The sequence below is a fragment of the Pseudomonas sp. P129 genome (assembly GCF_020312195.1).
Lineage (GTDB): Bacteria > Pseudomonadota > Gammaproteobacteria > Pseudomonadales > Pseudomonadaceae > Aquipseudomonas > Aquipseudomonas fragariae.
Window position 1 is genome coordinate 1 of record NZ_JAGPYS010000020.1, and the last position, 50,369, is coordinate 50,369.

The window sequence follows — 50,369 nt, forward strand, 5'->3', positions numbered from 1 at the left end:
TCCGCGTCCTGTCCTGAGAACTGCGGCGCGGCGCAGATCTGTGACGCGGAGCGTCACCCACGGCATTCCCACGCTGGAGCGTGAGGAACGATAGTTCTCCAACTACCGTTCATTACCAGAGCAGCAAGCCTGACTATCGTGCGACGCTCCGCGTCGCATGCCGTTCTGGACGCTCCGCGTCCTGTCCTGAGAACTGCGGCGCGGCGCAGATCTGTGACGCGGAGCGTCACCCACGGCATTCCCACGCTGGAGCGTGAGGAACGATAGCTCTCCAACTACCGTTCATTACCAGAGCAGCAAGCCTGACTATCGTGCGACGCTCCGCGTCCTGTCCTGACTCTGCGGCGCGGCGCAGATCTGTGACGCGGAGCGTCACCCGCGGCATTCCCACGCTGGAGCGTGAGGAACGATAGCTCTCCAACTACCGTTCATTACCAGAGCAGCAAGCCTGACTATCGTGCGACGCTCCGCGTCGCATGCCGTTCTGGACGCTCCGCGTCCTGTCCTGAGAACTGCGGCGCGGCGCAGATCTGTGACGCGGAGCGTCACCCACGGCATTCCCACGCTGGAGCGTGAGGAACGATAGCTCTCCAACTACCGTTCATTACCAGAGCAGCAAGCCTGACTATCGTGCGACGCTCCGCGTCGCATGCCGTTCTGGACGCTCCGCGTCCTGTCCTGACTCTGCGGCGCGGCGCAGATCTGTGACGCGGAGCGTCACCCACGGCATTCCCACGCTGGAGCGTGAGGAACGATAATCTCAAGTATCGCGGGATGCTCTGCGTCCGCTTTGAGACGCAGAGCATCCAGCCTGCTCAACCCTCGGCAGGCTGCGAGGCCAGGGCTACGGCGCGGAACATGGCGCGGCGTTTGTTCAGGGTTTCTTCCCATTCCAGCACTGGCACGGAGTCGGCGACAATGCCGCCACCGGCCTGTACATGCAGCTCACCATCCTTGATCACTGCGGTCCGAATCGCAATCGCCGTGTCCATGTTGCCGTTCCAGGCCAGGTAACCGACTGCGCCGCCGTAGACGCCGCGTTTGACCGGCTCCAACTCGTCGATGATTTCCATGGCGCGGATCTTCGGCGCCCCGGACAGGGTGCCCGCCGGCAGAATCGCGCGCAGCGCGTCCATCGCGCTCAACCCGCTTTTCAACTGGCCTGTGACGTTGGATACGATGTGCATGACGTTGGAATAACGCTCGATGACCATTTTCTCGGTCAGTTTGACCGTGCCAATCTCGGACACCCGACCGGTATCGTTGCGGCCGAGATCGATGAGCATCAAGTGCTCGGCGATTTCCTTGTGATCGGAGAGCAGGTCTTCTTCCAGCGCGCGATCCGCCTCTTCGGTGGCGCCGCGAGGACGAGTACCGGCGATCGGACGCACAGTGATCAGATTGTCCTCGACCCGCACCAGCACTTCCGGCGAACTGCCGACGACATGGAAGTCGCCGAAGTTGAAGAAATACATATAAGGCGTCGGGTTGAAGCAGCGCAGCGCCCGATACAGATCGATCGGCGCGGCGCTGAAATCGATGGACATGCGCTGCGACGGTACAACCTGCATCACGTCGCCGGCGAGGATGTACTGCTTGATCGTATCGACCGCCGCCTCGTAATCGTCTTGGGTAAAGCTGGAACGAAACACCGGGTCGGCCGCCGGCGGCCGGTCCAGATCAAGGCCGCGGCGCGGCGTGATCGGCTGACGCAGCTTGTGCATCAGTTCATCGAGCTGCGCCATACCACTTGCGTAGGCGTCCTGCTGCGTTGGATCGATCAGCACGATGGCGTGCATCTTGCCCGCCAGGTTGTCGAACACCACGACCGCGTCAGACACTATCAACAGGATATCCGGCACGCCCAGCGGGTCGGGATTCGGGCAGTTGGCCAGACGCTTCTCGACATAGCGCACACAGTCATAGCCAAAGTAGCCCACCAGCCCGCCGTTGAAACGTGGCAGCCCGGCGATGGTCGGCACGTTGTAACGCGCCTTGAAGGTTTCGACGAAGTCCAGCGGGTCTTCGACATCCAGGCTTTCGATCTCGACGCCATCATGGGTCACGCTGACGTGATGACCATGCACGCGCATCACGGTGCGGCACGGCAGGCCGATGATCGAATAACGCCCCCACTTCTCGCCGCCCTGCACCGACTCCAGCAGATAGGAGTTGGGCTGATCGGCAAGCTTGAGGTAGATCGACAGCGGCGTGTCGAAGTCGGCCAGGGTTTCGCGGGCAAGCGGGATGCGGTTGTAGCCTTCGGCGGCCAAACGCAGGAATTCTTCACGGTTCATGAGCAACCTCGTGGTTTGAGGACAAAACGGTCAGTAAGGCAAACGTGCCGGCAGGCCGGCCAGAATCAGGTCAGGCGCGCCAACGCCAGCGGGCCAGGGCCTTGATGACTTTCATCCAGAGTTTGCGAGTGACCACCACGATGGATTCTCTTGAGGAGGGACGTTTGATGTCGGGCAACAGTATCTCAGCGTCCATGTCCAGGCAACCGGGAATCAGTCTGCGCAGATCATCGATGACCATCGCCGGGTTTTCCTCGGCAATCGGTCGCCCGTGGTTGTAGCCATAGCTCAACGCGACGCAGGCCACACCGGCAGCCTTGGCAGCCTGCACGTCACTGCGCGAGTCGCCGACGAACAGCGATTGCGAGGCAGGTGCACCGGCCATTTTCATCACGAGGAACAGTGCAGCAGGATCAGGCTTTTTCTGCGGCATGGTGTCACCGCCGACAATCCAGCGAAAGAAACGCCCCAGCTTCATCTCGTCCAGCAGCGGCGCGACGAAGCGCTCCGGCTTGTTGGTGATGAGCGCCATTTCGACACCCATTTTCTGCAGCCACTTGAGGGTTTCGCGCACGCCGGGGTAGACCACGGTGAACTCATGCTTTTGTGCATAAGCGCGCATGAAGATTTCCAGGCCCTGCTCGGCCAGGGCGTCATCGACTCCACTGTGGTCGAGGTTGTTGGCCAGCGCGCGGCGTACCAGCACCGGCGCACCGTTGCCCACCCAGGCCCGCACCGATTCCAGCCCGGCGATCGGACGCCCCAGCTCAGCGAGCATGGTGTCCACCGCCACGGCCAGATCGGGCACCGAGTCCACCAGGGTGCCGTCCAGGTCGAACATGATCAGCTTGGGAAGCTTGCCTGCAAACAGCTGCTCGAAGCCGCTCATGCGCGGGATGACGCCAGTTCTGTGCGCATCTTTTCGATCACTTCGCGGTAGTCCGGCGCATTGAAAATGGCTGAACCGGCGACGAAGGTATCAGCACCTGCCGCTGCGATTTCGCGGATATTGTTGACGTTCACGCCGCCGTCGATTTCCAGGCGGATGTCGCGTCCGGAAGCATCGATCAGGGCGCGCGCTTCACGCAGCTTGTTGAGCGTGCCGGGAATGAACTTCTGCCCGCCAAAACCGGGGTTGACGCTCATGAGCAGGATCATGTCGACCTTGTCCATGACGTATTCGAGCAGGTTCAACGGCGTGGCCGGGTTGAACACCAGGCCCGCCTTGCAGCCACCCTCGCGGATCAACTGCAGCGAACGGTCGATGTGCTGGGTCGCTTCCGGGTGAAAGGTGATGTAGGTGGCACCGGCCTCGATGAAGTCGCCGATGATGCGATCCACCGGGCTGACCATCAGGTGCACGTCAATCGGTGCAGTGACGCCATATTTGCGCAGCGCGCTGCACACCATCGGACCAATGGTCAGGTTCGGGACGTAGTGATTGTCCATGACATCGAAGTGGACAAAGTCGGCGCCGCTGGACAGCACGTTGTCGACTTCCTCACCCAGACGGGCGAAGTCAGCGGAAAGAATCGATGGGGCAATAACGAAGGGCTGCATGACGCACCTGTTTGAGCAGAATCACGGTGCGCGGATTGTACGCCAAGCTTCGCCCGGAGCGGTAAGCTTCGAGCCTCGAGCTGCAAGCTGCAAGCTGCAAGCTGCAAGCTGCAAGCAGAAGCAGAAGCAGAAGCAAATCAAGATGCTTGAAGCTTGAAGCTTGCAGCTTTCAGTCACTGCGCCGTTCGCAGTTTTTCGCTGCGCCCCCTCAGCCACTCCAGCACCAGCAGCAAGACCACCGAGAAGCCGATCAGCAGGGTCGCAGCGGCGGCGATGGTCGGGCTGAGGTTTTCGCGAATGCCGCTGAACATCTGCCGAGGCAGGGTCGCCTGTTCCGGCCCGGCGAGGAACAGCGTGACCACCACTTCGTCGAACGAGGTCGCGAAGGCGAACAGCGCGCCGGAAATCACCCCCGGCGCAATCAGCGGCAGCGTCACGCGCCAGAACGCGGTCAGCGGCGATGCACCGAGGCTGGCAGCAGCGCGCACCAGGTTGTGATTGAAGCCCTGCAAAGTAGCCGACACGGTGATGATCACGAACGGCACGCCCAGCACCGCATGGACCAGAATCAGCGAGGTGTAGCTATTGCCCAGGCCCAGTGGCGCGAAGAACAGGTAGCTGGCGACGCCGACGATCACCACCGGCACCACCATCGGCGAAATCACCAGGGCCATGACCAGCGCCTTGCCGGGGAAGTTGCCGCGGGTCAGGCCGATCGCCGCCAGCGTGCCGAAGCCCATCGCCAGCAGGGTCGCAGCCGGGGCGACGATCATGCTGTTCTTCAGCGCGCGCATCCACTCGGCAGAGTTGAAGAAGTCCTGATACCACTGCAACGAGAAGCCTTGCAGCGGATAGACCAGAAAGCTGCCGGAGTTGAATGACAGCGGCACGATGACCAGTACCGGCAGCACAAGAAACAGCAGCACCAGCGTGCAGATGATGCGCAAGGTGTAATACCAGAGGCGCTCGATCGGCGATGTGTATGGGTTCAGCATGGTCACGCTCCTTAGCTCAGACGCAGGCGGCTGGCGCCGACCAGCCAGCTATAAATCAGGTACAGCACGATGGTCGCCAACAGCAGCAGCCCGCCGAGCGCGGTGGCCATGCCCCAGTTGATGCTGGTGTTGGTGTAGAACGCGACGAAATAGCTGACCATCTGATCGTTCGGGCTGCCCAGCAACGCCGGGGTGATGTAGTAGCCGATCGACAGAATGAACACCAGCAGACAGCCGGCCCCGATCCCGGCGTAGGTCTGCGGGAAGTACACGCGCCAGAAGCTCGCAAACGGATGGCAGCCCAGCGAAATCGCCGCGCGCATGTAGGTCGGGGAAATGTTCTTCATCACGCTGTAGATCGGCAAGATCATGAACGGCAGCATGATGTGCACCATCGAGATGTACACCCCTACCCGGTTGAAAACCAGTTCGAGCGGCTTGTCGATGATGCCCATCGCCAGCAAGGCACTGTTGATCAGACCGCTGGACTGCAACAACACGATCCAGGCGGCCACGCGCACCAGAATCGAGGTCCAGAACGGCAGCAGCACCAGAATCATCAGTAGGTTGCTCTGCCGCGCAGGCAGGCTGGCCAGCAGATAGGCCAGCGGATAAGCCAGCACCAGACAGATCGCGGTAATCACCAGGCCCATCCAGAACGTGCGGGCGAAGATGTCCAGATAGATCGCCTGGTCCGGAGTCGCCGGGGCGATTTCGCCGAGGTCATCGATGCGATGGTCGACCGCCGCCAGCAGGTAATACGGGGTGATGCTGCTGGTATTGCGACGCACTGCCTGCCAATAGGCCGGGTCGCCCCAACGCTCGTCCAGCGCTTCGAGTGCTTCTTTATAAGAGGCCGGTTCAGTCTTGAACGGCAGCGCGCGTACGGTTTTGCTCAGCAGGCTGCGGTATCCGGCCAGTTCGATGTTCAGACGCTTGGACAGATCGCCCAGCGTGGAATTCTTGCGCGTTTCGGCCAGGTCCAGGCTCATCGCTTTGTAGACCGACTCGGGCGGCAGCCCTTTACCATCCCATTTTTGCACTTCGACCACGGTGGTCGGCAGCGCCGTCACGACTTCGGGGTTGCCGACGCTCTTGTAAAGCAGCGCAGCGATGGGCACGAGAAACACCAACAACAGGAAAATCACCAACGGCGCGATCAGTGCCTGAGCCTTCCAGCGGTTGACCCGCTCGGCGCGAGCGAGACGTTGCTTCAAGTTAGGGCTGGCGCCTTCAGTCAAGGGCACGGCGATGGCCATAGCGAACTCCGGAATCTTTCAACGAGGGGGCGCTCCCCGTTTCAGGGAGCGCCCGGTTCTGACTCAACGCAAACGGATTACTTGGCAGCCCAGGCAGTGAAACGCTGCTCGAGGGATTCGCCGTTGTCGGTCCAGAACGCCACGTCCATCTGCACCTGATCCTTGATGTTCTCAGGCGTGGTCGGCATGTTCTGCAGGGTTTCCTTGTCCAGCAGCTTGACCGCCTGGGTGTTGGCCGGGCCGTAGGCGATGTTCTGCGAGTAGGTCTTCTGCTGCTCGGGGCTCAGCATGTAGGCGATGAACTTCTTCGCGGCATCGGCGTTTTTCGAACCCTTCGGGATGGCCCAGGCGTCGAAGTCATACACGCCACCGGTCCACACGACCTTGAGATTGCTTTCCTTCTGCACGGCGGCGATCCGGCCGTTGTAGGCCGAGCTCATCACCACGTCACCGGAAGCGAGGTACTGCGGCGGCTGCGCGCCGGCTTCCCACCACTGAATGTTTGGCTTGAGCTCATCCAGCTTTTTGAACGCGCGGTCCTGGCCGTCTTTGCTAGCCAATACCTTGTAGACGTCTTTCGGCGCAACGCCGTCGGCCATCAGGGCGAATTCCAGGGTGTACTTGGCGCCTTTGCGCAGGCCGCGCTTGCCCGGGAATTTCTTGGTGTCCCAGAAATCGGCCCAGCCGCTGGGTGCAGTGCTGACTTTGTCAGCGTTGTAGGCCAGCACGGTGGACCAGACGAAGAAGCCGGCACCGCAGGTGGTGATGGCGCCAGGCACGAAGTCAGCGGCATTGCCCAGCTGTTTCGGGTCCAGCTCTTCGAACATGTCTTCGTCGCAACCACGCGCCAGTTCCGGCGATTCGACTTCTACCAGGTCCCAGGAAACGCTCTTGGTGTCGACCATGGTTTTGACCTTGGCCATTTCCCCGTTGTACTCACCGGCGATGATCTTGCCGTTGCCAGCCTTTTCCCAAGGCGCGTAAAAGGCTTTTTCCTGAGCGGCCTTGTTGGCACCGCCAAAGGAGATGACGGTCAGGTCGGTGGCTGCCATGGCTTGCGCCGCGCACATCATGCCCAACGTGATGGCGGTGAACTTCAAAGATTTCAACATGTGTTCTTTTCTCCACGAGCAGTGTTGGTAAGCGATTGGGATGGGCGATCAGGTCGCCTCTGTTATTGCTTTTGTCGGTAGATCAATGCACTTGCTGCAAGGGGTCGAGCGCTCGGACGTGCTCGACTTGCCAGCCGATGGGCACCACGTCGCCCACGCTCAGGCCGGGGTCCAGTTCGGCAATCGGCTGTTTGACGAAGAAGTCGTGCTTGCCTGCCACTTCCAGACGCACGCGAACGTGGTCGCCCAGATAGATGAACTCGGCCACACGACCGGAAAAACGGTTGGCGCAGCTCTCGCTGCGGCCATTGAGGTTGATGCGCTCGGGACGGATCGACAGGGTGACCGGGCCACCTGGCTGACCGACATTGATTGCCAGCGCGTGGACTTTTTCGCCACGCTCCAGCTCGACCACACAGCGGTCGCCGTCCTGACTGACCAGACGTCCGTTGAGGCGGTTGTTCTCGCCGATGAAGTTGGCGACGAAGGTGTTCTTCGGTTCTTCGTACAAGCTGCGGGGCGGCGCGATCTGCTGGATCTCGCCCTGATGGAAGACCGCGACCCGGTCCGACATGGTCAGCGCTTCGCCCTGGTCGTGAGTCACATAGACCACGGTCACACCCAGGCGCTGGTGCAAGTGCTTGATCTCCATCTGCATGTGTTCGCGCAGCTGCTTGTCGAGGGCGCCGAGCGGCTCATCCATCAGCACCAGTTGCGGTTCGAAGACCAGCGCACGCGCCAGCGCAACGCGCTGCTGCTGGCCACCGGACAGCTGCGCCGGATAGCGATGCGCAAAGGTATCGAGCTGGACCATGCCCAGTGCCTTTTTGACCTTCTCGCCGACGTCTGTCTTGCTCATGCCACGCACCGATAACGGGAACGCCAGGTTCTCGGCCACGGTCATGTGCGGAAACAAGGCGTAGTTCTGGAACACCATGCCGATGTCGCGTTTATGCGGTGGCACGTTGTTGATGGCGCGGCCACCGAGGAGGATTTCACCGGCCGTCGGGGTCTCGAAACCGGCCAGCATCATCAGGCTGGTGGTCTTGCCGGAGCCGGAAGGACCGAGCAGGGTCAGGAACTCGCCCTTGCGAATGTCCAGGTTGAGGTCTTTGACGATCAGTGCTTCGCCGTCGTAGCTCTTCTGCACACCACGAAAGCTGACCAGAACATCATTTGCTCCAGCGCTTGTATCGACGTCGCTCATTACCCACACCCTTGTTTTGTCTGCGTGGGCTCCAGCCTAGAGCAGCCCGAAGCCCCCGCAAATCGGTGGCCGGGAGAGAATCGCCTAGGCCGGCTGGAAGGCCAGGGGTAGGGATTGCCCTACAGAGATGGCGCGATTGGATAAGTCGGCTCAGGCATCCTTCTCGACGCACTGCGTTGCAAGAGGACGCAGAGCGTCCCGAACGGCATGCCCACGCGGAGCATGGGCACGATAGTGCTCTCAAGGACGCCTAACGCTCCGCATGGAGCATGGGCACAATAGTGTTCTCAAGGACGCCTAACGCTCCGCACGGAGCATGGGCACGATAGTGCTCTCAAGGACGCCCAACGCTCCGCACGGAGCATGGGCACGATAGCGTTCTCAAGGACGCTTATCGTTCCTCACGCTCCGCGTGGGAATGCAGGTCTCGACGCTCTGCGTCGCAAAGGGGCGCGGGGTGTCGGGTGTCGCTTTCAGCCTCAGAGCAGCTTGTGCTCCATCGCGTACTTGACCAGATCGGCCAGCGAGTTGAGTTTCATTTTTTGCATCAGCCGGGCCTTGTGGGTGCTGATGGTCTTGCTGCTCAAGGCCAGTTGCTGAGCGATGTCGTTGACGTTGGCGCCCTGGGCAAGGCGCTCGAACACCGAAAACTCGCGCTCCGACAGCAGCGAGTGCAGAGGCCGGCTGTCGGTGAGACCCACTTCAAAGACCATGCGGTCAGCCAGGTCCGGATCGATATAACGCCCACCGGCCGCCACCCGGCGAATGGCCGTCAGCAGCAGCGCCGGGTCGCTGTCCTTGGTGGCATAACCTGCTGCGCCGACCTTCAGGGCACGCGCGGCCATCTGCGCCTCATTGTGCATCGACAACACCAGAATGGCCGGCGGGTTGGTCAGTGCGAGAATCCTCGGTATCGCCTCGAGGCCATTGACGCCGGGCATGGAGATATCCAGCAGCACCACTTCGCAGGCCACATGACGCAGGGTTTCGAGCAACTGTTCGCCGTTGCTGGCCTCGCCCACCACCTGCAGATCCCTGGCCAGACCAATCAATTGCTTGATCCCTTCACGCACGATGGTGTGGTCTTCGGCTACCAAAACACGAATCACTGTCTTCGCTCCTGTGCGAGGGTGTCCAGCGGGATATAGGCGCGCAAGGTTGTGCCCGCACCCACCTCGCTGTCCAGCTCCAGTCTGCCGCCGAGCATCAGCACCCGCTCGCGCATCCCGACCAGACCGAACGAAACCGCCCTGCCCGACTCGATGACAAAGCCCTGCCCGTCATCAGCGATGCTCATGCACATCATGCCGTCCTGCAGCGTCAGGCTGATCTCTACCGTGTGTGCGCGGGCATGGCGCATCACGTTGGTCAGCGCCTCCTGAAGGATGCGGAACATGCCCGTAGCCCTGGCATCGCTGAGCGCCGGGAGATTGTCCGGCACCTGCACCAGGCACGGAATCTGCGTACGCGCCTCGAAACGGCGTGCCTGCCATTCGATGGCCGAAGCGATACCGGCGTCGAGAATCGGTGGGCGCAAGGCCGTGGCAACATCGCGCACCAGTTGAAACAACTGAGCGATCAGGCGCTTCATGCTGTCCAGCCGCTCGCTCAGGCCAGGGTCGAGGTCGGCATAGGCCAGCTCGCACATCGACGTCTCGAGCTTCAATACCGTCAGCATCTGACCCAGCTCGTCGTGAACCTCGCGGGCAATATGCGCCTTCTCTTCTTCACGCACGCTTTCCAGATGCGCTGACAACTCACGTAACAGATCATGCGCGCGGCGCCGCTCGCTGACGTCAGTGAGGAACACCACCAGGTATTCAGCGTCACGAAAGCGCAGGAAGCTCAACGAGACATCGACAGGCAGCAGGCTGCCATCGGCGCGCAGGCAATGGGTCTCGAACACTTGCGGGCTGTCTTCGCTGGAACGCGCGTTCTTCCACAGGTTGAGCCAGCGATCCATGTGCAGACCGGGCTCGAAATCGATCAGCGGGCGCTCGACCACCTGCCCCGGCGCATAGCCCAGCATGGATTCCGCCGCCCGGTTGGCGTAACGCACGCGGCTGTCCCAGTTGACCCACAGAATGCCGACGGTGCTTTGATCAATGGAAAACTGCGCCAGGCGCAGCGCCTCCTCCTCTTCGACACGGCGGGCGAGTTCTTCACGCGCAGCCAGCAGCTCCTGCTCCAGCGCCTGCTGCTGGCGACGCTGCCAGATCACGATGGCGAAACACGCCAGCAACATCACCAGCAGCAGAATGCACAGGTTCTTCCAGAGTTTGGTCGACTCGATGAAGTGGGACGGGGTCAGCGGCATCCAGCGCGCGTGCAACTGCTCCAGCTCCTTGGCAGGGATCGCTCGCAACGCTTCGCTGACGATGGCGGCCAGCTCCGGCATGTCGCGTCGTGAAGCCACACGCAACAATTGCGGCAGCCCGATATCCCCCACCACCGCCAGCCCGGCGAACTCCGGCTCGCGCAGCAGACGACTGAGTTGCGCTTCGTCCACCACGGCATAACGAGCTTGCTGGCTGAGCAACAGCTGCAAGGCCTGGCGCTCCAGCGGCACGCCTTGCAGGTTGAGGTGAGCAAAGTTGCTGCGCAGGTAGTCGGCCGTGGTACTGGGCATGCGTACCGCGACGCGCGAAAGGCTGTCGAGTTTCTCCAGGTCCACGGCAGTGCTGCCATCACGTTCGCCGATCAACAGCTGCGAAACACGCAGATACGGGTCGGAAAACAACCACAGACGCAGGCCTGCGGGGGTTTGCATCAAGCCGGGCGCAACGTCGATTTCCCCCTTGGCCAGCGCGTTCTCCAACGCGCTCTGGTCAGGAAAATTCCGCCACAGCAAGTCGACCGGCAGCGTCGCCGCCAGCGCATTCATCAGGTCGACGTTGGCACCGGACAACTGCTGCAAGCGTTGATCGAACTGCGCGTAAGGCGCGCGCAGTACCAGCCCTACGCGCAAGGGTCCGTGCTGGTCGAGCCAGTTGCGTTGCGCTGCGCTCAACTGCGCAACGGCAGGTGTTTGAGGTTCGTCAGCCTGCGTATTCGCCATCTGAGCCATCAAGAGCAAGGCCAGGCAGCCGATAAAACCGGTGCGCAGAAGACGAATCATCAGTATGTCGCTCTCGTGTGTGCGTATCACGGCCGTGTGCCGCGCAGGCTCAGGCCTGACAAAAGCCGATCAACCCATTAGGCTGCCGGGATAGTTTCTGGCTTGGAATATCCGATGTCCTACACCTTTCGCGCAACGTTTCCTGCATTGTTTCTGTCATTGATACTGCCTTACGCCTTGCCTGCCCTCGCAGCCGACCCGGCGCCTGCCCCGGCCAAGGACGCGGCTGCAGAAGCGCCCGTCGAAAGAGCCCCACTGCTCAGCCGCTCGCAGGAAGACGCAATAGCGCTGGAACGTCAATTGCCGCGCGAAGATCAGCAACAACTTCAGGCTGGAGACGACAGCTTTCTCGCGCTCTGGAAACCCGCCAACACTGAGGCCCCTGAAGGCGCGGTCATCATTGTGCCTGGCGACGCCGAGTCACCGGACTGGCCCGACGCTGTCGGCCCGCTACGACGCAAGTTTCCGGATGTCGGCTGGTCGAGCCTGAGCATCACCCTGCCGGACCCGCTCGACAATACGCCGGGAGCACGCGAGCCCGATGCTGCTCCAGCAGATGCAAACGCCGCCAACGCCACTGACGCACCGAAGGACCCCCCCAAGGACGCTACCGCGACGGCAAAAGACCCGGCCGCAGAAGCCGAGGCCCTGGCTGCGGCTGAAACGGCCAAGGCTGCTGCCGACGAAGCGCTCGACAAGGCTCAGGCCGAGCGCATCTTCGCGCGGATCGAAAGCGCGATCAGCTTTGCGCAGCAGAACAAGGCACGCAGTATCGTGTTGATCGGCCACAGCAGCGGCGCGTACTGGGCGGCCAGGTTCCTCAATGAGCGGACATCGCCTGTGGTGCAGAAACTGGTGATGCTGGCGGCGCGTGAGCCTATGAATGCCAAGCCTTCGCTGTTGGACATGGTGCCTCAGCTGAAAGTAAAGGCCGTCGACTTCATCTACAAAAACTCACCTGACGAGGCCGCAAAGGCCCGCCTGCAGGCCAGTAAACGCACCAAGGGGCCAGGCTTTACCCAGATCGGCCTGATCAACATCGCCGGCAGCGGAGATACCGAACAAGAGCAGCTATTCCGCCGTGTTCGCGGCTGGATAGACGCCAAAGAGGAAAAATAAGCGCCACACGCACCAGCAGGTTCAGTTGAACCCGCGTCGGGCTTTGACCACCCGATAGGCATTGTGCAACTCGCTGGTCTTCTCAGTCGCCACCCGCACTTGCTGAGGATTGGCGCCCGAACCGGCAATCTTGTCAGGGTGATGGCGGCTGAGCAGGCGCCGATAGGCGCGCTTGATGCTCAAAGGATCAGTGTCCGACCTTACCCCCAGCAGCGTCATCGCACTTTTGTAGTCGTCGCCGCTGCTGATCGGCGAACGCTTCGTGGGGTCGTGGTCAGCAGCCAGCGCCTCGATCTGCGGACCTGTCCAGCCAAGCCACATCCCCCATACCCCGATCAGCTCGCGCTCGACCCGAGAAGCCTTGCCGTCCGCCCAGGCCATCCGCCAGCAGGCACGCAACATATCTTCGGCAATGTCCGGCTGCCCTTGCAGACCACGCAGATAACTGCGCAGGCCATCGCTGCCATCGCGGCCGCGCTTGAAGGCGTTGATGGCGCGCAACTGATCCGTCTCGTTCAGATTCAAACGGCGCATCTCGATACGTGCCTGGTGGATATGGCTGGCCAGAACCCGTCCGCCACTTTTGGCCAGACGGCCCAGCAACACAAACAGCAGGTCATTCTGGGGGATCGTTGCACGTCCACCCAGACGCTCACGCAGATGCGCCCAACTCTGCAGTTTCAGGCGCCGATCCAGCGCCTGACCCAATAGAGCGCCGAGCATCGCGCCTGGAATGCTGGCAATTGCATAACCGACTCCAGCGCCGATCAATGTGCCGGGCCAGAGCATTCAGCGAGTCTCCGCAAGCATCTGCTCGACTTCAGCCAGACGCTCGTGGGTGCCGACATCGACCCAGCGCCCTCTGTAGTGCTCGCCCGTGACCAGCCCCTGATGCATCGCCTCGCGCAACAGCGGCGCGAGCTTGAACGCGCCGGGCTCGCAGCTGGCAAACAGCTGTGGATGGAGGATGGCGATACCGCTGTAGGTCAGCCGCTGCCCCGCCGAATCGTCGTCGCGCACCTGACCATCGACCAGCGAGAAATCACCTGTCGGATGATGCGCGGGGTTATCGACCAGTACCAGGTGCGCAAGGCCTTCAAGCGGCACGCGCAATGCGCCGAAGTCGTAATCGGTCCAGATATCCCCGTTGATCACCACGAACGGCTCCAGGCCAAGCAATGGCAACGCCCGCTGTATGCCGCCGCCCGTTTCCAGCGGCAGACCTTCGGGGGAGTAACGGATGCTCAGGTCGAAACGCTGACCGTCGCCCAGGTAATCCTCGATCTGCTGGCCCAGCCACGCATGGTTGATGACCAACTGGTGAAACCCTGCATCGCGCAAGGCGTTCAGGTGGTATTCGATCAACGGTACATCCCCGACACGCACCAACGGTTTGGGCGTGTGCAGGGTCAACGGGCGCATTCGCTCGCCTTTACCGGCAGCGAGAATCATCGCTTTCATGCAGTCCTCTTCGACACAATCAAGATCTTTTCCAAAGTGGCCATCTTTCAAAGCGGCCCTTTATAAAACCGGCTGTTTATCACGTTGACGGTTTCTGTCAGACAGCGGTGTCTACCGGCTGCAGACTGGTAAGCAATTGCCCGAGCTGCGCCAGCTCTGGGCGACGTGACAGTACCGCCTCTATATAAGCGAAAAAGCGCGGAACGTCTTCCAGGTAGCGAGGCTTTCCATCGCGATGGCAAATGCGCGCAAAAATGCCGATCACCTTCAAATGTCGCTGTACGCCCATCAGATCACTGGCGCGCTCGAAAGCGGCAAAGTCTTCCTGTACCGGAATGCCGATGGCCCGCGCCTGATCCCAGTAGGTGCGCAGCCAGTCACTCACGCGCTCCTGTGGCCAGCTCAGGAATGCGTCCTTGAACAGGCATGTCACGTCATAGGTAACCGGGCCGTAGACCGCGTCCTGGAAATCCAGCACGCCCGGGTTGGGCTCGCTGATCATCAGGTTGCGCGGCATATAGTCACGATGCACCAGCACTTTGGGCTGTGCCAGGGCGCTGTTGATCAGCAGCTCGCTGACCTGCTGCCAGTCGCTAAGTTGCGCCTCGTCCATCTCGACACCCAGGTGCCGCTTCACGTACCACTCGGGAAACAGCTCCAGTTCACGGCGCAGCAACGCGACGTCATAGCTGGGCAACGGCGCGTCCATAGGCAGTTGCTGGTAAGCCAGCAACGCCTGAATGGCATCAGCGAACAAGGCATCGGCATTGTCGGCGTCAATGACATCCAGATAAGTCTGACGACCCAGATCGTTGAGCAGCAAAAAGCCTTGTGTCAGGTCTTCGGCATAAATTTTTGGAACATTAATGCCCGACTTTTCCAATAAATGAGCGATATCCACGAACGGTTTGCAGTTTTCCTGCGGTGGAGGGGCGTCCATGACAATAAAAGTTCGGCCCGCACCCTCCCAGCGAAAATAACGGCGAAAACTTGCGTCACTACTGGCCGCAGTCAACGTAGCCGGGGGCACGGCGCCCCAACCGTGCGCCGAAAACAGCGCCGGCAACTGCTCATCGAGCCAAACTTTCAGGGATTGCAGGCGTATATCTTGATCTGACATTACAAGGGTCTCCGACGGCGCTAGCCGTCAAGCGGGTCATGCTTTATTATCCGGAATCTTTTTCAGCCCATCGAGAGGCGTGCGGCCCCCCCGCGGGCAGATGGCGCGCAGGAAGCCCGGACTAATAAGATGGCATTGAAATCCCCCGCGTTTCGTAAAAAATTTCCGTTGCTCGTAACCGGCAGTCTGCTGGCGATGCAACCTCTGGCCACTCAGTTCGTGGTCGCCGCGGAACAGTATGACTGCTCAGTCTCTGCTTCGGGTGCCTGGAACTGTGCGCCGAAATCCAATGCTGCTGCAGTGGATCTGCCTCCGCGCCCCGTGCATGACACGACGTCGGTCAGCTCCAACGGCACGGTCACCTCACAAGGCACCTCTTCGGGTGAACAGTCTGCGGGTACGCAACTGGTCACTGAAGCCAAGGGCAAAGGTCTGAAGTCGCGTAGTGCTGACTACAGCCACCTCGATTGGGTTCCTCGCGAAAAGCTTACCGCAGCGCAACTGGCCGAGACCGGCCCGTATTGCTCGGGTGCCTACGTCGAGCCGATCCGTCCTGGCATGGACGACAAGACGCCGATGAAAGACGCGCCGATGTTCGTGGGAGCCAAGGCTTCGCGTTACGAACAGGACGCGCAGGTCGCGACGCTGGCCGGTGATGTGGTGATGCGCCAGGGCAGCATGCAGGTGCAGGCCCAGGAGGCTGCACTGCATCAGGCCGAGAACCGTGGCGAGCTGAACGGCGATGTCCGTCTGCGCGACAACGGTGCGCTGATCGTCGGTGACAAGGCCGAACTGCAACTCGACACCGGCGAAGCCCGTGTCGACAACGCCGAGTACGTCCTGCACAAGTCGAACATTCGCGGTAACGCCCTGTACGCCAAGCGTGCAGAGAACGCGATCATCCGGCTCAAGGACGGTACCTACACGACGTGCGAGCCGAACAGCAACGCCTGGACGCTCAAGGGCAACAACATCACGCTGAACCCGGCCACCGGCTTCGGTACCGCGACCAACGTTACCCTGCGGGTCAAGGACATACCGGTTCTGTATACGCCGTATATCTACTTCCCGATCGACGACCGTCGTCAGTCCGGTTTCCTGCCGCCGACCATTGCAGCAGGTGGCGACAACGGCTTCACGCTGGTCACCCCGTACTACTTCAACCTGGCACCGAACTACGACGCCACGTTGTACCCGCGTTACATGGCTGATCGTGGCTTGCTGATGGAAGGCGAGTTCCGCTACCTGACCAAGGGCAGTGAAGGTCAGTTTGGCGGCGCGTACCTGAACGACGAGAATGACGACCGCAAACAGCAGTCCGATTACGACAAGACCCGCTGGATGATCAACTGGCAGCACAAGGGCGGGCTTGATACGCGCTGGCTGACCCAGGTCGATTACACCGATATCAGTGATCCGTATTACTTCCAGGATCTGGAAACCGATCAGATCGGCGTGAAAAGAACAGACTTCCTCAACCAGCAGGGCTCCCTGACCTACCGTGGCGACAGCTTCTCGGCAGTGCTCAATGCTCAGGCCTACAAGCTGGCGACGGTTGCCAACGTTACGCCGTACAACCGCCTGCCTCAGCTGACGCTCAACGGTACGTTGCCCTACAACCCCGGCGGCCTGAAGTTCGATTATCAGACTGAAGCGGTGCGCTTCGAGCGTGACCTGCGCAGCGGCGCGTTCATCGATGAAGATGGCAACTCCGAAACACGTCTGGACAACAACATCTCCGGCTTGGCTCGCGCCAACGGTGATCGCCTGAACCTGGCACCGTCGGTCAGCCTGCCGATGAACTGGACCTATGGCTTCCTGACGCCGAAGCTGAAGTATGTCTACACGCAATACGATCTGGATCTGGACAGCCAGGGCAAAAACACCCTGCTAGCCGGCGAAGAGTACAGCAGCAGCCAAAGCCGCAGCGTACCGATCTTCAGCGTCGACAGCGGCCTGTACTTCGACCGCAATACCAACTGGTTCGGCAAGGATTACCGCCAGACCCTGGAGCCGCGCCTGTTCTATCTCTATGTTCCCGAGAAAGACCAGACCGACATCCCGGTATTCGACACCAGCGAAAGCACGTTCAACTTCGCCTCGCTGTTCCGTGACAATCGCTTCACCGGTTCCGACCGCATCGGCGACGAGAACAAACTGTCGCTGGGCGTCACCAACCGCTGGATCGAGGACAACGGTTTTGAACGCCAACGCTTCAGCATCGGTCAGGCGTTGTATTTCGAAGACCGCAAGGTGCAGTTGCCGGGTGTCGCGTTCGCTGACCGTGACGATGCGCGCTCCAACGTTTCGCCTTATGCACTGGAATACGAATACCGCTTCAACCGCGACTGGCGCTTCAACTCCGATTTCAACTGGGATCCGGACAGCCGAAGCACCCGTTCGGGCAGCGCAATGTTCCACTACCAGCCTGAAGACAACCCGAACAAGGTCGTCAACCTCGGCTATCGCTATCGTAACGACCAGATTCGTTACGACGAAAGCACCGGCCGTTGGGTCGTGGGCGGTGGCGACTACGGCACTCCGGGTTCGCCAAACTACGTGAAGGACTACTACAAGATTCAGCAGCACGATTTCTCGGTCATCTGGCCGATCGTGCCGCAGTGGAGCCTGATCAGCCGTTGGCAGTATGACTACAACCGTGAACGCACCATCGAAGCTTTCGGCGGGTTCGAGTACGACAACTGCTGCTGGAAAATGCGCCTGGTCAATCGTTACTGGATCGACTACGACGAATTCAGCCAGGCAGCACCTCAGAACGAGAAAGGCGACCGCGGCATATTCCTACAAATCGTGTTGAAGGGGCTCGGCGGTGTAACTGGCGCCAAGGTAGACAGCTTCCTCGACAAAGGCATCCAAGGTTATCGTGAACGTGAAGACCAAGCTTTCTGATTGTCTGCGCCCGCTGATGCTGGGCGCGTTACTCCTGAGCGGTGCAGTGCATGCTGCGGTTCAACCTCTGGACAGTGTCGTGGCCATCGTCGACAACGACGTGATCATGAAAAGCCAGATGGACCAGCGTGTACGTGAAGTTCAGCAGACCATTGCCAAGCGTGGCTCTGGTGTACCGCCTGCCGAAGCCCTGCAACCACAGGTTCTGGATCGTCTGATTCTGGAAAACCTGCAGTTGCAGATGGGCGAACGGTCTGGCATTCGAGTCTCCGACGAAGAGCTGAACCAGGCCATCGGCACCATTGCCCAGCGCAACAACATGAGCGTGGAGCAGTTCCGCGCCGCGCTGGCGCATGACGGCCTGTCCTATAACGATGCGCGCGAACAGGTGCGCCGGGAAATGATCATCAGCCGCGTGCGTCAGCGCCGGGTGGCCGAACGTATCCAGGTGTCCCAGCAGGAAGTGAAGAACTTCCTCGCCTCCGATATGGGCAAGGCTCAGCTGTCTGAAGAGTTTCACCTGGCCAACATTCTGATCGCCACACCTGACAGCGCTTCTTCGGACGCCATCCAGGCCGCAGCGGTCAAAGCCAAGGGTATCTACGACCAGCTGAAGAAAGGTGCTGACTTCACCCGTCTTGCAGCCACCTCCTCGTCCAGCGAAAACGCACTGGAAGGCGGCGACATGGGCTGGCGCAAGGCTGCACAGTTGCCACCACCCTTCGGCGACATGCTCAGCTCGATGCCGGTCGGTGACGTAACGCCTCCTGCGCGTACGCCGGGTGGTTTCATCATTCTCAAGCTGCTGGAAAAGCGTGGCGGTCAGGGTCAGGCGCAAATGCGTGATGAAGTGCATGTGCGTCATATCCTGATCAAGCCAAGCGAAATCCGTAATGAGGAAGAGACCAAGCGTCTTGCCCAGAAGATCTACGACCGCATCGAGAACGGCGAAGATTTCGCCGAGCTGGCAAAAAGCTTTTCGGAAGATCCGGGTTCTGCACTCAATGGCGGCGATCTGAACTGGGTTGATCCCAACTCTCTGGTTCCGGAATTCCGTCAGGTCATGAGCGAAACGCCACAAGGCGTCTTGTCCAAACCGTTCCAGACCCAGTACGGCTGGCATGTCCTCGAAGTGCTCGGTCGTCGCTCCACGGACGCTACCGATCAGGCTCGCGAACAGCAGGCGCTGAACGTACTGCGTAACCGCAAGTACGACGAAGAGCTGCAAACCTGGCTGCGTCAGATCCGCGACGAAGCCTACGTTGAAATCAAACTCCCTGGCGCGACCCAGGCTGCACAGTGAAACCCAAGCGTTTCGCACTGACACCCGGCGAGCCGGCCGGCATAGGTCCTGACCTTTGCCTGCTGCTCGCCACGCAGCCTCAGCCATACCCCCTGATTGCCATTACCAGCCGTGACCTGCTCCTGGAGCGGGCCGCGCAACTGGGTGTAGCGGTCAGTCTGATCGATGTCACCCCCGAAGCGTTTCCCGACCTGCCTGCACCTGCCGGCAGTCTGTACGTCTGGGATACGCCACTGGCTGCTCCGGTGGAAACCGGCGTACTGAACAAGGCCAACGCGGCGTTCGTCCTGCAAACCCTGACCCGCGCCGGCCAGGGCTGCCTGGATGGGCTGTTCAGCGGCATGGTCACCGCCCCGGTGCACAAAGGCGTCATCAACGACGGCGGTATCGCGTTTTCCGGACACACCGAATTTCTCGCTGAACTGACTCACACCGAACAGGTGGTGATGATGCTGGCAACCGGCGACCTGCGCGTGGCACTGGTGACCACTCACCTGCCGTTGCGCGATGTGGCCGACGCTATCACAGCGGATCGTCTGGAGCGCGTGACACGCATCCTGCACGCTGATCTGGTCACCAAGTTCGGCATTGCCCACCCACGCATTCTGGTCTGCGGCCTCAACCCTCATGCCGGCGAAAGCGGGCATCTGGGTCGTGAGGAAATCGACATCATCGAACCTGCTCTGGAGCGCCTGCGCAGCGAAGGCCTGGACTTGCGCGGCCCGCTGCCTGCAGACACTCTGTTTACCCCCAAATATCTGGAGCACTGCGATGCAGTGCTGGCGATGTACCACGATCAGGGCCTGCCCGTGCTGAAATACAAAGGTTTCGGCGCAGCGGTCAATGTGACGCTCGGCCTGCCAATCATCCGCACCTCTGTCGATCACGGCACGGCGCTGGACCTGGCTGGCACCGCGAACATCGACACCGGCAGCCTGCACGTCGCACTGCAAACCGCCTACCAGATGGCCGAGACCCATTCATGACCGAGCAATACCAACACCGGGCGCGCAAGCGCTTCGGGCAGAACTTCCTGCACGACGCAGGCGTTATCGACAAGATCCTGCGTGCCATCCGTGCCAGACCTGAAGACCGGCTGCTGGAAATCGGGCCGGGCCAGGGCGCACTGACCGAGGGCCTGCTCGACAGCGGCGCTCAGCTGGACGTGGTCGAGCTGGACAAGGACCTGATCCCGATCCTGAACGGTCAGTTCGCCAGCAAGCCGAACTTCAACCTGCATCAGGGCGATGCACTGAAGTTCGACTTCAACACCCTCGGCGCCGAACCGCGCAGCCTGCGGGTGGTGGGCAACCTGCCGTACAACATCTCGACACCGCTGATTTTTCACCTGCTGCAGAACGCCAGCCTGATCCGCGACATGCACTTCATGCTGCAAAAGGAAGTGGTCGAGCGCATGGCTGCCGGACCCGGCGGCGGTGACTGGGGTCGTCTGTCGATCATGGTCCAGTACCATTGCCGCGTGGAGCACCTGTTCAACGTCGGACCGGGTGCGTTCAACCCGCCGCCGAAAGTGGACTCGGCCATTGTGCGCCTCGTCCCATACGAAACACTGCCGCACCCTGCCAAGGATCACCGTGTGCTGGAGCGCATCGTGCGTGAAGCGTTCAACCAGCGTCGCAAGACCTTGCGCAACACGCTCAAGCTGCTGTTGACCAGCGATGAGATCACCGCTTCCGGAGTAGACGGCAGCTTGCGCCCCGAGCAGCTCGATCTGGCTGCATTCGTTCGTCTGGCGGACACTCTCAGCGAAAAAGTTGTGACAGAGTGAACCCTGGGGACAAGTAAACGGCAGGCTCAGTCGTCATTTTCCGCTTACTTGTCCTAGACTGATCTACCTGCCGCACACGCCCTTTTTTCGCAGCTATGGATTTCAAGGCCTATTGCATGCCCGATTCTCGTTACAAGGTCGACGTCAGCGTCGTCACACGCTTCCTCTCGGAGCAGTCGCAACCCGAGCAGAACCGCTTCGCTTTCGCCTACACCATCACCGTGCACAACAACGGCGAGTTACCTGCCCGGCTCCTGTCGCGGCACTGGGTCATAACCGACGGTGATGGCAATGTCGAGGAAGTGCGTGGCGAAGGCGTGGTTGGCCAGCAGCCACTGATCAAGAACGGCCACAGCCATACCTACAGCAGTGGTACGGTCATGACCACCAAGGTCGGCAACATGCAGGGCACCTATCAGATGCTGGCCGAAGACGGCAAACGCTTCGATGCCGTCATCGAGCCATTCCGGCTGGCCGTTCCGGGCTCGCTGCACTGATGGCGGTGTACGCCGTGGGTGACCTGCAAGGCTGCCTCGAACCTCTGCAATGCCTGCTCGAGCACGTTCACTTCAACCCGGAGCAGGATCGCTTCTGGCTGGTAGGTGACCTCGTCAACCGTGGTCCGCAATCGCTGGAAACGCTTCGCTACCTGTACGGCCTTCGCGAATCGCTGGTGTGCGTGCTGGGGAATCATGACCTGCACCTGCTGGCAGTGGCGCGCAAAAAAGAGCTGCTGAAAAAAGGCGACACGCTGCTTGAAATCCTTGAAGCGCCTGACCGTGACGACCTGCTCGGCTGGGTGCGTCGGCAAAAACTCATGCATTACGATGCTCAACGCAATGTCGCCATGGCGCATGCCGGTATCGCACCACAGTGGACGCTGAAAAAGGCTTTGAAGCACGCTGCCGAAGTCGAGCACGCGCTGCAGGACGAGCAGTTGTACGGCGCCTTTCTTGACGGCATGTACGGCAATGAACCGACCAGGTGGGACAACGACCTGCAAGGCGTGACGCGTCTGCGGGTCATCACCAACTACTTCACGCGTATGCGCTTCTGCACCAGCGACGGCAAGCTCGATCTGAAGAGCAAGGAAGGGGTCGGCACCGCGATACCTGGCTACGCGCCCTGGTTCAGCCACCAGAGCCGCAAGACCCGCGACGTGAAAATCATTTTCGGCCACTGGGCTGCGCTTGAAGGTCGCTGCGACGAACCGGACGTCTTTGCCCTGGACAGCGGATGTGTCTGGGGCGGTTCGATGACGCTGCTCAATGTCGATACGCTTGAACGCCATCAGTGCAATTGCGATGCTATGGGCAATGCCGCAGACGGGCTTGTTACCCGAGTGCAACCCGGCGCTACTCCCCTTCCGTAACCTCAGGCTCAGGAGCCCAGGCAATGACTGAATTCAAACGTATCCCACCCGAACAGGCCCAGGCTCTGCGCGAGCAAGGCGCCGTGCTGGTCGATGTCCGGGATCCGCAGGCTTTCGAGAGCAATCACATTCCCGATTCCGTGCATCTGGACAACCACTCGATCGCCGACTTCATCCGCGAAGCCGACCTGGACAAGCCGCTGGTGGTCGTCTGCTACCACGGCAACTCCAGCCAGAGCGCTGCAGCCTATCTGGTCAGCCAGGGTTTCTCCGATGTGTACAGCGTGGACGGTGGTTTCGAGCTGTGGCGCGCCACTTACCCACAAGAAACCGTGCAAGGCTGATAGAAAATATTTTTATGACAGCTGATCCCGCGTTCTACGCGGGCTCGCGAGCCATCTGACGAACGGTCAGCCCGTCTTCTCGCGCATCCCTTCTTTATCTTTCCGAATCCGAACTATCCTTAGCCTAGGCCATCCGTATTCAGGGGAGAGCCGGTACACCGGCGCGTGGGTCATCGGTAGTTACTTTTAGGGTGTTCTGGGGGGAAACAGTGGCCGTTAAGCGGCTGCTGCCAGCATCGACTGACGATCCGCCGCCGGCTCCACGTATCGAGCGAGGTGACGTCATGAGTATATTCAGCCACTTCCAACAACGCTTCGAAAGCACGAGGCAAGAAGAGCTCTCGCTACAGGAGTACCTTGAGCTCTGCAAACAGGACCGCAGCGCCTATGCCTCTGCCGCAGAACGTCTTCTGCTGGCTATCGGCGAACCTGAACTGGTGGATACCTCCACCAACTCCAGGCTGTCGCGCATTTTCTCCAACAAGGTCATACGCCGCTATCCGGCCTTTGCCGACTTCCACGGAATGGAAGAATGCATCGACCAGATCGTTTCGTATTTCCGCCATGCCGCCCAAGGCCTGGAAGAGAAGAAGCAAATCCTGTATCTGCTCGGCCCGGTGGGTGGCGGTAAATCGTCCCTGGCGGAAAAACTCAAGCAACTGATCGAAAAAGTCCCGTTCTACGCCATCAAGGGCTCGCCAGTCTTCGAGTCGCCCTTGGGCCTGTTCAACGCCACGGAGGACGGCGCGATTCTCGAAGAAGACTTCGGGATTCCGCGACGCTACCTGAGCACCATCATGTCGCCCTGGGCGACCAAACGCCTGGCCGAGTTCGGCGGCGACATCAGCCAGTTCAAGGTGGTGAAGCTCTATCCGTCGATTCTCAACCAGATTGCCGTGGCGAAAACCGAGCCTGGCGACGAAAACAACCAGGACATCTCTGCGCTGGTCGGCAAGGTGGATATCCGCAAACTGGAAGAATTCCCGCAGAACGACGCCGACGCCTACAGCTACTCGGGCGCGCTGTGCCGGGCCAACCAGGGCCTGATGGAATTCGTCGAGATGTTCAAGGCACCGATCAAGGTCCTTCATCCGCTGCTTACCGCAACCCAGGAAGGCAACTACAACAGTACCGAAGGGCTGGGCGCGATCCCGTTCACCGGTATCCTGCTGGCGCACTCCAACGAGTCGGAATGGCACAGCTTCCGCAACAACAAGAACAACGAAGCCTTCATCGACCGTATCTACATCGTGAAGGTGCCGTATTGCCTGCGTGTCAGCGACGAGATCAAGATCTACGACAAGCTGCTGTTCAACAGCTCGCTGTCCAAGGCGCACTGCGCGCCGGACACCCTGAAAATGCTTGCGCAGTTCACCACGCTGTCGCGCCTCAAAGAGCCGGACAACTCCAACATCTACTCCAAGATGCGCGTGTATGACGGCGAGAACCTGAAAGACACCGACCCGAAAGCCAAGTCGATCCAGGAATACCGCGACAGCGCGGGCGTCGACGAAGGCATGAATGGTCTGTCTACCCGCTTCGCGTTCAAGATTCTGTCCAAGGTCTTCAACTTCGATCCGCACGAAATCGCCGCCAACCCGGTGCATCTGCTTTACGTGCTGGAACAGCAGATCGAACAGGAGCAGTTCCCCGCCGAAACGCGCGAGCGTTATCTGCGCTTTATCAAGGAATACCTGGCACCGCGCTATATCGAGTTCATCGGCAAGGAAATCCAGACGGCGTACCTGGAATCCTACAGCGAGTACGGTCAGAACATTTTCGACCGTTACGTGCTGTATGCAGACTTCTGGATTCAGGATCAGGAATACCGCGATCCGGAAACCGGCGAGATTCTCAACCGTGTGGCCTTGAACGAGGAACTGGAAAAGATCGAGAAACCGGCTGGCATCAGCAACCCGAAAGATTTCCGCAACGAAATCGTCAATTTCGTGCTGCGTGCCCGCGCCAACAACAACGGCAAGAACCCGACCTGGCTCAGCTACGAGAAGCTGCGGGTGGTGATCGAGAAGAAAATGTTCTCCAACACCGAGGACCTCCTGCCCGTTATCAGCTTCAATGCCAAGGCCAGCAAAGAGGATCAGCAGAAGCACAACGACTTCGTGACACGAATGGTCGAGAGGGGCTACACGGACAAGCAGGTACGTCTGCTTTCCGAATGGTATCTGCGCGTGCGGAAATCGCAGTAAAGCAGCTGCAAGCTTCAAGCTATCAGCTGCAGGCGAAAAGCGATCACCCCCCGGGCTCGGGATTCATCGCGGCTCGCCTGCAGCTTGAGGCTTACAACTTGAAGCTCCCCGGAGGAGCCTATGAGCTATGTGATCGACCGACGTCTCAACGGCAAGAACAAGAGCACGGTAAACCGCCAGCGGTTTCTGCGGCGTTACCGTGACCACATCAAGAAGGCAGTGGAGGAAGCGGTCAGCCGACGCTCCATCACTGACATGGAACACGGCGAGCAGATCAGCATTCCCGGACGTGACATCGACGAACCGGTCCTGCATCACGGTCGCGGCGGCAAGCAGACCGTTGTTCATCCTGGCAACAAGGAGTTCACCACAGGTGAGCACATCGCCCGCCCTCAAGGCGGCGGTGGCGGCAAAGGCCCCGGCAAGGCAGGCAACTCCGGCGAAGGGATGGATGAGTTTTCGTTTCAGATTACTCAGGAAGAATTTCTCGAATTCATGTTCGAAGACCTGGAGCTGCCGAATCTGGTCAAGCGCAACCTGACCGGCACCGACACCTTCAAGACTGTGCGCGCCGGGATCAGCAACGAGGGCAACCCGTCGCGGATCAACATCATCCGTACGCTGCGCTCGGCACATGCACGCCGCATTGCACTGTCCGGCAGCAGCCGGGCGAAACTCAGGGAAGCGACCGCCGAGCTTGAACGCATGAAGCGCGAAGAGCCGGATAACTTTGGTGACATTCAGGAACTGGAAGTAGAGATCGACCGACTGAAGGCACGCATTCGTCGTGTGCCCTATCTCGACACCTTCGACCTCAAGTACAACCTGCTGGTCAAGCAACCCAACCCCAGCTCCAAAGCGGTCATGTTCTGCCTGATGGACGTCTCCGGTTCCATGACCCAGGCGACCAAGGACATCGCCAAGCGCTTCTTCATCCTGCTGTACCTGTTCCTCAAACGTAACTACGACAAGATCGACGTGGTCTTCATTCGTCACCACACCAGCGCCCGCGAAGTGGACGAGGAAGAGTTTTTCTATTCCCGGGAAACCGGCGGCACCATCGTTTCCAGCGCCTTGAAACTGATGCAGGAAATCATGGCCGCACGCTACCCGAGCAGTGACTGGAATATCTACGCGGCACAAGCGTCGGATGGCGACAACTGGAACGATGATTCGCCCATCTGCCGGGAAATCCTCACCAAACAGATCATGCCCTTCGTGCAGTACTACACGTACGTGGAAATCACGCCGCGTGAGCATCAGGCCTTGTGGTATGAGTACGAACGCATCGGTGAAGATTTTGCCGACACGTTTGCCCAGCAACAGCTGGTCTCTGCCGGTGATATCTACCCGGTATTCCGCGAACTCTTTCAGCGAAGGTTAGTGTCATGACCGCCAGAGAGCAGAAGCGCCAACCCCTCTCCACGGGGTCAGAGTGGACATTCGAACTGATCCGCGCCTACGACCGCGAAATCGGCAGGATTGCCGAGCGGTATGCGCTGGACACCTACCCCAACCAGATCGAAGTGATCACGGCCGAGCAGATGATGGATGCCTATGCCTCGGTGGGTATGCCTTTGGGCTATCACCACTGGTCCTACGGCAAACACTTCCTCAGCACGGAAAAATCCTATTCGCGAGGCCAGATGGGCCTGGCCTACGAGATCGTCATCAACTCCGACCCGTGCATCGCCTACCTGATGGAAGAGAACACCATCTGCATGCAGGCGCTGGTCGTGGCTCATGCGTGCTATGGCCATAACAGCTTCTTCAAGGGCAACTACCTGTTTCGCACCTGGACCGACGCCAGCTCGATCATCGATTACCTGGTGTTTGCCAAGCAGTACATCATGCAATGTGAGGAACGGCATGGCATCGATGCCGTGGAGGACTTGCTCGACTCCTGCCATGCACTGATGAACTACGGGGTGGATCGCTACAAGCGCCCCTACCCGATTTCCGCCGAAGAGGAGCGGCGTCGGCAGAAGGACCGGGAGGAGCACCTTCAGCGGCAAATCAACGACCTGTGGCGCACCATCCCGAAAAGTGCCGACAAGAGCAGCAAGGAAGACAACGCGCGCTTTCCGGCAGAGCCGCAGGAAAACATTCTCTACTTCATCGAGAAACACGCCCCGCTGCTGGAGCCATGGCAGCGTGAAGTGGTGCGCATCGTGCGCAAGATCGCGCAGTATTTCTATCCACAGCGCCAGACCCAGGTGATGAACGAAGGCTGGGCGACGTTCTGGCATTACACGCTGATGAATGATCTGTACGACGAAGGCCTGGTCACCGACGGCTTCATGATGGAGTTCCTGCAGTCGCACACCAGCGTGATTTTCCAGCCCGGTTTCGACAGTCCGTATTACAGCGGTATCAATCCCTACGCGCTGGGCTTTGCCATGTATCAGGACATCCGCCGGATGTGCGAAAACCCTACTGACGAAGACCGCCAGTGGTTTCCGGAAATTGCCGGCAGCGACTGGCTCACGGCGATCAAATTCGCAATGACCAGCTTCAAGGACGAGAGCTTCATCCTCCAGTACCTGTCGCCCAAGGTGATTCGCGACCTCAAGCTGTTTAGCATCATGGACGACGACCAGCAGGAGGACCTGCTGGTGCCCGCCATTCATGATGAAAACGGCTATCGGACCATTCGCGAAATACTCGCTGCGCAGTACAACCTGGGCAATCGGGAGCCCAATGTGCAGATCTACAGCATCGACCGCCGAGGCGATCGCTCGCTGACCCTGCGCCATCAACGGCACAATCGCAAACCACTCGGTGACTCGACAGACGAGGTGCTCAAGCACCTGCACCGGCTGTGGGGCTTTGACATCCACCTGGAAACCCTGCAGGGCGATCAGGTGGTCAAGACTCATCACGTCCCCCCGAAAGGCGAGCATGCCGACAGTGAATATCCCCGGCTTGATATGGCGGTCGTTCACCTTTAAGCACTAGGGGAATAGGGTTTTAAACGCTTGTTCATGCAGCTTTAGCCTCCGCAAGTACGACACAAGGTTTATCCTGTCGCGCTTACGGAGGCTTTTTATGCAGATTTATAAAGTGGGCGGTGCTGTACGCGACCGTCTTCTGGGTCAACCTGTCACGGACATCGACTGGGTCGTGGTCGGCGCAAGCACCGAGGACATGCTGATCAAGGGCTATCGCCCGGTTGGTACAGATTTCCCGGTGTTTCTGCATCCGCTGACCAATGAGGAATACGCGCTGGCGCGCACCGAGCGCAAGAGCGGCGTGGGCTACGGGGGCTTTGTTTTCCACGCCAGCCCCGAGGTAACGCTTGAGCAGGATTTGATTCGGCGTGACCTGACGATCAACGCCATGGCTGAAGACAAGGACGGTAATTTAACCGATCCCTACAACGGCCAGAAGGACTTGGAAGCGCGGATATTACGTCACGTTTCCCCCGCTTTCGCCGAAGATCCGCTCCGGGTCTTGCGTGTGGCGCGATTCGCCGCACGCTACGCCGGTTACGGTTTTACCATCGCGCCCGAGACCCTTGGGCTGATGCGACAGCTCAGTGAATCGGGCGAACTCAAGGCGCTGACTGCCGAGCGAAGCTGGAAGGAAATCTCGCGCGCGCTCATGGAAGAACAGCCTCAGGTGTTCATTCAGGTGCTGCACGACTGCGGCGCGCTCAAAGAGCTGATGCCCGAAGTCGAAGCGTTGTTCGGTGTACCGCAGCCGGCGGCGCATCACCCGGAAATAGACACTGGCGTACACGTGCTAAGTGTTCTTGAGCAATCCGCACGCCACAAACACCCGCTGACGGTGCGCTGGGCCTGCTTGCTGCACGACCTTGGCAAAGGGCTGACGCCGGAAGCCGAATGGCCAAGGCACATCGCTCATGAACACACCGGCCTGCGCCTGATAAAAGCGGTCAACGAGCGTTTTCGTGTGCCGAGGGACTGCCAGGAACTGGCGCTGCTGGTCGGCCAGTACCATACCCACGGCCACCGCGCGCTGGAGTTGAAACCTTCGACCCTGCTGGAGTTGCTGCAAAGCTTCGACGTCTACCGCCGCCCGCAGCGCTTTGAAGAGTTCATTGCGGCGTGCGAGATGGACGCCCGAGGACGTCACGGCTTCGAACAACGCAGTTATCCACAGGCCGACTACCTGCGCGGCGCCGCCGAGGCCGCACGCGCGGTATCAGTACAGCCGTTGCTGGAACAGGGTCTGAAGGGCAAGGAACTGGGTGACGCGCTGAAGAACGAGCGCTTGAAGGCACTGAAAACCTACAAGACCAGCACTGTGTGACGCGGAGCGTGAGGAACGAGAGGTGTCCGGGAGAGCACTTTTCGTACCTATGCGCAGCCATGGACGCTCTGCACTCGGGCTGAAAGACGAGGATGACCTCAGCTACGCAGCAAAACCTCAGGCGTCAGCGCCAACCCACGCCACTCAAACGCCACCGGCCAAAGCTGCTGATCAATCTGCGCGTCAGCCCAGAGTTTGCTGAAGGCAATGCCCACACCGGGATGCAGACGTTCAGGGGCAATCAACGCCAATGGCCGCAACACAAAGGCATTCTTCAGAATTTCCGCCCTAGGCAAGATCAGCCCGTCGAAATTACCGACCTGCTCGCCGTACAGCAGCACATCGATATCCAGCGGCAACCCTTTGCGATCCGGGGCGTAGCGGCCATTGTCCGCTTCGATGAATTTCAGGCGACGATCCAGCTCCATCAGGGGCAAATCAGTCAGCGCCGATACGACGAGATTGAAGAACGGCCCGCTCTTGATACCCACGGCATGGCTTTCAAAAACCGGCGAACAGCTCAGATCGGTCAGGAAGCCATCCAGCGCATCGAGCCCCGCAATCAGGTGGCGCTCACGCTCGATGTTGCTCCCCAGGCCGAGGAAAATCCGCGTCAGCGACATCCGCGCTCGATCTCCACGCCCACACCGGCAGCGGCCGCTACAGCACCGGGCTTGGTCAGTTTCAGGCGCAGCCAGGGAATATTGAATTCACCCATCAGCACTTCAGCCAGTCGCTCGGCGAAGGTCTCCACCAACTGGAACTGTGCCTGCTCGGCGAACGCCTGAATACGTGTCGAGACACTGGCGTAGTCGAGGGCCTTGCTCAGATCGTCGCCTGCGGCTGCGGGGCGATTGTCCCAGGCAAAGCTGAGGTCCAGACGCAGGCACTGACGAATGCCACGCTCCCAGTCATAAGCGCCAATGACCGTATCGACCTCAAGGCCCTCGATGAAAACTCTGTCCAAGCACTACTCTCCACTGCACGACAAGGGCGCGATGCGCCGTTAGAATCAGGGCATCCTCGCCCGGAATGGTTCGCATGTTTTGGTTACTGGCCACCTTCGCCTACCTGCTTGGCTCGCTGTCCTTCGCCATCCTGCTCAGCCGCCTGAGCGGCAGGCCGGACCCGCGCGCCAGTGGCTCCGGCAATGCCGGCGCGACCAACATGCTGCGTCTGGCCGGGAAAAAACTCGCCATCCTGACCCTGCTCGGCGACCTCTGCAAAGGCCTGGTACCGATCCTGATCGCCAGCACCTTGAGCATGGACATCGCACAACAGGGCTGGATCGGCGTCTGCGCAGTGCTGGGCCATCTGTTCCCGGTGTACTTCCGCTTCCGCGGTGGCAAAGGCGTAGCGACCGCCGCCGGTGTGCTGCTGGGCCTGTATCCGCCCGCCGCTGCCCTGGCGATAGTCGCCTGGCTGCTGACGCTCTACCTGACCCGCACCAGCTCGCTTGCCGCCCTGATCGCCACACCCCTGACCCTGCCATTGCTGGCGTGGCAGGAGCCTCATGCGCTGCTGCCGATGAGCGTGTTGACCCTGCTCATCGTCTGGCGCCATCGCGGCAATCTACGCGACCTGCTCGCCGGGCGCGAACGACATTTCTGAGGCGTACCCCGCCTGGTCTGCCGTCACAGCCCCGACAACTGCTCCATGGGCCAGCGTGCCTGCACGCTGATGCTCAAATCTTCCTTCTGCCCGACCTGCAAACGCTGGCACCCGGCAAACGCGATCATCGCGCCGTTATCGGTACAAAACTCGGGCCGTGCGTAATAGACATGGCCGCGCAGGTCGCCAAGCATGCTTTCCAGCGAAGCGCGCAGTGCCTTGTTGGCGCTGACGCCACCGGCAATCACCAGGCTCTTGAGGCCGGTCTGCTTGAGCGCGCGCTTGCATTTGATGGTCAAAGTCTCCACTACCGCCTGCTGGAAGGCCAGAGCGATGTCGCAGCGGGTTTGCTCACTGTCGTCTCCAGCATTCCGGCATTGCTGCCAGGTATTGAGCGCAGAGGTTTTCAGGCCGCTGAAGCTGAATTCCAGCCCGGGACGATCGGTCATCGGCCGAGGGAAGACAAACCGCCCCGCCACACCCTGCATGGCCGCCTTTGAAATCTCCGGGCCGCCGGGGTACTGCATGCCCATCATCTTGGCGGTCTTGTCGAAGGCCTCGCCTGCGGCATCATCCAGCGTCTCGCCCAGCAGTTCGTACTGACCGATGCCGTCGACGCGCACCAGTTGCGTATGGCCGCCCGACACCAGCAAGGCGACGAACGGGAACTGTGGCGGGTTTTCTTCCAGCATCGGGGCCAGCAGATGACCTTCCATGTGATGCACGCCCAGCGCCGGGATATCCCAGGCGAACGCCAGCGCCTGAGCGCACGAAGCGCCGACCAGCAAGGCGCCGACCAAGCCAGGGCCGGCCGTGTAGGCAATGGCGTCGATATCAGTGGCCACGCAGTCCGCCTCGGCCAGTGTCTGGCGAATCAGAGGCAGCATGCGCTTGACGTGATCGCGCGAAGCCAGCTCCGGCACCACACCGCCATAGGCACGGTGCAGGTCGATCTGGCTGAATAATGCGTCCGCAAGCAAACCGCGTTCGCTGTCGTATAACGCGACGCCGGTTTCGTCGCAGGAGGTTTCTAATCCCAGTACTAGCATGGGGTTGCGCCTTGTAGGGGGCAGATTTGAAGGCGCGCATAATAGTCGCCGACCGAGGTGCCGACCAGCGGTTTTCGATCAGAGGCTTTGCATTCCTCTCAATGAGGGGTTAACATCCGCAACCCTTAAAAACCGACGTACTTTTGTGCAGTGTTTGCACTGAGCGTTGACCCCGGTAATGAATGAAGGTAGCTCTGGATGCCAGCCGTCAAAGTTAAAGAGAACGAACCCTTCGACGTAGCTCTGCGTCGTTTCAAGCGCTCCTGCGAAAAAGCCGGTGTTCTGGCTGAAGTTCGTAGCCGCGAATTTTACGAGAAGCCGACTTCGGAGCGTAAGCGCAAGGCAGCAGCTGCTGTCAAACGCCACGCCAAGAAAGTCCAGCGCGAACAGCGCCGCGCCGTTCGTCTGTATTAATTTACAGACCTTCGTCGCAAGCTTCTGCCTTGCCCGGCCAACCAGCCGGGCTGTCGGCAGTTACAGCTTCGCTGTTTTGCGTTCGCTTTATTGATTGACCCTGTCCAGGCCGCCGATGCGACTCAGACATTCATTCAAGCACGTCCAGCCTGTTCACAGGCTACATCGGTCATGCCCACTCGGGCAGCACATCGACCGATGACAAGACGAGTATGCCTTGATGACTTCGCAAGAAGCTCAGCCAAGGCAGCGTCTTCCGTGTCCCCAGGCTCTGACCACTCGCGTGGGCAGCGAAGTTTGTGGCCTTTCCGATCCTCTCGCAGGATCAAGCTTTATTCCTTTCAGGCCAACACCGTCCTTCGGATGCAAAGACGTGCCCGTTTATTGCCGACGTCTTCAAAAAAGACGGCTGACAGGCTGACGGAACGCTCGTAGAGTCGTCCGATACTTTTGCACCACGCTTGAATGATGAGAACGCCATGGCCGGGCTGATTCCCCAGAGCTTTATCGACGACCTTCTGAACCGCACCGATATTGTCGATGTTGTCAGTTCGCGCGTGCAGCTCAAGAAAGCCGGGAAGAATTACACCGCGTGCTGCCCGTTCCACAAAGAGAAAACCCCCTCTTTCAGCGTCAGCCCGGACAAGCAATTCTATTACTGCTTCGGTTGCGGCGCAGGTGGCAACGCGCTCGGCTTCATCATGGACCACGACAACCTGGACTTCCCCCAGGCTGTCGAAGACCTGGCCAAGGCCGCCGGCATGGAAGTGCCTCGCGAACAAAGCGTAAAAGGCCAGAAGCCTCGGCAACCGACCGATTCCCCGCTCTACCCGCTGCTGACCGCCGCCGCCGAGTTCTATCGGCAGGCCCTGAAAAGCCACCCGTCACGCAAGGCAGCGGTGGATTACCTCAAGGGCCGCGGGCTGTCCGGCGAAATCGCCAGAGACTTTGGCCTGGGCTTCGCCCCTCCCGGCTGGGACAACCTGTACAAGCACCTGAGCAGCGACTCCTTGCAGCAAAAGGTGATGATCGATGCCGGGCTGCTGATCGAGAACGCCGAAACCGGCAAACGCTACGACCGCTTCCGCGACCGGGTGATGTTTCCGATCCGTGATTCGCGCGGGCGAGTCATCGCCTTTGGCGGCCGCGTACTGGGTGATGACAAACCCAAGTACCTGAACTCCCCGGAAACACCGGTGTTCCACAAGGGTCAGGAGCTGTACGGGCTGTTCGAGGCGCGCAAATTCAATCGCAACCTCGATGAAATCATCGTCGTTGAAGGCTACATGGACGTCATCGCCCTGGCCCAGCAAGGCTTGCGCAATGCCGTGGCGACTCTGGGCACAGCAACCAGCGAAGAGCATTTGAAGCGCCTGTTCAGGGTGGTGCCCAACGTGCTGTTCTGCTTCGACGGCGATCAGGCCGGACGCAACGCTGCATGGCGTGCGCTGGAAGCGACCCTGTCGAACCTGCAGGATGGACGCCGGGCGCGCTTTCTGTTTCTTCCCGAAGGCGAAGACCCGGACACGCTGGTGCGCTCCGAAGGCACCGACGCGTTCAAGGCACGCATCAATCAGCACGCGCAGCCGCTGGCCGATTATTTTTTCGAGCAACTGACCAAAGAGTCCGACCCGCGTTCGCTGGAGGGCAAGGCGCACATGGCCACCCTCGCGGCGCCATTGATCGACAAGGTGCCCGGCGCGAACCTGCGTATTCTGATGCGTCAGCGCCTGACCGAAATTACCGGGCTGACCGGCGAGGCCGTCAGCCAGCTGGTACAGAGCGCGCCGGCAGAGGCGCCACCGAGTTACGACCCGTACGTCGACTACGACGCCATGCCTGATTTTGCCGATTACCAGCCACAAGGCGGTTACGAGCCTCAGCAGGAATGGACGCAAAAGAAAACCGGCGGTCAGAATCAAAAAAAATGGGACAACAAATCCTGGGGCAAAAAAGGCAAGCGCCAGGACTTCGAACCTCGAACGCCGCGTGTACCCACCGCCGTCGAGCCGCCCATGCAGGCCGCACTGAGAACCTTGCTGCATCACCCCGAATTGGCGGAAAAGGTCGAAAATGCCAGCCATTTCGCTGCAGAAGACCAATCCAACGCACAACTGCTGGTCGCTCTTATCGAAGCCCGGCAAAAGAATCCGAACCTTCGGTCGTTACAGTTGATAGCGCGATGGCACGGGACTGAACAGGGCCGCTTGCTGCGTGCTCTGGCAGAAAAGGAATGGCTGATTGAGGCCGATAACCTTGAACAACAGTTTTTCGACACTATAACTAGCTTATCCGCTCGCCAGCGCGAGCGCAGTCTGGAACATCTGATCAGCAAGGCTCGGCAGACCGAGCTGAGCGCAGAAGAGAAAATTCAGCTTAGGGAACTGCTAAATCGCAATGTTCCCGCACAAACCCCGACCTCAACTGGCGCGTGAGGTCATAGCTCGGGTATAATCCTCGGCTTGTTTTTTGCCCGCCAAGACCTTCAGTGGATAGGGTGTTATGTCCGGAAAAGCGCAACAGCAATCTCGTATCAAAGAGTTGATCACCCTGGGTCGTGAGCAGAAGTATCTGACTTACGCAGAGGTCAACGACCACTTGCCCGAGGATATTTCAGATCCCGAGCAGGTGGAAGACATCATCCGCATGATCAACGACATGGGGATCCCGGTACACGAGAGTGCTCCGGATGCGGACGCCTTGATGCTGGCCGACGCCGATACCGACGAGGCAGCCGCAGAAGAAGCGGCTGCAGCGTTGGCAGCGGTCGAGACCGACATCGGTCGTACCACCGATCCTGTTCGTATGTACATGCGAGAAATGGGCACCGTTGAACTTCTGACCCGTGAAGGCGAAATCGAAATCGCCAAACGTATCGAAGAAGGCATCCGTGAAGTGATGGGCGCAATTGCGCACTTCCCAGGCACGGTTGACCACATTCTCTCCGAATACACACGCGTCACCAGTGAAGGCGGTCGCCTCTCCGATGTCCTGAGCGGCTATATCGACCCGGACGACGGCATTGCGCCGCCTGCCGAAGTCCCGCCGCCTGTCGACCCCAAAGCCGTCAAGGCCGAAGGTGCCGATGACGACGAGGAAGAGTCGGCAGACGCCAGCGACGAAGAAGACGAAGTCGAGAGCGGTCCTGATCCGGTCATCGCCCAGCAGCGCTTCGGTGCGGTTTCCGATCAAATGGAAATCACCCGCAAGGCCCTGAAGAAATTTGGTCGCGACGACAAGCACGCCATTGCCGAAATGGTTGCACTGGCCGAACTGTTCATGCCGATCAAGCTGGTTCCAAAACAGTTTGAAGGTCTGGTAGAGCGTGTACGCGGTGCCCTCGAGCGTCTTCGCGCCCAGGAACGCGCCATCATGCAGCTGTGTGTACGTGATGCACGTATGCCGCGCGCCGATTTCCTGCGCCAGTTCCCGGGCAACGAAGTCGACGAAAGCTGGACTGACGCACTGGCCAAGGGCAAGAGCAAATACGCCGAAGCCATCGGTCGCCTGCAGCCTGACATCCAGCGTTGCCAGCAGAAGCTGTCTGCACTGGAAGAAGAGACCGGCCTGAAAATCGCCGAGATCAAGGACATCAACCGTCGCATGTCGATCGGTGAGGCCAAGGCCCGCCGCGCGAAGAAAGAGATGGTTGAAGCGAACTTGCGTCTGGTGATCTCCATCGCCAAGAAGTACACCAACCGTGGTCTGCAATTCCTCGATCTGATCCAGGAAGGCAACATCGGCTTGATGAAGGCTGTGGACAAGTTCGAATACCGTCGTGGCTACAAGTTCTCGACTTATGCCACCTGGTGGATCCGTCAGGCGATCACTCGCTCGATTGCCGACCAGGCACGCACCATTCGTATTCCGGTGCACATGATCGAGACGATCAACAAGCTCAACCGTATTTCCCGGCAGATGTTGCAGGAAATGGGTCGCGAACCGACCCCGGAAGAGCTGGGCGAACGCATGGAAATGCCTGAGGATAAAATCCGCAAGGTATTGAAGATCGCGAAAGAGCCGATCTCCATGGAAACCCCGATCGGTGACGACGAAGATTCGCACCTGGGTGACTTCATCGAAGACTCGACCATGCAGTCGCCAATCGATGTCGCCACTGTTGAAAGCCTCAAAGAAGCGACACGCGAAGTGCTGTCGGGCCTTACCGCCCGTGAAGCCAAGGTTCTGCGCATGCGCTTCGGCATCGACATGAATACCGACCACACGCTTGAAGAGGTTGGTAAGCAGTTTGACGTGACCCGCGAGCGGATTCGTCAGATCGAAGCCAAGGCACTGCGCAAGCTGCGTCACCCGACAAGAAGCGAGCACCTGCGCTCGTTCCTCGACGAGTAATCGCACCCGCGAGTCAACAAAACCCCCGGCATGCCGGGGGTTTTGCGTTTCCGGGCAGAAGAAAATTCAAAATTTGCAGGCCCAGTTGTCAATTCACCGAATCAATAAGAGGTCAGACATCAGTCTAATTGCAGCGCCTGAAAAATTGACCTACAACTATGTATCACACCAGACACCAGCGCTCTTCGAACCAAGCCTTGGATCATTGTAGTTACAAGGTTACGCCACACCATCATCAGCGATAGTCAGACACGGACGTAAGCCGCATATGCGTGGAGTAATCAACACCAGTGACCGGGAAGCGTCATGCCTGTCCGAGGGAAAATTCGCCTCGATCTTCGCTCAATGCCCGGATGCCATGCTTATCGTCAGCCTTGCTGACGGGCACATCATGGATGCCAACGAAGCGTTCGTAGAGCGAACCGGTATCCCCCTTGATGAAGTGATTGGCAAGACACCCACAGAACTGAATCTGTGGGCAGTGCCAGGCATCGGCCCAAAAGTCTTGCTGCAATTGCAGACCGGCGATATCCATAATCTGGAGATACCCTTTCGGCGCAAAAACGGCGAAACCTTTTCAGGGCTCATGTCCGCCCAGCCGTTCGAGCATAGCCCGATACCTGCCGTGCTGGTGATAGTGCGTGACATCACCCAGCTCAAACTGGCCCGACAACAATTACAGCTTTCCGAAGAGAAGTTCGCCAAAGCCTTCCATGCCTCGCCTGACGGGATGGCGATTACCCGGCAGCAGGACGGCATGCTTCTGGAGGTCAACGAAGGGTTCTGCCGTCAGACCGGGTACAGCGAAAAGTACTGCCTTGACCACTCGACATTCGACCTGGGCATCTGGGTCGACCTGAGCGAGCGTTCAAAGCTCATCGAACGCATGAAAAAGCATGGCTTCGTCAAGGATATGCGGGTACGGATTCGTAACAACAATGGCGATATTCGACTGTGCGAACTGTCCTCTCAACCCCTCATCATTGCGGGTGAAGACTGTCTGCTGACGATTACTCGGGATATCACCGAAAGCAGGCAAATGCAGGAGAAACTCCATCTGGCGGCGACTGTTTTCGAGAGCACTGCCGAAGGTGTGCTCATCACCAATACCGACCAGAGCATCAGCGCCGTCAACCGCGCGTTCACGGAAATCACTGGCTACAGCGAAAGTGAAGCCATCGGGAAGACCCCTCGCCTGCTTGCCTCTGGCCAACACGACAGCGCGTTCTACGCCGCGATGTGGCACCAACTGGCAGCCGAGGGCCACTGGCAGGGCGAAATCAGCAACCGTCGAAAGAACGGCGAGCTTTACCCGAGTTGGCTGACCATCAGCGCCGTGCGCAACAAAGACAACCTCCTGACCCACTTCGTCGCCGTGTTCGCCGACATCTCCAGCCTCAAACAAGCACAGGCGCGGCTCGACTATCAGGCCCACCATGATCCGCTCACCGGCCTGCCCAACCGAATACTGTTCGAGAGCAGGCTTCAAGCCGCCCTGCTGCACAGCGAAGAATCCGGCAGCCTCGGCGCAGTCCTGTTTCTCGACCTGGACCGCTTCAAGCACATCAATGACAGCCTGGGCCACCCGGTCGGCGATCTGCTGCTCAAAGGCATCGCACACCGGCTCAAGGAAACCCTGCGCGACATCGACACCGTTGCACGCCTGGGTGGCGACGAGTTCATCGTCCTGCTGCCCGGCCTGCTGCAAACCAGCGACGCACAGGCCATCGCCAATAAATTACTGGCCTGCTTCAGCACGCCTTTTGAAGCTGGCGAACATGAGCTCTACATCAGCCCCAGCATCGGCAGTTGCGTGTTCCCTACCGACGGCACCGACGTGGCCACGCTGGTCAAAAATGCCGACGCGGCGATGTACCGCTCCAAGGCAAAAGGCCGCAACCGGGTCGAAAGCTATACCTGCGACCTCAGTGACCAGGCCAGCGAGCGCATCGCCCTCGAGCAGGAACTGAGAAGAGCTCTGGAGCGCAATCAACTGACACTGGCCTACCAGCCCAAAATCGACCTGCTGACCCACACAATGGCAGGCGCAGAAGCCCTGATCCGCTGGAACCACCCAACCTTTGGCGAAGTGCCGCCCGAGCACTTCATTCCCCTGGCCGAAGAAAACGGCATGATCCTGCAGATCGGCGACTGGGTGCTGGAGCAGGCCTGCCGCCAGATGGGCGTATGGCGCAAGACCTGCCAGCCGTTCGGCCCGCTGTCGGTGAACCTGGCAGGCGCTCAACTGCGCCAGACCAACCTGCTGGAACGCATCGAACAGCTTCTCACGGACAACGGCCTGGAACCCGGCTGCCTGCAACTGGAGATCACCGAAAACTTCATCATGAGCCAGACCCAGGAAGCACTGGCCGTGCTGCACCAATTGAAGACACTCGGCGTGCAACTGGCGATCGACGACTTCGGCACCGGCTACTCCTCACTGAGCTACCTCAAACGCCTGCCACTGGACATCCTCAAGATCGACCAGTCCTTCGTCCGCGGCCTGCCGGAAGACACCCACGACGCCGCCATCGTCCGCGCCATCATCGCCCTTGGGCGCAGCCTGCAACTGACCGTGATCGCCGAGGGCGTGGAGAACAGCGAACAGCAGCAATTTCTGACCAGCGAAGGCTGCGAACAGATCCAGGGCTACATCATCAGCCTGCCCCTCGACGCCGAAGAATTCCGCGCAAGATTTCTTCTGATGAATCTTTCGGACTTTTCGGATAGCACAGCCGCGAAACCGCCGTTATAATCCGCGACCTACTGAGGGCCCATAGCTCAGTTGGTTAGAGCAGAGGACTCATAATCCTTTGGTCCACGGTTCGAGTCCGTGTGGGCCCACCATATATATCAAGGGCTGCAGCAACGCTGCAGTTTCGAGAGGGTGTTTTGGAATGCCTCCGAGGTACAGTTTCGGTACAGTCCGTGCCGATGTCTTCGGAGGACAGCATTGCAACTCTCGTAAAAACCCCTTCAGGCACGTGGAAAGCGGTCATCCGAAAAATCGGATGGCCGACAGCTTCCAAAACGTTCCGCACCAAACGCGATGCAGAAGACTGGTCACATCGAGCCGAAGACGAGATGGTCAGAGGTGTCTACATCCAGCGGAGCGGATCAGAACGGATGACCCTAAAGGCGGCGCTGAAGCGTTACCTGTCTGAGGTTACTCCCACCAAAAAGCCTTCGACTCAGAAAGGCGAAGCGAGCAAGGCAAAAAAGCTTACTACCGAGCTGGGTAAATATTCGCTGGCGGCCCTCTCCAGCGAAATCATTGCAGCTTACCGTGACATGCGACTGTCTCAGCCTGCAACTCGCAAACGCACGTTGACCAGCAACAACACTGTTCGGCTTGAGTTGGCGCTCCTCGGCCATGTTTACTCAACAGCAATCAAAGAATGGGACCTGGGCCTCACGTTCAACCCTGTCGCGAGTATTCGGAAACCTAGGCATGGAAAGGGGCGAGAGCGACGTTTTGTAGGGGACGAAGGGGATCGGCTTTTAGGTGCTTCTAATGCACATAGCAACCCTATGCTCGGATGGATGGCGCGAATCGCCGTGGAAACGACTATGCGCTCATCTGAGATTGCCACGCTTACGCTCTCCCAAGTGGATCTCAAAAAACGAGTCGTCCACCTTCCCGATACCAAAAACAATACCTATCGAACCGTTCCGCTCAATAAGCGCGCGACAGATGCAATGCAAGCGGCGTTAGACAACCCTCTCAGACCGCAGGACTGCCGACTCATCTTCTTCGGTGAGCCTGGCAGAGATGCTAAGCGTAGGCCCTACGCCTTCAACAAAGTCTGGGCAACGCTGAGAAAGCCGCTCGGGATGACGGATTTTCGTTTTCATGATTTGAGGCATGAGGCCGTAAGCCGACTTGTCGAATCCGGCTTATCTGATCAGGAGGTTTCAGCAATCAGCGGCCACAAGTCCATGCAAATGCTTAAGCGCTACAACCACTTACGTGCAGAGGATCTAGTCGAGAGACTGGATAGAATCGACAAAGACTAGGCTTAAACAGGGTAGAAAAGATTCTGCATGCGAAAACTTTTCTACCTTTTCCTCCCCTGTGCTCTGTCGTGCTGTACGTGCTCACCGTGCTGTAGGGTGTAGGGTGTAGGAAGAGGGACCTGAGATTCGCTAACCGTTCCCTTAAATTTTCAGAAAATCTGTGCTGGATTGATCTCAGTAGCGGACTTTGAAGGTTGGTGAGTCCTCCGGTCGCAGCTGACGGCGATCATAGATCCGGGTCGTGCTTATATTGGCATGTCCAAGCCAGGCCTGAACCTTAGCAATATCGGCTTCGTGCTCCAGGGCATTGGTCGCCGCCGTGGCACGCAGGCCATGCACGCCCAACCCAGCGACATTGATTCCTGCCGCCTTGGCATAGCTTCCGACCATTGCGTAGATGCCGTTAGCGGTTATGCCTGCGCCGGTCTGGCGACCACGCAGCGGCACGAATAGCGGTGCATTAGGCTCCTGCGGTAATGCCCCGAGCGTTCCAGGTATGCGTAGATACGCTCGGCGGCAACAGGGTGCAATGGCAGGTACCGCAGCTTTCCCCCCTTGCCATGGATCTGCAGGTGCTTGATACCCCGGCGATCCTTAATATCGCTGACCATCAACTGAGCGGCCTCCTCGCGACGCAGTCCGTGATACAGCAGCACAGCGAGAATGGCCCGATCGCGTTGGCCTTTTAGAGTATTTGGATCCGGCGCATCGAGGAGCACCTTGGCCTGGTGATCACCGAGAGCCGACGTCTTACCTTCGTTGGTTTCGATCCTGGGCCGCTTCACACCGTGCACCGGGTTGCCGCCAGCGACGGCGTTGAGCTCAAGCAAATGATCGAACAGGCTGGCCAACGCCGCCAATTTGCGCCGGATCGTGGCCCCGGCCAGGCCTAGAGTTTCCAACTGCGCGCGCCAGGCCAGCACGTGCGCGCGGGTGACCGCGCGGAACTCATCGGTGCCGGTGAGCCCGACAAACCCGCAGAAGTCCTCCAGGTCGCTCTGGTAAGCTCGCCGCGTGCGAGGGTTGTCGATGTTGGCAAACCACTCGACCGCCGCCGGCACGGCTGCTAGGTGCTGAAATTCCGCGGCGGTTAGCCGGCGTTCCTGCTGGGTGATAAGTCCCGTCACGTCAAACCCCTCGCCAGTTATTCCGATGAACCTCGCGACACCGATGCACTACTTGCTCTACCAGCGAATTGCGTGGAGTGGCATGTATCCAAGAATCCTCAAAAGGTGGGAGCGACCCATCGATCTCCAGCACCGCATTCAATTCCAACGAAAGCAGGATCAGCGTTTTGAATGCGTTAGGAGCCTGGAGTTGTTCGAGTTGTTTTCTGTGGGCATCCATCTCATCTAGATGCGCGTGCTTGCCGTTCCATTCCTTGGATTTGTGATGCACCAAAGCATTACGTGCCTTGACCAGGCCTTTCAGCCCATTGATGGCGGGGCCATCCGCATTCAGCGATCGACCACAGACCAAGCGTGGGACGACGAGCCATTTACCCACCACATCCAGCTTATCCAGATAATCTTTTGCTAGGCGCTCTCCCAGCTGGAGGGCGGCAAATTCGAACGCAGCAGCTTCTAAGGCCATCGCGGAGAAGACGATGGTTTTTATGGCTGCGACGTTTTTTCTAGTTTTCTGGTCGCCGTAGGCTGTCGAATCGCCGGGCCATTCTTGCCTTGAGAGCGGATTGCCCTTCTCGAACAAAAAAGATCCGAATGCCTCCTCAGCGATTTCACAATAGGTGTCCACCATGGAATCGACTAAGACCCAGCTATCGCGGACTTCAAACGGTTTGGTCGTGCCCATGACAGCCCCTGCAAAAACTAACGATAACGTTTCTCTAGCTAGTAAGTAGGCCGGTGCACCCGGCCTGCGTGTCAAGACCAATGCAACGTGTTTCTCAGGCTAATCACCGACGCCAGTCAACTGGGTAGGGCTGAACCCCATGCAGCCGAAACCAATGACGCTGACCTTAAGGCCGCTCGATCCAAGTGTATACTTTTTCGTTGTATAGTTCCTTATACAGTCCGTCCCGATGAACAAAGGGACTGGAAGCCATCGTCGCTTTCTCAGATCAATTAGCTTGCACTGAGGAATCTTCGTATTGGCAGCTCCGTGATAGTGGACCGTGTTAACCCAGTAATTGAAAGTCGAAAGGCATTGAGTAATATCGCCACACGCTCTGGTGCTCCATTGGTGAGCACTCAAGTGATCTGCTCTGATAAAAATTAACACCTGCGCCGTGTAGAAACCAGAAAACTGATATTCTTGGGTTGACTCCATCGACCTAGCAATCTGAACTGGATCACGAAATCAGGTGTGGGAAAGGGATCCGTTTAATATATAGACAGCCCTGATGTCTCCGACGCAGGCGGTGGCGATAATCACCTAACGATTTGCATCCAAAGATTAGCGCCAGCAGAAAGCCAATGTCGAAAGTTGTAATTATCAGACGCTTACTGATTGTCGATCAGTGACGAAGAAACCTTTTCGAAAAGGAATTGATCCTTAGTAGAAAACGACTAGGATATGTTGAGTTGTATATCATAGTAATAGCGACGGAACCGCATAGCAGCCGCGAAGGCCCTACAGTAATCATGCCTGACAGTAAGCGCGTTCGGTTGAGAAAATAAATTAACATGACTGAAGACGAGACACGCCAGACACTGTTTAGATCAGGTGGGTCAGGCAAGGCAAAAACAGGCGAAGAAGCAGAGTCTACGTGTTGTAAATGAGAGTTCCGAGCCTGTTTTTGACGCAGCATTACCAAGCGAAGGGGCCTCCCGTACAGAGACCTACACTATGTAGCCGACCGCCTTTTTCGGCCCGATTTTGCTGAGCAATGGCTCTATCTGGACTGCGGATTAAGATCTTCGGATCAAAGGCCATCCCCTTCCGCGCAGCATTAATAGAGGTCTCCTAGGGTTGACAAGGGACGTGAAAATGTTGAAAAATGGCGCTGAACGATAATCGTTCTCAACTTTATTACATGGAGTTAATATGAAAAAAATGCTTGGTGTCGCCGCAGCAATGCTGATTTGTGCACCTATTGTTCAGGCTTCCGTCATGCCCCAGAAAGACATCGCCCGACTGACCACCACAGACCAGAAAACTGTACTTCATACGTCGACAGTTCTGGCACTTGGTGGTACCAAGTGTAATGGTGTAAATATTCGGGTCGCGCCTGAATGCGCTAATTAACTAGGAAAGAGATTAGAGGGTGGTGATCGCCGCCCTCTAATTAATGTGACGGAGTCATCATGGATGATTTAGTTTTTTACTTTGAAGGTATTCCTTCTGCAATCATTGTTCCTTCCACTATATTTAATTTTCAAAAGGGAAAGATAGCTATTAACGGGCCTTTGGGAGTTGCGTATGCGAACCCAGAAGACGACTTAGCGTTCCAAAAAGCGCTCAGCGAGGCCGGATCCCTTGTGCCCGGTGAAGTAGATGAGGTTTTGCAAGTAAAAGGCTTATTAGCTAATCCGGAGACTAGTCGGACTGTAAGCTACCTTCTCTGCTCTGCAAAAAAATGTGGCGATGTAATCGAGGATCTTAAGGCGCTTGCCAAGTCTAAAGTTTTGGTGGCTGGGTGTGGAGGCATTGGGAGCTCATTGAGTATGCTGCTGGCAGGTGCCGGGATAAAAAACTTTTTGCTTGTGGACGCAGACATAATAGAAAAAAGCAATTTAAATCGTCAGCTTTTTTGGACGCTGAATGATGTGGGAAATAAGAAAGTAGATGTATTAAAAAGTGCGCTTGAATCGCGATTTGAAGGGTTAAATATCGATGTCCTCGATAGAACTTCATCAATAGAAGATCTTTGCGAATTGGCGTCTTCAGATATTACGGCCGCAGCGGTTACAGCGGACAACCCTGCCACTCTGGCACGTGAAAGCTGGAAGATTTCAGAATCATGTAAAATCCCAGTAGTCTCGGGTGGGTACCTACATCACATTTGCCTATCTTTTGACTTCTTGCCTGAAGAGTATCGGTATCTTAAGGAAAAGGATGCTGAATCTGAGAGTGAGGAGTGGCTTAGGTTGCCCAGTGCAATTATGCCTAGCTATGGACCTATGAATTTCTCTCTTGCTTCGCAGCTTAGCGCAAACCTAATCTCATCCATCGCAAAATGTACATTTGGTCTAAAGTCTACTAGTGTTAACAGCTGGGATTCAAGGTCGCTATCTAAAGTCTAACAGGAAATGGCTATGAGCAAGGCATCATGTATTTTTTGTCAAATAGCAAGCCGCATTTCACCCGCACATATTTTTTGGGAGGATGACATGCATATTGCATTTCTTTCCATATTCCCAAATACAAAAGGCGCTACAGTAGTTATCCCAAAAGCTCACTTATCAAGCTATATATTTGACCAAGAAGATGAGGCGTTAGCCAACTTGTTGATTGCCTCAAAAAAGGTAGCAAAAATACTTGATGGCACACTTGAGGGAGTCGGCCGTACCGCAGTAATATTTGAAGGATATGGAATCGATCATCTCCACGCAAAATTATTTCCCATGCATGGAACTGGGGATCATAGCGGGTTTAAAAAAATATCGTCTAATGTTGATAAGTTTTTCTCAGTCTATGAGGGCTACGTTTCATCTCATGACTGGAAAAGGGCCGATGATAAAGAGCTATCTTCACTTGCCGAGCAATTATCGTCATGGGATAAGCAAAATTCCTAAAGGATATACGGGATCAAGCTATCGAGTCTTTGTGCTCAATATTCTTAATAACAATGACGACGGCTGATCATCGCTGAGATGTAGCGTTGCTGATGCCCTGAGCTTGCCAGGTACTAATGAGTGCGTCCGGCAGCAACTGAGTGCAAAGGCAGGTACCGCACCTTTCCCCTTTGCCGTGAATTTGCAAATGCTGAATCCCACGGCGTTCCTGAATGTCGCTCACCTGCAGCAGCGCCGCTTCTTCGCGGCGCAGCCCGTGATAAAGAAGAACGGCGAATATCGCCCGATCGCGCAGCCCTTTGAGGGTTGATTCGTCCGGCGCTTCAAGCAGCGCTTTGGCCTGGTGATCACCCAGTGCCGGCGTCTTGCCCGCGTTGCTTTCTATCCTAGGTCGTTTAACCCTATGCACGGGATTGCCGCCGGCGATCGCATTGCTTTCCAGGAGGTGTGTTGCCGCTGATGCGGTTTTGACCCAGGCTGCCGGAATCCATTGACCTACCCAAATATTCAGCGAGTGAGGTCTTTACGCGGGGTTTCACAGGCAGCATATAAGTCAGGCAAAATCAGCAACCTGGGTCAAAGTCGGATCAGCGCCAACACCCCCCTCGGCGTGATGCTTCCCCATGCCGATAAGGCTATCCACACACTCGAAAAAGGGGCAAGATTGTGCGGTTGATAACTATGTTGATTGCTCATCTAAAATGACGCTAGCCTCTCATACAAAAACCGACGGCGCCGCTGCTGCACGATATGCAGCCGGTCTACTGGGAATTGCTACCTGCGCTGAAACCACGGCTACTACGATGGCTGAGGACGCAGGAAAAGTTGACGTAAAGCTTTCGTTCCGACATATCGCACTAACGAATAAGCTGATAACTGCACACGCACAAGTGAAAGCGGGCCCGTCTTATCGTAGAACCTCAGATGCAGATTCAATTACATTAGCAATCGATAGAAAAACGCTTGAAGCACTGTCAGGGACAGGGATGCCCGGACTGGTAATCTGGGTGCCACCACCGCCAATGGATCGGCTCTATTGGTATGTAACCGACCCGCGCACCCCGCTCAAGACTCCTACCAAAATACCAAAAACACAGTACCTACGCCCCTCGCTTCGGTACGATCTGACTCGACTGTACGATTACGCGTCATGGTCATATCGCACCACCTCACAAACGATTGGCCCGCTTTCCACAGATGTGCTGCCGAAAGCACGGAGCGCATACAAAGCGCTGAAATCAAAGCAGTGGAGTAACCCTTTAGTGGGCTGCCTTCAAGTCACCCGCTTGGCTTGGCGACACATCACAAGACGCTCAAAGTCAGAGGCAAGACGTACATTGTCGCTTAGGGCTGTTCCCTACTTGAAAGCGTTCCTCGGAAAATCGCCAGATCGTTACACATGTAACTTCGTTAGTTTAGAAGTCAACGGATCGGTGACGAAGGAATCAAGGTACCTGATGTGCTGGTATCGGCAGGCATTTACGATTGACGGAGAGAGCCACTCACTTCTGGTTCGGATTCGAGAAGAAATCACCTATCCAACGGAGTGGACAAAGCGCCCGCTTAGTACAGCAGACATCACTCAAGTAGCCACGTTGGCGGCTTGGTGGTGCAAAAAAGACAAGTGACGCACCCGCCTCGGATTTCCGTACTGACGCATTGCAAAAACAACGAGTCGCTTAAGCTCCGCGGTCATCTGACCGGAATAGTTGAGGCGGGTACGCCTGCCCGAATAGTACCGAATCCCAAGCACCAATTTCAAGTTCATTTCCATCGGCACCTTGGTGGATATAGATGAGCGAAATATTGCCTCAATAAATCCGATGGCTATTTTACCTTTTTTGACTTTTATCCTTAGCAATACGATTGAATCTACAAGCGATTGCGAGCGCTCATGGCACTAGGTGATGGCGCTGATGCGCTTTTAAACCAGGCTGCTGATTCGAATGCCCTATATGCGGCATCTGAAATCCCGCGCGACGACTCCGTCCGCTGAGTATTTTGAAAAGTCAATTAATTCCCGCAGCCGGCTCAAAATCGCATCAGCCGCAACACCTCGCAAGTCCGAGCTTGAAGACGCCGTTTACCGTGCGGGTTTCGTAGATCAAGTGGACGCTATAGAAAAATGGGCTACTCTAGATGCCAGATGGTAGCTATTCGCCGCCAATCACTCGAAAGGATGTCCGCGTGATAACTGAACTGAGCATTGATGGAGTCACCAGTTACAAACTCCCTACACTGATCAAGCCAACTAATAAAACCTCTCTAATGTACGGTCTGAACGGAGCAGGAAAAAGCACAATATCTGAATTTCTTTACAACCCTAAAGGACTGATTTATAAAAAATGTAGCTTTACGACAAGTAAAGACTGCGAAATATTAGTTTACAATCAAAGCTTCCTCAATGACTACTTTTATGAGGAAGACGGTCTGAAGGGAATATTTACTCTTTCAAAAGAAAACAAGGAAGTAATTCAACAAATTGAGAGCGAGACCAAAAAGCTCGAAACATTGAATGAATCTCACACGGAAAAATCGAAGGCGAAATCCGCGATAGCGGAACGCATCGAGAAGGAACGTTCTAAAGCTAGTACCAAAACGTGGGAAATAAAAACAAAATATTCTGGCGGGGATAGAGTTCTAGAGTTCTGCCTCGAAGGCTTGAAGCGAGTAGAGCCGCTGTTCTTACACATCAGCAGCTTACCGCTACCAGCAGAGGCCCCTACCTACACAGTTGACGAGCTTAAGTTGGAAATGGCTTTAGTTGCGGGCGATACAGCGATTCAGCTATCGACTATTACCGTGATAAACGCCGACTGGTTAGAGGTCGAGACAGATTCAATATTCGAAAAAATAATTGTCGGTAGTCAAGAAGGCTCAGTAGCCCAGTTCATCGGAAAATTGGGTAATACCGACTGGGTTAAGGTTGGCCTGGAATACCTTGATCCAACCGAGGAGACATCTCTACAATCGTGCCCATTTTGCCAAGAAAAAACCATTACACAACAACTCGTGAAATCGATTAATGATGTATTCGATGAAGCATACGAACTAGACATGGCCACGCTAGGACGGCTTAAAAACCAATATGAGCTTTGCGCATCAAAAGTCAATCTACAGGATATTACCTCCCTCCCTTTATGCGATAAGGAGCTAGAGGACTCTTGGACTATAGCAACAGAGTCCCTAAAGGCGACATTCCGGGAAAACATCCTGCAAATAATCAACAAAACAAAAACGCCAAGCACGCCTATTACTCTTAAGAGCAGCCGAGCCGCAATAGCTTCAATAAATGAGATAATCGCAACACTAAACAATTATATCGCCACACACAACGACAAGCTGTCTAACAAGAAAAGAACCATTGATAATATTAAAGCTAGGTTTTGGTCACTAATGCGATGGGAGTATGCGCAAACGCTTTCATCCTATGCCGAGTCGTTGAAAGATCTGGAGACAGAATCCTCTTCCGCGAGTAAAGCAGTCGACGACATCGAGATGGCCGTCAGAAGCTCTACTGCAAATATATCGAGTTTGAGAAAGCAAACTGTAAATATAGACGAGTCCATTCAGAGCATAAATGAGGCATTGCTGGAAATTGGAATTGAGGGGTTCACAGTATTAAAACATGGAGAGAATCTTTACAGAATTGCGCGATCTGGAGAGAAAAAAAATGCATTCCACTCCCTTAGCGAAGGCGAAAAAACCGTAATCAGCTTTTTGTACTTTGTTGAACTGTGCAAGGGACAGAAAACTGCATCAGCGGTGCCTTTGGATAAAATTGTGGTCATTGATGATCCGATATCTAGCCTGTCCCACATATACGTATTCAATATAGGACAACTTATAAAAAGAATTTTCATAAACAGCTCAACGTACAAACAAGTCTTCGTACTGACCCATAGTCTTTATTTTTTTTATGAGCTTACGTTGACCAATAAGGAACAACGCGACGAAAAGCAGCATCTTTTCAGAGTTGTCAAAAATGGCGCCGGCAGCAGCATAACACCTATGAGATACGAAGAAATCCAGAATGACTATCAATCATACTGGTCTTTAGTTAAAGACCCGGCGACACCACCGGCGTTAATCGCCAACTGCATGCGGAATATCATAGAATACTTCTTCAATTTTGTTCAAAAGAAAGACTTCAATAATGTATTCCAGATACCAGCTTTATCCTCAGATAGGTTTAAAACTTTCTATAGGTATATGAACAGAGAGTCACATTCTTTAGGTCAGAACATATTCGACATTAAGGAATTCGACCATCAAGTTTTCAAAGACGGATTAAAGATTATATTTTCTGAGTGCGGATATTTAGAGCATTACAACGCAATGACCAAATAGATCTATGCGCCCACAGGTAAACGTATAGCTTAGATGAGCAACCTTTTCTATCTATACGATACGAGATAATCATAGGTGCCGGTGTGCTCATATGATTATTTTCGGATCGCCGCGCAGTGCCAAACACGCAGCGGCGATCATTAGCCCAATCGTTCCCTCCCGCATAAAAGCGAGTGCCGAGTATGATAGTATGAATACGTTCTGATCCTCTGACTATCGAAGCAGGGAATAAGACTACGACATTGCTCCCACCAAGCTACACACATATCCTGTATCCCTAAGGAAACTCTGAAAAAGACTTCCTAATTTGGCAAAATCTCCGGACACCAGTCGCCGAGCTTTTCGATGATGAAACAGATGACCTTCGCCGACGCCGAATACGCCGGCAAGCGCAAGCGGACCCGTAAGGAATTGTTCCTGATCGAGATGG

39 protein-coding genes, 1 tRNA gene and 3 pseudogenes are annotated in these 50,369 nt (G+C 57.4%); 24 read left to right on the forward strand and 19 right to left on the reverse strand.

What is annotated here, in order from left to right:
• Nucleotides 1-815: 815 nt before the first annotated feature.
• The 9 genes from trpE to KBY02_RS25235 form a co-directional block, all read right to left on the reverse strand.
• Nucleotides 816-2,297, reverse strand: coding sequence for an anthranilate synthase component I (gene trpE / locus KBY02_RS25195; protein ID WP_225650843.1), 1,482 nt, complete (start codon nucleotides 2,295-2,297; stop codon nucleotides 816-818).
• 70 nt (nucleotides 2,298-2,367) lie between these two features.
• Nucleotides 2,368-3,186: a phosphoglycolate phosphatase gene (locus KBY02_RS25200; RefSeq protein WP_225650844.1), complete on the reverse strand. Its 819-nt coding sequence runs from the start codon at nucleotides 3,184-3,186 to the stop codon at nucleotides 2,368-2,370.
• Entirely contained in the window at nucleotides 3,183-3,857 is a 675-nt protein-coding gene (gene rpe, locus KBY02_RS25205) for a ribulose-phosphate 3-epimerase (RefSeq protein ID WP_003304938.1), read from the reverse strand. Before rpe ends, KBY02_RS25200 begins: the two co-directional genes overlap by 4 nt.
• A gap of 173 nt (nucleotides 3,858-4,030) precedes the next feature.
• The gene (locus KBY02_RS25210; RefSeq protein ID WP_003402023.1) at nucleotides 4,031-4,852 is read right to left on the reverse strand and encodes an ABC transporter permease; all 822 of its coding nucleotides are present in this window, start codon (nucleotides 4,850-4,852) and stop codon (nucleotides 4,031-4,033) included.
• An 11-nt stretch (nucleotides 4,853-4,863) separates the two neighbouring features.
• Nucleotides 4,864-6,111 (reverse strand): ABC transporter permease, encoded by a 1,248-nt coding sequence (locus tag KBY02_RS25215; RefSeq protein WP_024642213.1) that lies wholly within the window; start codon nucleotides 6,109-6,111, stop codon nucleotides 4,864-4,866.
• Between the two features lie 77 nt (nucleotides 6,112-6,188).
• Nucleotides 6,189-7,223: a polyamine ABC transporter substrate-binding protein gene (locus KBY02_RS25220; protein ID WP_003394920.1), complete on the reverse strand. Its 1,035-nt coding sequence runs from the start codon at nucleotides 7,221-7,223 to the stop codon at nucleotides 6,189-6,191.
• Nucleotides 7,224-7,305: 82 nt separating this feature from the next.
• Nucleotides 7,306-8,430, reverse strand: a complete 1,125-nt coding sequence (locus KBY02_RS25225; protein ID WP_011269125.1) for an ABC transporter ATP-binding protein — start codon at nucleotides 8,428-8,430, stop codon at nucleotides 7,306-7,308.
• A 479-nt stretch (nucleotides 8,431-8,909) separates the two neighbouring features.
• A complete protein-coding gene (locus KBY02_RS25230) occupies nucleotides 8,910-9,539 on the reverse strand; it encodes a response regulator transcription factor (RefSeq protein WP_003341145.1) in 630 nt (209 codons plus the stop codon).
• The gene (locus KBY02_RS25235) at nucleotides 9,536-11,548 is read right to left on the reverse strand and encodes a transporter substrate-binding domain-containing protein (protein WP_104684601.1); all 2,013 of its coding nucleotides are present in this window, start codon (nucleotides 11,546-11,548) and stop codon (nucleotides 9,536-9,538) included. The genes KBY02_RS25230 and KBY02_RS25235 overlap by 4 nt, the downstream gene beginning before the upstream one ends.
• Before the next feature lie 114 nt (nucleotides 11,549-11,662).
• Between KBY02_RS25235 and KBY02_RS25240 the strand changes: the two genes are divergently transcribed.
• Nucleotides 11,663-12,667, forward strand: a complete 1,005-nt coding sequence (locus KBY02_RS25240) for an alpha/beta hydrolase family protein (RefSeq protein ID WP_225650845.1) — start codon at nucleotides 11,663-11,665, stop codon at nucleotides 12,665-12,667.
• Nucleotides 12,668-12,688: 21 nt separating this feature from the next.
• Here the strand turns inward: KBY02_RS25240 and KBY02_RS25245 are convergent, their stop codons facing one another.
• The 3 genes from KBY02_RS25245 to KBY02_RS25255 form a co-directional block, all read right to left on the reverse strand.
• Complete coding sequence (locus KBY02_RS25245) at nucleotides 12,689-13,456, reverse strand: DnaJ domain-containing protein (RefSeq protein WP_104684603.1); 768 nt, start codon at nucleotides 13,454-13,456, stop codon at nucleotides 12,689-12,691.
• Nucleotides 13,457-14,128, reverse strand: a complete 672-nt coding sequence (murU, locus tag KBY02_RS25250; protein WP_032655947.1) for an N-acetylmuramate alpha-1-phosphate uridylyltransferase MurU — start codon at nucleotides 14,126-14,128, stop codon at nucleotides 13,457-13,459. It lies immediately after the preceding gene.
• Nucleotides 14,129-14,225: 97 nt separating this feature from the next.
• Nucleotides 14,226-15,248 carry an aminoglycoside phosphotransferase family protein gene (locus KBY02_RS25255; protein ID WP_032655944.1) on the reverse strand — a complete coding sequence of 341 codons (1,023 nt, stop codon included), beginning with the start codon at nucleotides 15,246-15,248 and terminating at the stop codon, nucleotides 14,226-14,228.
• 129 nt (nucleotides 15,249-15,377) lie between these two features.
• On the opposite strand from KBY02_RS25255, the gene KBY02_RS25260 reads away from it, so the two are divergent.
• The 11 genes from KBY02_RS25260 to KBY02_RS25310 all read left to right on the forward strand — a co-directional run bounded on the left by KBY02_RS25260 (nucleotide 15,378) and on the right by KBY02_RS25310 (nucleotide 29,448).
• Entirely contained in the window at nucleotides 15,378-18,158 is a 2,781-nt protein-coding gene (locus KBY02_RS25260) for an LPS-assembly protein LptD (RefSeq protein WP_024639776.1), read from the forward strand.
• Nucleotides 18,139-19,461, forward strand: a complete 1,323-nt coding sequence (locus tag KBY02_RS25265; RefSeq protein WP_024639777.1) for a peptidylprolyl isomerase — start codon at nucleotides 18,139-18,141, stop codon at nucleotides 19,459-19,461. The genes KBY02_RS25260 and KBY02_RS25265 overlap by 20 nt, the downstream gene beginning before the upstream one ends.
• A complete protein-coding gene (pdxA, locus tag KBY02_RS25270; protein WP_003402040.1) occupies nucleotides 19,458-20,447 on the forward strand; it encodes a 4-hydroxythreonine-4-phosphate dehydrogenase PdxA in 990 nt (329 codons plus the stop codon). The genes KBY02_RS25265 and pdxA overlap by 4 nt, the downstream gene beginning before the upstream one ends.
• Nucleotides 20,444-21,250 carry a 16S rRNA (adenine(1518)-N(6)/adenine(1519)-N(6))-dimethyltransferase RsmA gene (gene rsmA / locus KBY02_RS25275; RefSeq protein ID WP_003402042.1) on the forward strand — a complete coding sequence of 269 codons (807 nt, stop codon included), beginning with the start codon at nucleotides 20,444-20,446 and terminating at the stop codon, nucleotides 21,248-21,250. Before pdxA ends, rsmA begins: the two co-directional genes overlap by 4 nt.
• Nucleotides 21,251-21,366: 116 nt before the next feature.
• Nucleotides 21,367-21,747, forward strand: coding sequence for a Co2+/Mg2+ efflux protein ApaG (gene apaG / locus KBY02_RS25280; RefSeq protein ID WP_024639778.1), 381 nt, complete (start codon nucleotides 21,367-21,369; stop codon nucleotides 21,745-21,747).
• On the forward strand, nucleotides 21,747-22,622 hold the full coding sequence (locus KBY02_RS25285) for a symmetrical bis(5'-nucleosyl)-tetraphosphatase (RefSeq protein WP_225650846.1): 876 nt from the start codon (nucleotides 21,747-21,749) through the stop codon (nucleotides 22,620-22,622). The genes apaG and KBY02_RS25285 overlap by 1 nt, the downstream gene beginning before the upstream one ends.
• A 23-nt stretch (nucleotides 22,623-22,645) precedes the next feature.
• A complete protein-coding gene (glpE, locus tag KBY02_RS25290; RefSeq protein WP_003402047.1) occupies nucleotides 22,646-22,966 on the forward strand; it encodes a thiosulfate sulfurtransferase GlpE in 321 nt (106 codons plus the stop codon).
• 284 nt (nucleotides 22,967-23,250) lie between these two features.
• Nucleotides 23,251-25,173 carry a PrkA family serine protein kinase gene (locus KBY02_RS25295; protein WP_003316247.1) on the forward strand — a complete coding sequence of 641 codons (1,923 nt, stop codon included), beginning with the start codon at nucleotides 23,251-23,253 and terminating at the stop codon, nucleotides 25,171-25,173.
• A 120-nt stretch (nucleotides 25,174-25,293) separates the two neighbouring features.
• Nucleotides 25,294-26,565: a YeaH/YhbH family protein gene (locus KBY02_RS25300; protein ID WP_011269137.1), complete on the forward strand. Its 1,272-nt coding sequence runs from the start codon at nucleotides 25,294-25,296 to the stop codon at nucleotides 26,563-26,565.
• The gene (locus KBY02_RS25305; RefSeq protein WP_225650847.1) at nucleotides 26,562-28,124 is read left to right on the forward strand and encodes a SpoVR family protein; all 1,563 of its coding nucleotides are present in this window, start codon (nucleotides 26,562-26,564) and stop codon (nucleotides 28,122-28,124) included. Before KBY02_RS25300 ends, KBY02_RS25305 begins: the two co-directional genes overlap by 4 nt.
• A 97-nt stretch (nucleotides 28,125-28,221) precedes the next feature.
• On the forward strand, nucleotides 28,222-29,448 hold the full coding sequence (locus KBY02_RS25310) for a multifunctional CCA addition/repair protein (RefSeq protein WP_003402052.1): 1,227 nt from the start codon (nucleotides 28,222-28,224) through the stop codon (nucleotides 29,446-29,448).
• Nucleotides 29,449-29,546: 98 nt separating this feature from the next.
• Here the strand turns inward: KBY02_RS25310 and folK are convergent, their stop codons facing one another.
• Nucleotides 29,547-30,071 carry a 2-amino-4-hydroxy-6-hydroxymethyldihydropteridine diphosphokinase gene (gene folK / locus KBY02_RS25315; protein ID WP_024642767.1) on the reverse strand — a complete coding sequence of 175 codons (525 nt, stop codon included), beginning with the start codon at nucleotides 30,069-30,071 and terminating at the stop codon, nucleotides 29,547-29,549.
• On the reverse strand, nucleotides 30,062-30,415 hold the full coding sequence (gene folB / locus KBY02_RS25320) for a dihydroneopterin aldolase (protein WP_003316242.1): 354 nt from the start codon (nucleotides 30,413-30,415) through the stop codon (nucleotides 30,062-30,064). Before folB ends, folK begins: the two co-directional genes overlap by 10 nt.
• 74 nt (nucleotides 30,416-30,489) lie before the next feature.
• Between folB and plsY the strand changes: the two genes are divergently transcribed.
• Nucleotides 30,490-31,059, forward strand: a complete 570-nt coding sequence (gene plsY / locus KBY02_RS25325) for a glycerol-3-phosphate 1-O-acyltransferase PlsY (protein ID WP_003402056.1) — start codon at nucleotides 30,490-30,492, stop codon at nucleotides 31,057-31,059.
• Between the two features lie 23 nt (nucleotides 31,060-31,082).
• Here the strand turns inward: plsY and tsaD are convergent, their stop codons facing one another.
• Nucleotides 31,083-32,108 (reverse strand): tRNA (adenosine(37)-N6)-threonylcarbamoyltransferase complex transferase subunit TsaD, encoded by a 1,026-nt coding sequence (gene tsaD, locus KBY02_RS25330; protein ID WP_003394970.1) that lies wholly within the window; start codon nucleotides 32,106-32,108, stop codon nucleotides 31,083-31,085.
• Nucleotides 32,109-32,306: 198 nt separating this feature from the next.
• Here tsaD and rpsU point away from each other — a divergent pair, with 198 nt between their 5' ends.
• The 6 genes from rpsU (at nucleotide 32,307) to KBY02_RS25360 (ending at nucleotide 40,892) form a co-directional block, all read left to right on the forward strand.
• On the forward strand, nucleotides 32,307-32,522 hold the full coding sequence (gene rpsU / locus KBY02_RS25335) for a 30S ribosomal protein S21 (protein WP_002551877.1): 216 nt from the start codon (nucleotides 32,307-32,309) through the stop codon (nucleotides 32,520-32,522).
• Between the two features lie 479 nt (nucleotides 32,523-33,001).
• Nucleotides 33,002-34,957, forward strand: coding sequence for a DNA primase (dnaG, locus tag KBY02_RS25340; protein ID WP_032655936.1), 1,956 nt, complete (start codon nucleotides 33,002-33,004; stop codon nucleotides 34,955-34,957).
• Between the two features lie 67 nt (nucleotides 34,958-35,024).
• Nucleotides 35,025-36,875: an RNA polymerase sigma factor RpoD gene (gene rpoD, locus KBY02_RS25345; protein WP_003411788.1), complete on the forward strand. Its 1,851-nt coding sequence runs from the start codon at nucleotides 35,025-35,027 to the stop codon at nucleotides 36,873-36,875.
• Nucleotides 36,876-37,143: 268 nt separating this feature from the next.
• Nucleotides 37,144-39,630 (forward strand): bifunctional diguanylate cyclase/phosphodiesterase, encoded by a 2,487-nt coding sequence (locus KBY02_RS25350; RefSeq protein WP_032655933.1) that lies wholly within the window; start codon nucleotides 37,144-37,146, stop codon nucleotides 39,628-39,630.
• A 15-nt stretch (nucleotides 39,631-39,645) separates the two neighbouring features.
• Nucleotides 39,646-39,722: transfer RNA gene (locus tag KBY02_RS25355), tRNA-Ile, on the forward strand.
• A gap of 105 nt (nucleotides 39,723-39,827) precedes the next feature.
• On the forward strand, nucleotides 39,828-40,892 hold the full coding sequence (locus KBY02_RS25360) for a site-specific integrase (protein WP_032655961.1): 1,065 nt from the start codon (nucleotides 39,828-39,830) through the stop codon (nucleotides 40,890-40,892).
• A 174-nt stretch (nucleotides 40,893-41,066) separates the two neighbouring features.
• Here the strand turns inward: KBY02_RS25360 and KBY02_RS25365 are convergent.
• Nucleotides 41,067-42,019: pseudogene (locus KBY02_RS25365) on the reverse strand (tyrosine-type recombinase/integrase).
• Between the two features lies 1 nt (nucleotide 42,020).
• Nucleotides 42,021-42,704, reverse strand: a complete 684-nt coding sequence (locus KBY02_RS25370) for a hypothetical protein (RefSeq protein ID WP_032655931.1) — start codon at nucleotides 42,702-42,704, stop codon at nucleotides 42,021-42,023.
• A gap of 276 nt (nucleotides 42,705-42,980) precedes the next feature.
• Between KBY02_RS25370 and KBY02_RS25375 the strand changes: the two are divergent.
• The 4 genes and pseudogenes from KBY02_RS25375 to KBY02_RS25390 form a co-directional block, all read left to right on the forward strand.
• A pseudogene (locus tag KBY02_RS25375) lies at nucleotides 42,981-43,290 on the forward strand (kinase); the annotation flags it as partial.
• A 608-nt stretch (nucleotides 43,291-43,898) separates the two neighbouring features.
• Complete coding sequence (locus KBY02_RS25380; RefSeq protein WP_116893488.1) at nucleotides 43,899-44,099, forward strand: hypothetical protein; 201 nt, start codon at nucleotides 43,899-43,901, stop codon at nucleotides 44,097-44,099.
• Between the two features lie 59 nt (nucleotides 44,100-44,158).
• Nucleotides 44,159-45,097: a ThiF family adenylyltransferase gene (locus KBY02_RS25385; RefSeq protein WP_032655929.1), complete on the forward strand. Its 939-nt coding sequence runs from the start codon at nucleotides 44,159-44,161 to the stop codon at nucleotides 45,095-45,097.
• Between the two features lie 12 nt (nucleotides 45,098-45,109).
• Nucleotides 45,110-45,589 (forward strand): HIT family protein, encoded by a 480-nt coding sequence (locus tag KBY02_RS25390; protein WP_032655926.1) that lies wholly within the window; start codon nucleotides 45,110-45,112, stop codon nucleotides 45,587-45,589.
• A gap of 116 nt (nucleotides 45,590-45,705) precedes the next feature.
• On the opposite strand, the pseudogene KBY02_RS25395 reads toward KBY02_RS25390, so the two are convergent.
• Nucleotides 45,706-46,052: pseudogene (locus tag KBY02_RS25395) on the reverse strand (tyrosine-type recombinase/integrase); the annotation flags it as partial.
• A 1,724-nt stretch (nucleotides 46,053-47,776) separates the two neighbouring features.
• On the opposite strand from KBY02_RS25395, the gene KBY02_RS25400 reads away from it, so the two are divergent.
• Nucleotides 47,777-49,939 carry an AAA family ATPase gene (locus tag KBY02_RS25400; RefSeq protein WP_158661337.1) on the forward strand — a complete coding sequence of 721 codons (2,163 nt, stop codon included), beginning with the start codon at nucleotides 47,777-47,779 and terminating at the stop codon, nucleotides 49,937-49,939.
• A gap of 234 nt (nucleotides 49,940-50,173) precedes the next feature.
• Here the strand turns inward: KBY02_RS25400 and KBY02_RS25405 are convergent.
• Nucleotides 50,174-50,369 (reverse strand): hypothetical protein (locus KBY02_RS25405; RefSeq protein WP_225650848.1); only part of this gene is annotated, 196 nt, incomplete at its 5' end.

Coding starts and splice junctions, on each gene's coding strand:
- rpe (WP_003304938.1), bottom strand. CDS start 3,857: ATGCAGCCCTTCGTTATTGCCCCATCGATTCTTTCCGCTGACTTCGCC.
- apaG (WP_024639778.1), top strand. CDS start 21,367: ATGCCCGATTCTCGTTACAAGGTCGACGTCAGCGTCGTCACACGCTTC.
- rpsU (WP_002551877.1), top strand. CDS start 32,307: ATGCCAGCCGTCAAAGTTAAAGAGAACGAACCCTTCGACGTAGCTCTG.
- KBY02_RS25295 (WP_003316247.1), top strand. CDS start 23,251: ATGAGTATATTCAGCCACTTCCAACAACGCTTCGAAAGCACGAGGCAA.
- KBY02_RS25210 (WP_003402023.1), bottom strand. CDS start 4,852: ATGCTGAACCCATACACATCGCCGATCGAGCGCCTCTGGTATTACACC.
- KBY02_RS25215 (WP_024642213.1), bottom strand. CDS start 6,111: ATGGCCATCGCCGTGCCCTTGACTGAAGGCGCCAGCCCTAACTTGAAG.
- KBY02_RS25300 (WP_011269137.1), top strand. CDS start 25,294: ATGAGCTATGTGATCGACCGACGTCTCAACGGCAAGAACAAGAGCACG.
- KBY02_RS25370 (WP_032655931.1), bottom strand. CDS start 42,704: ATGGGCACGACCAAACCGTTTGAAGTCCGCGATAGCTGGGTCTTAGTC.
- KBY02_RS25255 (WP_032655944.1), bottom strand. CDS start 15,248: ATGTCAGATCAAGATATACGCCTGCAATCCCTGAAAGTTTGGCTCGAT.
- KBY02_RS25350 (WP_032655933.1), top strand. CDS start 37,144: ATGCGTGGAGTAATCAACACCAGTGACCGGGAAGCGTCATGCCTGTCC.
- KBY02_RS25245 (WP_104684603.1), bottom strand. CDS start 13,456: ATGCTCTGGCCCGGCACATTGATCGGCGCTGGAGTCGGTTATGCAATT.
- murU (WP_032655947.1), bottom strand. CDS start 14,128: ATGAAAGCGATGATTCTCGCTGCCGGTAAAGGCGAGCGAATGCGCCCG.
- tsaD (WP_003394970.1), bottom strand. CDS start 32,108: ATGCTAGTACTGGGATTAGAAACCTCCTGCGACGAAACCGGCGTCGCG.
- KBY02_RS25235 (WP_104684601.1), bottom strand. CDS start 11,548: ATGATTCGTCTTCTGCGCACCGGTTTTATCGGCTGCCTGGCCTTGCTC.
- KBY02_RS25305 (WP_225650847.1), top strand. CDS start 26,562: ATGACCGCCAGAGAGCAGAAGCGCCAACCCCTCTCCACGGGGTCAGAG.
- KBY02_RS25260 (WP_024639776.1), top strand. CDS start 15,378: ATGGCATTGAAATCCCCCGCGTTTCGTAAAAAATTTCCGTTGCTCGTA.
- rpoD (WP_003411788.1), top strand. CDS start 35,025: ATGTCCGGAAAAGCGCAACAGCAATCTCGTATCAAAGAGTTGATCACC.
- KBY02_RS25240 (WP_225650845.1), top strand. CDS start 11,663: ATGTCCTACACCTTTCGCGCAACGTTTCCTGCATTGTTTCTGTCATTG.
- KBY02_RS25200 (WP_225650844.1), bottom strand. CDS start 3,186: ATGAGCGGCTTCGAGCAGCTGTTTGCAGGCAAGCTTCCCAAGCTGATC.
- glpE (WP_003402047.1), top strand. CDS start 22,646: ATGACTGAATTCAAACGTATCCCACCCGAACAGGCCCAGGCTCTGCGC.
- KBY02_RS25225 (WP_011269125.1), bottom strand. CDS start 8,430: ATGAGCGACGTCGATACAAGCGCTGGAGCAAATGATGTTCTGGTCAGC.
- KBY02_RS25310 (WP_003402052.1), top strand. CDS start 28,222: ATGCAGATTTATAAAGTGGGCGGTGCTGTACGCGACCGTCTTCTGGGT.
- dnaG (WP_032655936.1), top strand. CDS start 33,002: ATGGCCGGGCTGATTCCCCAGAGCTTTATCGACGACCTTCTGAACCGC.
- rsmA (WP_003402042.1), top strand. CDS start 20,444: ATGACCGAGCAATACCAACACCGGGCGCGCAAGCGCTTCGGGCAGAAC.
- KBY02_RS25285 (WP_225650846.1), top strand. CDS start 21,747: ATGGCGGTGTACGCCGTGGGTGACCTGCAAGGCTGCCTCGAACCTCTG.
- folK (WP_024642767.1), bottom strand. CDS start 30,071: ATGTCGCTGACGCGGATTTTCCTCGGCCTGGGGAGCAACATCGAGCGT.
- trpE (WP_225650843.1), bottom strand. CDS start 2,297: ATGAACCGTGAAGAATTCCTGCGTTTGGCCGCCGAAGGCTACAACCGC.
- plsY (WP_003402056.1), top strand. CDS start 30,490: ATGTTTTGGTTACTGGCCACCTTCGCCTACCTGCTTGGCTCGCTGTCC.
- KBY02_RS25220 (WP_003394920.1), bottom strand. CDS start 7,223: ATGTTGAAATCTTTGAAGTTCACCGCCATCACGTTGGGCATGATGTGC.
- KBY02_RS25380 (WP_116893488.1), top strand. CDS start 43,899: ATGAAAAAAATGCTTGGTGTCGCCGCAGCAATGCTGATTTGTGCACCT.
- KBY02_RS25390 (WP_032655926.1), top strand. CDS start 45,110: ATGAGCAAGGCATCATGTATTTTTTGTCAAATAGCAAGCCGCATTTCA.
- KBY02_RS25385 (WP_032655929.1), top strand. CDS start 44,159: ATGGATGATTTAGTTTTTTACTTTGAAGGTATTCCTTCTGCAATCATT.